Source organism: Actinokineospora sp. NPDC051303, assembly GCF_055586285.1.
The window spans coordinates 31,617-89,287 of the sequence record NZ_JBVJIN010000025.1 but is presented as its reverse complement, the minus strand read 5'-3'; the positions used below and the strand labels follow the sequence as shown (position 1 = coordinate 89,287).

The following is a 57,671-nucleotide window of genomic DNA, read 5'->3' as shown; positions in this document are numbered from 1 at the left end:
GGATGCGCCCGCCGCGCCCACGGACAGCTCCAGCATCTGCCACATGCGCCGCATCGGGCGGCCCACCAGGAAGAACACCAGCGTCACGATCGCCGCGAGCAGCATCTGGGTCAGCAGCGAGAGCCGCGCCTCCGGGGAGAAGATCAGCTCAAGGAACTTGAAGTGGATGCCCGCGAGCATCGCCAGGACCAGCACGTTGAGCACGACCGCGCCGACCGCGCGGCCCACCTTGCGCAGGATGTCGTGGTGGACCAGCGCGACCAGGCCGATCACCGGGGCGGTCAGCGCGAGGATGCGCAGCAGCAGCTGCGCCAGCAGCACGGCGAGCTTGGCGAACAGCTGGAACATCGAGTAGACGATCGACTGGAACAGCGCGAGGATGCCCGCCCCGGTCCGCGACCCGTCGGTGCCCTTGAAGTACCCCGTCGCCGGGCCGAGCTGGGTGGCGATGGTCTTGTACTCGTTCTTCTTCGCCTGCTCGGCCGCGTTGTCCGCGTCCCGGCCGGACTCCACGTCATCGATGGTCCACGCCTGCGCGTCGAGCAGCCTGCGGGCGAACTCCTTGGCCTGGGGGGTGTCCGGCGCGCCGAACTCGCCGCGCTGCCAGTTCTCGTAGACGATCTTCTGGTGCAGGCTCAGCGGCAGGATGTGCTGCGCGGCGACGTCGGCGTCCTCCGGGTCCACGAACCCGGCCTGGATGCCGGTGGTGACCCGCTCGATCGTGTCATCGATGCGGTCGTAGTTGCTGACCAGCACCGCCGATGAGGCCGCGAGCCACATGCCCGCGAGGGCGAACAGGGTGCGCTTGCTGACCGTGGCCAGGTCGCCCTGCCAGATTTGGCGGAACATCAGGATGGCGAGCACCAGCATCGCCAGGCTGAACAGCTGGGTGTAGATGTTGTCGAAGATCGCCTCAGCGGCCTTGCCGATCTGCGCGTTGAGCCCGCCGAGCACGCCGCCGTCGAACAGCGTGTAGTGCAGGGAGTTGGTGGCGCCGACGATGTTCTTGGCGACATTGAACAGCTCGTTGCCCGCCCAGTTGTCGATCGTGGCGCCCGGGTCGGTCACCCCGGAGGGGACCAGGCCGCCGCACGACTCGTCGTAGACGTGCCAGACCATGCCCGCGTAGCTGTAGACCTTGTACGGGCTGTCGGCCTCGCCGCCGCGACCCTGCGGCGGGTCGAGCGCGCCGACCATGCCCGAGCCGGGGCGCTCCGGGTTGGGGACGCAACTGTTGGCGTCCTGCGCCATCGCCGGGCTGCCCAGGACGCCCTGGAACGCCAGGATGCCGACCACGGCGAGCATCGCGTACCGCCTGCTCGGCGCGCCAGCGGGCACGCCGAGCCGCTTGCGCCGCCGGGCCCACATGAGCAGCGCGGCGAAGGCCACCACCAGGAACGTGATCATTTGACGTCCACCAACCTCGCCGCACTCGGGTCACCGGGCACTAGCTCGATCAACTTGGCCTTGATCATCGCGGCCTTCGGCAAGGTAGCCAAGAGGACGGATGTCACGACAGGGCTGACCGTGTCGTTCATGCCGCGTCCTCACGGCCGCGTTTCTTCTCCGGGTCCTGGCCGCCCTCCACCTGCGCGCGCTCGTCGCTTTGGAGGTCGTCACCGTGGGGGTCGTCGCCGGGGGCGTCGTCGCCGATGAAGTCGTCTTCGGTGAGGCCGAGCTCGAACTCGGCCGCGCGTTCAAACTCCTCGTCGCTGGGCATGGCGGAACCGCCAGCGGGCACGAAGTCGTGCTCGCTCTTGGGGGTCGGGGCAGGCGCGGCGGGCTCGGTGGAGTCGGGCAGCAGCCTGCGGGCGCCTTCGCGCTGGGCGTCCGGGGTGGTGTCCATGACCGCGCGCAGGTGGTCGAGGTGGGCGCCGGACAGGTCGATGCGGATGCGCTCGACGCCGCCCGCGCCGTCGCCGAAGATGAACTGGCGGGGGGCGGTGTCGCGTTCGACCAGGCCGCGCTGGACGCCGGGGCGGCGGCCGAGGCTGGCCACGACCTGCTCGTAGCCCGCGCCTACGGGGACCTTGAGCAGGCGCAGCGCGTCGGCCTGAGCCTGATCGTCGTCCAAGCGGCCGATGAAGACCGAGTCGAGCAGGGTGACGAAGCCCTGGATCTTGAGGAAGTCGGCCGGGATCTGCGAGGACAGCAGCACCCGGACGTTCCACTTGCGGGAGTCGCGGGCGAAGCGGTTCATCAGGACGCGGCCGGTCGGGACCTCGGAGAGGAAGAACGCCTCATCGATCCAGACGCCCTTGCGCATGTCCTTGGGCTTCTCGTAGATGGAGCGCTGGGTGAGCCAGGCGGCCAGGTTCAGCATCTCCACGCCGAGCGCCTCGGCGTCGGTCCAGTGCTCGCGGCCGACGCCGTCCTTGGGCAGGGTGAGGCCCGCCATGGTCAGCACGGTCATCCGGTCGTCGCGCTGCTCGTCGTAGGGGTCGGCGCCGCGCTCGGGGATGAGCAGCGACATCCGCTCCTTCATCTCGTCCAGGAAGTCGGCGACGACGACGGCGTGCTCGTGGTGCTCGCTGGCGTCGCGGCGCAGCGCGTCGAACACCAGGCTCGGGTCGGCGTCGGCGCGGCCGCCGACGGTGCGCACGGCGCGCAGCAGCACGATGCGGCTCTGCGGCAGCCGCGCGACCTCATACGGCAGCAGGCCGGAGAGCACGTCGAGCACGAGGCGGCGGCGGGTGGCCGCGGCCAGCGCCTTCTCCCGGCGCCAGGCGCGCTCGGGGTCGTCCTCGTCCAGGAAGTGGTCGATCTTGGGCTCGGCGACCACCCGGTACGGGTTGAGGATGCCCGCCTGCGCGTTGAGCAGGTTGATCGGCCGCGCGTAGGGGCGCAGCTCGGGCAGGTCGCACAGCCGGGCCAGCGGGCCGGACGGGTCGAGGATCGTCCAGTGCGCCCCGGCGCGCAGCGTCTTGTAGACGATGCCGCCGCCGAGGAAGGACTTGCCGCCACCGAGCCCGGCGACCATGGCGGTCAAACCGGACGCGTCGCGGATCTCCTGGGCCATCCACGGGTCCCAGGCGACCGGGCGCCGGGTCGCGGTCACGGTCTCGCCGAGCAGGATGCCGCGCCGGTCGCCGACCTCGGCGGTGGCCGTGGGGACCGCGGAGGCGGCCCACACGACCGAGCCGCGGCGCAGGTAGGCGGTGGAGGCCAGCGGCTCGCCGGGGATGAACTCCCGGGCCATGGCGTACTGCGCCTCGGGGTGCTCGATGGCGACCTTCGGCTTGTACAGGTCGAGCAGCTGCTGGGCCAGGCGCAGCGCGTCGCGGTCGGTGGGGCCGGACACCGCCAGCCGCCACCAGGAGCGGACCCGGGTGGCCAGGGCGGTGAAGCCCGAGGTCATCTCGTCATCGATTTCCAGCACCCGGCTCGCCTGCCGGGCCAGCGACTGCGGCGGCTCCAGCTCGTGCTCGTCGGTGTAGTGCTTGACCTGCGAGCGGACCTTGTTCATCTGCCGCGCCAGCTCGCCCTGGACCTCTTCCGGGCGGCGCACGTAGATGCGCGCGGACCACTCGACCGAGGCGGGCAGCCGGTCGGCGCGCTGCACCCACGGGTCATCGATCTCGGGGATCTGCAGGCCGTGCATCATGCCAACGGTCAGCACGCACACGTGCCGGGTGACCCCCGCGTTGGAGCCGGTGCGCCCGCGCACGGTGACCGTGGGGGCATACGGGTCCTGGTGGAAGTCGGCGGCGTCGGTGAAGCTGGCCAGGTCCTCGGGCTCCCAGGCCGCGCCGGGCACCGCGGGCAGGTTGCGCGGCGCGGGCAGGCCAAGCGAGCACGAGCGGTGCATCAGCCAGGACATCTCCTCGGCGGTGGCCGGGCGGCCCTCCAGCCCGGCGGAGCCGATGACCTGGTCGAGGTGCTCGACCTCGCTCTCCATGGCCAGCAGCTCGGCGTCGACCGCGTCCGGGAAGACCTTGCGCAGCAGCGGGGCGGCCCGCTCGACGGCGCGGTCCATCACGTTGCGGGTCTGCACCTGGACGCCGAGGTAGACCTCCTTCTCGGCCATGGAGCGGCCCAGAAGCTGCTGCTGCTCGCCGACGAGGTAATCGTCGAAGCTCAGCGCGCCGGGCACGTCGGGCAGCCGGTTGACGGCGTTGTGCACGTGCGCCTCGGCCCACATGCGGATCGGGTACGGCCGGGTGGTGACCCGCAGGTGCATCCAGCGCCCAGCGAGCTCGGCGTACTGGCCCGCGATGGCCGCGATCAGGTCCTGGCGCTGCGAGTCGGACCGGAACGACCAGCGCTGCGGCGCGAGCCGGTACCAGGCGTAGACGTCCGCGCCGGTGCGCAGCAGGTGCCCGTCGATGCTGCGGGCGGCGATCTCCGGGGTGTAGCTGGGGATGGCCTGCTCGCCAGGCAAGCGCTTGCCCCGTTTGCGCTGCGGCTGGCTGTAGCGGGCGCTGTGTCGCGCGTGCGCCTGGGCCTGCGGGTGTCCCGCCGGGTGCGGCGCGAGCCCTTCCGGCTCGCGCTTACGGCGTCCGAACACCGCTGACCTCCCTGTTTCCCACGTTCCTGTGTCCAGCCCCGTACCCACCGCTCGGCGCTCCGCCGCCCCGCTGCCGCGCGTTTCCGCCGGTTCTGGCCTCGGGCCGTCGGGCGGTGCCCGCCCGGCGCGCTCTGCTGGACGAGCGCGCCTTCTGCGCTCTGCGCTCGATCTTCTCCCGGCGGCGCTGTCCGCGCGGCTTCTTGCGGGGCAGTTCGGCTCGAACCCGCACGTGCGCAGCGCTGACCGCGCCGCCGTTGCCGGTGGACGCCTCACGGGGGGCGGTCAGCTCGCGGACCCACATCGTCAGCACCGCGCCCAGCGGGCGCTCGTGGCTGATCCGCGAGCAGATCAGCATGGTCAGCGCGATGGTGGCGACCATGCCCCAGGCGAACGACCAGAACAGGCCGATGCCCACGTTGCGGAGCACGGTGAGGGCGATCAGGAACACCACGGTGCCCACGCCCCAGGCCACGTACCTGGCCCGCCAGGGGAACGTGGCCTTGGGCGGGCCGAGCCACACGGCGTCGACCCGGTACACCTCGTCGTCGGTGCGTATTCGCACGTCAGTTCACCGGCCTTGTCAGCCGGTGAACAGGCCGGCCAGCCACCGGCCGATGCCCTCGCCTGCGTTGGTCACCGCGAGACCGATGATCCCCAGGGCCACGATCACGCCGCCGAGGCGCCGCATCACGCCCGCGTTGTCGCCCTTGCCGCCGCCGAGCCAGAGCAGCAGCAGCGCGACCACGAGGAGCAGAAGCGGGATGACGTTGTCGAGAATCCAGCCGCGCAGACCAGCGGTGTCCACGTTGGTCGCGGGAGGCTCTTGCTGTTGGGCGAGGTCGATGAGGGCGGCGAGGGTCGGGGTAGTCATGTCGATCTCCCAAGTGCGCGGAGCGGTCGGGGGCGTCGTCGTGCTCCTGCGCGGCAGGTTCGTGCTGTGCGCTGTCGAGTACAGCACGAAAGGCACATGATTGTCATTACGAAACGTAGTTACGACACTGCTGTCCGTACGTCCAACCGAGCCTCCTGCGCGCGTCCGGATGTCATCTGACCACATCCATCATCATCCCCGGGCGGGCGGCCATGCCCCGCGTCGACCAGATTTTCCTCGTCACAGCCATGTTTCACCCGCCCGCGAACCCGATCTTCACAGTCGGTGTGACAAGTCACAGTAAAGTTCCGGGCGCGTCCCGTGCGAAGTTACTCCGATCGGTGTACGGCCAGCCGGGGTCGCTCACAGGGGGCGGGCGAGCCGACCGTAAGCCGGATCCTGTGCCGGGACTCTCGCCCCGGCGGCGACCATCCATCTAGGCCTGCCGTCGCCGACAGGCTCGTGCGGCCTACCCGCAGACTCGGACGGGCAGCCCTCGAACGTCTGCGCAGGAGCCCAGAGGCTCCCTCTTGGCCTTGCTCCGGGTGGGGTTTACCGAGCCACCCCGGTCACCCGGGGTGCTGGTGGTCTCTTACACCACCGTTTCACCCTTACCTGGCTTACCGCCAGGCGGTCTGTTTTCTGTGGCACTGTCCCGCGGGTCGCCCCGGGTTGCCGTTAGCAACCACCCTGCCCTGTGGAGTCCGGACTTTCCTCGCCGGTGGGTCGCACCGGCGCGGCCGCCCTGCCGACTCGCCCGCAGGATCAAGGATACGGGGAGCCTGGTTCGGACCGGCACGTCCCATGGCTTGGACGGCGTTGAGCGGCTGGACCTGGGCTGATCTACTCGCCGGTAGGCGATGGGAGTGGACCGTGGGGATTCTGGTTGTTTCCGGTAGTCCGTCGGCCGAGGCTCGGGCCGGGGTGCTGGTCGAGCATGCCGCTGAGGTTCTGCGCGGGCTGGGGCATGAGGTGACGGTGCTGGCTGTGCGGGACCTGCCGACTGTGGCGCTGCTTGCCGAGGATCTGGGGGATCCGGCGATTCGGGCGGCGGTGGAGGCGGTGGCCGCGGCTGACGGGGTGGTGGTTGCCAGTCCGGTGTATCGGGCTGCCTACAGCGGGCTGGTGAAGTCGCTGCTGGATCTGCTGCCTGCTGGTTCTCTGGCTGGGAAGGCTGTGTTGCCGCTGGCCACTGGGGGGACGCAGGGGCATCTTGTGGCTATTGACTTTGTGTTGCGGCCGTTGTTGACGGCTATGGGGGCTACTCGGGTGTTGCCTGGGCATTTTCTGCTGGATCAGCAGATCGCGCCTCGGGAGGAGGGTGGGGTGGTTCGGCCGTTGGCGGCTGCTGCTCTGGCTGAGGTGTTGGGTGGGTTCTCTGTGGCTGTGCGGCGGGTTGCTGCTCGGCATGCTCGGTTGACTGGGTGATTCGTTGGGGGTCCCGGGCTTTCGTTGGGTTGCGGGGGTTGCTCGATGGGGTGGAGTGGTTTCTCTGGGGCCCCTACGAAGGAAGATCGCCGTGTGAAAGACGGGTGGGAAGCCTTCGGCCTCACACGCGCGCAGCCAGCTTAGCGATCTTCCTTCTCCCCCAGAGAAACCACTCCACCCCATCGAGCACCTGGCAGCGTTGGGTTCCTGTTGGTAGGTGCTGTGCTGTGCCCTGCTGGGTCAGGTCAGGTGGGAGATGTCGTTGACTAGGCGTACTGAGGCGTTGCCGTCTGGGTAGAACTCGACTATCGAGAGGGATGCCAGGTCTAGGTGTAGGCGGAACAAGAGTGAGGGGCCTACGTCCAAGCCCATTCTCAGTAGGGACTTGATGGGGGTTACGTGGCTGACTATGACCAGGGTGCGGTCCGCGTAGCGGAGTAGTAGGTCGTCTCGGGTTTTGCGGACTCTGTGGTGGACTGCGTCGAAGCTTTCGCCGTTGGGGGCGGGGATTGAGGTGTCGGAGAGCCAGCTTGAGTGGAGGGCTGGGTCTCGTTCCGCTGCCTCTGTGAAGGTTAGGCCTTCCCAGTCGCCGAAGTCTGTTTCTAGGAGGCCGGGGTGGGTTTCGATTTGGCCGCCGGTTTCCGCTGCTAGGGCCGCTGCGGTTTGCTTTGTGCGGGTTAGGGGGGAGGCGATGATGGGGGTGTCGGCGTCTATGCCGTCTAGTTTGGCGATTCTGCGGGCGGCGGCTTCCGCTTGGGTTTGGCCTAGGGCCGTGAGGGGGACGTCGCCTCGGCCGGAGTAGCGGCGGTCGACGGACATGGGGGTTTGGCCGTGGCGCAGGAGGAGGAGCTTGGTGGGGGAGCCCTGGGCGCCGGACCAGCGTGCCGGGGAGATGCGGTCTTGGGGCTCGGGCTTTTTCCGTGGGGGCTCGCCTGCCTGGGTGTCCATGGCCTCGTTGGCGAGGCGGTCCGCGTGTTTGTTTCGTTCGCGGGGGATCCAGGTGTAGGTGATCGAGGTGAAACGCTTGGCCAGGGCGCGTGCTTCCTGGGCCAGAGGTTGCATCGCGGGGTGTTTGACTTGCCAACGGCCGGACATCTGCTCCACGACGAGCTTGGAGTCCATGCGCACTTCCACTGTGTCCGCGCCCAGGTCCGCCGCCGCGCGCAGGCCCGCGATGAGGCCCCGATACTCCGCCACGTTGTTGGTGGCGACACCGATGCCTTCCGCGCGTTCGGCCAGCACCTCGCGGGTGGTGGGGTCGAGCACTACCGCGCCGTAACCGGCGGGGCCCGGGTTGCCCCGGGAACCGCCGTCGGCCTCGATCAGCACCCTCACAGGCCCGACTCCGGGGTGCGGACGAGGATCGCGCCGCACTCCTGGCATTCGACCACCTCGTCGGCGGGGGTTTCCCGGATTCGGGACATTTCGCGGGTGTCGATCTCGATGCGGCAGGCGCCGCAGCGGCGGGCGCGCAGGAGGGAGGCGCCGATGCCGCGCTGGGCCCGCCTGCGCTCGTAGTAGGCCAGCAGGTCTTCCGGGAGGGTGGGCAGGATCTTGGTTCGCTCAGCCTCGCGGCGGGCCTGGTTGGTGTCGAGGTCGGCCAGGTTCTCGTCGCGCCTGCTGGTGGCCTCCGCCAGGGTTTCCTGGGCCTTGGCCAGTTCGACACCGGCGTGCTTGCCGTCCATGTCGATCGCCTCGCGGCGCTCCATCAGCTCCAACAAGTCGTCCTCTAGGACCGACTGGCGGCGTTCGAGGGTGGCCAGCTCGTGCTCCATGTCGGTGAGCTGCTTGCTGTTGAGGGTGCCGCCCGCCAAGAGCTTGCGGTCGCGGTCCTCGCGGGCGCGGACCGCGTCGATCTCCTTCTCCTGCTTGGCGACCTCGCGGTCGAGGTCGTCCACCTGGATCTGAATGGCCACCAGGGCGTCGCTCTTGGCGCGGACCGTCTTCTCCGCCTCGGTGATCTCGGCCAGCTCCGGCATCGTGCGGCGCCGGTGCAGCACACGGGCCAGCTCGGCGTCGACCTCGGCGAGGTCGAGCAGTCGGCGTTGGGCGGCGGGATCGGCTTTCACCCGGTGAACCTCCCGGTTCGGGTTGGCGCCCCGGCGGACTGGGCGGTCCAGGGATCGGTGCGGCGAGTGGACACTTCGACGCTGACGGTACCGCCGAGCGCGGCGCGCAGGACCCCCGCCGCCTGCCCGCACCACGGCCACTCGCTCGCCCAGTGCGCCACGTCGACCAGCGCGGGCGCGGCCGCGGCCGCCAAGTGCTCGCTGGCGGGGTGGTGGCGCAGGTCGGCGGTGACGTAGGCGTCAACGCCCGCCCTGGCCGCGGTGGCGAGGTAGGAGTCACCGGCGCCGCCGGACACCGCGACCCGGCGGACGCGGCGGTTGGGGTCGCCCGCAGCGCGGACGCCGCCCTCGGTCGCGGGCAGGGCGCGGGCCACCCGCTCCACGAACGCCGCGAACGGCTCCGGCTCGGGCAGCTCGCCGATCCGGCCGATGCCGGTGCGGCCGTCCGGGTTGGGGTTCAGCGGCGCGGTGACGGTCAGGCCGATGGCCTCGGCCAGCGCGTCGGACACGCCGGGGTCGGCGGCGTCGGCGTTGGTGTGCGCGCAGAACAGGGCCACGCCCGCGCGGATCATGCGGTGCACCAGCGACCCCTTGACCGTGTCCGCCGGAACGCCGTGCACGCCCTTGAGCAGCAGCGGGTGGTGGGCGACGATGAGCCGCGCGCCCGTCTCGATCGCCTCGTCCACAGTGGACTCGACCGGGTCGACGCAGACGAGGATCTTGGTCACCTCGTCGGCCGGGTCGCCGCAGACCAAGCCGACCGCGTCCCAGCTTTCGGCGAGGGCGGGCGGGTAGGCGGCTTCCAGCGCCGCCACCGCGTCGGCGACTTTCGTTGTCACAGCGAGACCTCCACAGCAAGCTCCGCGCGGAGCGCGGCCAGCAGCGGCACGCACTCTCGCGGTGACCGGACAGCGACCCGCAGGTGGTTCTCCCCCAGGCCGGGGAAAGTGTCGCCCCGGCGGACGGCGATGCCGCGTCCGCGCAGGGCGTCGCGCAGGGCGCGGCCGTCCTCGACTTCCAGCAGCAGGAAGGGCGCGGTCGCGGGCCGGTTCACGGCGACCCCGAGCGCGGCGAGGGCGGCTTCGAGGGCTTCGCGGTGATCGCGGGCGTCGACCGCGGCTACCTCGGCCTCGGCCAGCGCGGGCGGCTCGCAGCAGGCGACGACGGCTTCCAGCACCAGCGCCCCGACCGGCCACTGTGGACGGTGGCGGGCGATGCTGGCGAGCAGATCCGGGTGGCCCAGGGCGTAACCGGCGCGCAGGCCGGGCAGCGCCCAGGTCTTGGTGAGGCTGCGGAAAACGAGCAGCCCGGGTGTCTCGCCGTCGCCAGCGAGGGTTTCCGGCTCGCCGGGGACGGCGTCCATGAACGCCTCGTCGACCAGCAGCGTCCGGCCGTCCCGGGCCAGCGCGCGGACGGTGTCGGCGGGGTGCAGGGTCGATGTGGGGTTCGTGGGGTTGCCCAGGACGACCAGGTCGGCGTCGTCTGGCACGCGTTCGGGGTGCAGGGCGTAGCCGTCGGCGGCATCGAGCAGGACCCGGTGGACCGGCACCCCAGCCGTGCGCAGCGCCACCTCCGGCTCGGTGAACGACGGGTGGACCAGCGCGGCTTTGGCCGGGGCCAGGGTGGGCAGCAGCGCGAACCCCTCGGCCGAGCCGTTGAGGATCAGCACCTCGTCGGGGTCGCGCCCGTGCCGCGCGGCCACGGCCGCCCGCGCGCGCCGGTCGTCGTCGGCGGAGGGGTAGGCGCCCAGCCGGTCGAGCGCGGTGGCGAGCCGGTCGCGCAGCCAGGCGGGCGGGCGGCCGCCGCGCACGTTGACGGCGAAGTCGAGCAGCCCCGGGCGCGCGTCGAGGTCGCCGTGGTGGCGCAGGAGCGCGTGATCGTCGGGTCCGGTGCTGGTCACCGCAGGATTCTATGGGGCCGGTGTCCGCCCCCGGTCAGGGCTCGCCATCGGCGAGGACGGCCAGGCCGTGGGCGCGCAGCCAGCGGTCGGCCCGGCGCCGGGCGAGCTCGTCCGGCGAGGTGCGCAGGACCGTGTGCTGCTCGACAGCGGTCGAGATCCGCCGCAACGCCACCTCCTGGTCGGCCGCGGGCAGCCGCCACACCGACTCCGCCGACCACCACGGCTCGTCTTCCACAGCACGCTCCTTACCCTGGTCCAGTGCACCTCTGCCACATCTGCTTCGTCTGTACCGGCAACATCTGCCGCTCCCCGATGGCCGCGCTGGTGTTCGGCGAGCACCTGCGCCGGGCGGGCCTGCTGGATCTGGTGCGGGTGAGCAGCGCGGGCACCGGCGACTGGCACGCGGGCGACCCAGCCGACCCGCGCACCGCGCGCGTCCTGGCCCGCGGCGGCTACCCGACCGGCCACGTCGCCAGCGGGCTGGAAACCCACCACCTCGACGCCGACCTGCTCGTCGCGATGGACGAAGGGCACGCTCGCGCATTGCGGGCCCGAGTGCCAGACCCCGAACGCGTGACGTTGCTGCGGTCTTTCGACCCGGCCGCCGGTCCCGATCTGGACATACCGGACCCGTACTACGGCGGCGCGGAAGGCTTCACGGCCGTCCTGGCCATGGTCGAGGCCGCCACGCCCGGTCTGCTGGCCTGGGTCAGCCAGCGTGTGACCGACCGCACCCCCGCCTAGCCCGGCCACTGGGCCGCCGCGCACTGGCCTACCGTTGGGGAGTGCGGTTGAAGTTGCTGCTACGCCCGGGATGGCTGCTGTCGGCGCTCGTCGTGGTGTGTTTCGCCATGGCGTGCTTCACGCTGCTCGCACCCTGGCAGTTCCAGCGGCACGCCGACCGCAAGGCCACCAACGCGGCCGTGGAAGCCTCCTTCACCGCCCCGCCCGCCCCCTACGGCACGGTGTCCGGCGAGTGGCGGCGGGTGACGCTGACCGGCGCCTACCTGCCGGAAGCCGAGGCCCTGGCCCGCCTGCGCACCGTCCAGGGCGTGGCGGCCTTCGAGGTCCTCACCCCGTTCCGGCTCACCGACGGCTCGGTCGTCCTGGTCGACCGCGGCTTCGTCCGCCCGGTGGAGGGTGTGCGCGTCCCCCCGTTCGCCGCCGCCCCCGCTGGCCAGGTCGAGCTCACCGCCCGGCTGCGCGCGGGCGAGACGCAGGCCAGTGACCGGTCGATCCTGCAAGACGACGGCCACCGGCAGGTCTACGCCATCGACCCCGCCGTCGTCGGCGCGGCGGCGAACCTCGACATCCGTCCCGGCTACCTGCAACTCGAAGAAGGCTCTCCCGGCGTCCTCGGCGCGCTCCCGCTGCCCCAGCTGGAAGCGGGCCCGTTCCTGTCCTACGCGCTGCAATGGATCGCCTTCGGCGTCATGACCCTCCTGGGCTTGCTCTACTTCACTTGGCGGGAGATCCAGCCCGGCGGCGTCCTCGACGCCCCGGACAAACCCCGCCGCCGCTCTGTCGCCGAGATCCTGGCCGAAGACGAGGCCCGCGAGCGCGCCGCCACGTGATCTTTCCGATCACCCGCGACCGCGACCGGCAAGGCGATAGGGTCGGCACCCACGCCAGATGCGCATACCAGGGGGACGCAGTCATGTCCGGCGACGATCACGCGAGTCTCCAGGCCCGCAACGCCGCGATGAAGGAACAAGTGCACAGCTTGTTGGACACCTTCCACCGGCAGACCGAGATGCTCCGCGACGCGCAGGCCGCTGCCGCCGCGGCGTCGGCGTCGCTGACCTCCAAAGACGGCCTGGTCCGCGTGTCCGTCGACGCCTCGGGCGTGCTGACCCACCTGGAGTTCGCGCCGTCCGCGTTCGAGCGGTCCACCCCCGAGGCGCTGGCCCGCGCCGCGCTGCGCCTGGCCCAGGAAGGCGCGGCGAAGGTCAAGCAGGAGGTGGCCGAGGCGATGTCGCCGCTCACCGACGGGCTGCCCGACCTGTCCGACCTGGTGGCGGGGGCGCCGTCGCTGTCGGGTCTGCTCCCCCGGTTCGACACTCCCGAGCCGCCGCCCGCCCCGGTCGAGGACGAGTCCTACGAAGACCAGAGCGCGGTCTACCGGCACGAAGAGAGCGCCCCGCCGCCGCGCCGCCCGCGCCGACCCGAGCCTGAGGACGCCGACGAACAGCCGGACAGCTGGCTCGACAGGGGCCGCTCGTGACCGCCGGCGGCTTCAGCATCGAGCCGGACGCCGCCGCCCGCGCCGCCACCAAACTCGGGTCGGCGGCGGACCAGCTGGCGACCGTGGGCAAGACGCTCGCCGACGCGCTCGCCGCCCAAGGCGCCTGCTGGGGGAACGACGAGTCCGGCCAGGAGTTCGCCAAGGACTACGTGCCCGGCTCCGACGACACCGTCAAGGCGTTCACCTCCCTGGTCGACGGACTGCGCGGGTTGCAGGGCGGCGTGACCGACGCGGTGGCCGCCTACGGCAACGCCGACGACGTCAACCGCCACGGTCTCGACGCCCAGGAGAGCTGACCCCGTGCCAACTGGTCGACCGCCCGTCCCCGCGCGGCTGGGGTAGCGCCGTGGGAATGGAGATGCCCGACGAGGTCAAGTGGCTGCTGCCCATCGTCGTCGGGGAAAGCTGGCCGGAGGGCGACGAGGACAAGCTCCGCGCGCTCCGCGACGCCTGGCACCAGGCCGCGCAGGCCATCCCGCAGGTCACCACCACCGCGGCGCAGGGCGCGTCGGACGTCATCGACGTGTGGACCGGCGAGAGCGCCGACGCCTTCGAGCAGATGTGGAAGAAGTTCGGCGAGGGCGACGAGGCGTACCTCAACGCCCTGGTCAAGGCCTGCCAAGCCCTCGGCGACGCCTGCGACGCCACCGCCCTGGACGTCGAGTACACGAAGTACATGATCATCGCCTCGCTGGTCATGCTGGCGATCTCCATCGCGGCCATGCTGGCCTCGGCGCCGTTCACCTTCGGCGGCTCGACGGCGGGCATCGTCCCCGCCCAGGTGGCCACCCGGATCACCGTGCAGATGATCTTCCGGCAGCTCCTGCAGAAGCTGATGCAGCAGGGGTTCAAGCAGGTCGCCAAGCAGGTCCTCAAACGGGTGCTGCGCGAAGTGGCGACCAACGTGGCCAGCGGGATCGCCCTCGACGCTGGCATCCAGGCCGTGCAGATGGCCTCCGGCGACCGCAAGTCCTGGGACTGGGAGAAGACCAAGGAAGCAGGCATCGGCGGCGCCGTGGAGGGCGTCGTCGGCGCGGCGTCCAACGCCGTCCCCAAGGGCGCGACCCGCGGCCTGTCCGACACCGCGGGCGGCCAGATAGTCGACGGCGCCGTCCGCGGCGCGACCCGAGGCGCGGTCGAAGGAGTGGCCACCACCGTCGGCGAAGCCGCCGTGACCGGCAAGCTGGACGAACTCTCGGCCGGGGACGTGCTCATGGGCGCCTCCGGCGGCGCCGTCGACCGAGGCGTGGGCGGCGCCAAGGACACCATGGACGGCTTCTCCGCCCCGGACCCGGCCGCCAACCCGACCCGCCCAGACGCGGGCGGCCCCCAGCCGGTCCTAGCGCCATCTGCCGAGCCGGGAAACTCGGCTATTCGGTCCACTTTGGACTCTGGTGGGGATGATTCCGGCGGCGCACCACCGTCTTCCGCGCCGAGTGGCGCACAGTCAGCGTCGGCGGGCTCCTCGCCGGGCACGGGCAGGGCGGACGCGCCGCAGGCGTCGGTGCTGTCGTCCGCGCCCACCGTGGACCGGGTGGACGGCGGCCAGCCGGTGGGCGGCCCCTCCACGCAGCCGAGCCCTGGCCCGAGCGGCCCCAGCGCCGACACCGGGTCGCCGGGCGGTTCGGCATCCGGATCAGCGGGCGGTCTCCCAGCAGGCGGCTCACCCGGAAACTCGGCGGGCGGGCCTGCTGTCGGATCAGCTAGCGGTCCCTCGGCAGGCGGCCCACCGGGCGGACCCTCAGGTGGCACACCTGGCGGCCCCTCCGGCGGTTCACCCGGCGGCACGCCCGGCAGCTCACCGGGCGGCACACCCGGAAACCCAGCGGGCGGGCCTGCTGTCGGATCAACCAACGGCCCCTCAGCCAGCGGCCCACCGGGCGGACCCGCAGGCAGCACACCCGGAAACCCGGCGAGCGGCTCAGCGGGCGGGCCTGCCCACGGATCAACCAGCGGCCCCTCAGCAGGCAGCCCACCGGGCGGCTCCCCCGCGGGCGGCCCATCCAACCTGACAAGCGCCGCCCCCGGCGGCGGCCCGCAGACGAGCGGTTCGGCCGGCTCGGCAGGTGGTTCCGCCACCGGCGCTCCACCGGCAAGCGGCAACCCCACCGGTCCAGGCAACCCCACCGGTGGCGCGGCAGGCGCCGGGTCCGCGAGCGGCACCCCATCGCCCAGTGGCGGCAATCCGCCGTCGTCGGGCGGGGCCACTTCGCCGTCGCCCACCGGCGGGTACGGGCAAGCCCCGCCTGCCCACGGCTCATCTGGCAACGGCGGCCCCACCGCGACGGGCGGATACGGCATGGCGCCGCCCCCCGCGGCGCACCCGGGCGGTTTCGGGCCGCAACCGGGACACCAGGCATTCGACGCGGGCAGACAGCCAGGACCGCGCGGCGACGCCGTCAACTCCGCCGGTTTCGCGGGCAACGGCCACTTCACCCCGCGCCCCGACATGCCGCAGAGGCCGGACGGGCCACCCCTGCCGCCCCAGCAGCAGGGGTTCCCGCCGATCGGCCCGCAGGGCGGCATGCCGGGCAGGCCCGGACCGGTTCCGACTGGACCGCTCCCGCCGCGCTCCGACCAGAGTCCGCACCGCGCGCCCGCACCGCGCCCCGACCAAAATCCGTACCCCGCGCCACGTTCCCCCCAAGGCCCATACCCAGCGCCACCACCGCATTCCAACCAAGGCCCGCACCCAGCACAACCACCGCGCTCCGACCAAGGCCCACGCTCCGCGCCACCACCGCGCTCCGACCAACGGCCCTACCCCGCGTCTCCGCAAGGACAGCACGGCGGGCCGCCCCGGGGTCCGCACGGCGGGCCGCCGCCGCGTCCCCAGGGCGGGCCACCGCACCCGGCGCGGCCGTCCGGCCCGCCGCCGCCCGGCTACCGCCCCAATCCCCCTGGACAGGGGACTCCGCCGCTTCCGCCGCCGGGCACTCACCGCGCGCCGCTTCCCCCGATGCCTCCGCCGCCGGGAAGCAGGCCGCCGATGGCGCCCCGCGGTCACGCGCCCGCCGGTCCCCCGCCGCGTGGCCCGGTCACCCCGCCGCCGCAGGGGTATCACCCGCAGCCGGGTCAGGGGCCGTCGAACGGCTCCCGTCCGCTGGGACCACCACCCCAGCGTCCGCAGGGACCACCACCGGCACACCGTCAGCCGCCCGCGCCCACACCAGCCGACACGTCCTCCCGCCCGCAGGGACCGACGCCGCCGGACACGAACCCCACGCGAACTCCGCCACCGTCCGAGCCACTGGTCTCCAACCGGGCACCCGTCGAACCGCGCCCCGACAACCTCGCACGGGTCCCCGCCCCTCGGCAGGACCCGCCCGCGCGACCACCGACATCAGCCGACCCTGTCAACCCCGAACCGCAGGAGCGGACACCCGACACCGCGGAACCAAGCCGCCCACCCGCCGATCAGCCACCGCCCGCCGCGGTGTCCGACCGAGCGCCCGTAGAACCGCGTCCCGACGACCTCACGCAGGCCACTGCCCCTCGGCAGGACTCACCCGCGCAGCCACCGACGTCGGCCGACCCGGTCAGTCCCGAAACGCGGGAGCAGGCGCCCAGCGCCGCTGAACCAAGCCGCCCACCCGTCGATGAGCCACTGCCCGCCGCGGCTTCCGACCGAGCGCCCGTCGAACCGCGCCCCGACGACCTCACGCAGGCCACTGCCCCTCGGCAGGACCCACCCGCGCAGCCACCGACATCGACCGACCCAGCCAGCCCCAAGCCGCAGGAGCAGACACCCAACACCGCGGAACCAAGCCGCCCACCCATCGATGAGCCACTGCCCGCGGCTGAGGCTCACGCCGACCAGCGGTCCCCGGAGCCGGACACCGAGGAACACGCCTCCGGCGCAGAACCCGCAGACCCGTCGGCCCAACAGGACGCTCTCAGCGAGGACTACCTCTTCGACCCCGACTATCGGGCCACTCCGGAGGACAACGCCGCACTCATAGGCGGTTTCAAGACGACAGACCGCCATAACGAGGTCCGGGCCGCCGCGCTCGCCAAGCGCGACGCCGCCGCGTCGATGGCGGGCCTGTCCGACCGCGGCGCCGTCGCGTTGTACGGCTACTCCGGGCACGACCTGTTCGACTCGGCCAACACCGCGCATCGGCTGGGGCCGGACGGGCGCCCCGACCTGTCCCCGAACGAGGCGCGCAAGCAGTTCGACAACTTCGTCCGAGCCCGGCTGCAGGTGCGGGCCATCGTCTCGGCGCTCAACGAGCTGCCGCCGGTGGAGGCGGAGATGCTGCGCGGCATCAACGTCGCTGGCGACCCCGTGCTGGCGAAGCTCATCGCCGACCAGTACGTGCCGGGCCGCACCACGGTCGAGCCGACGATCGTCAGCGCCTCGTTCAAGGAGTCGCCGGACTTCGTGTCCAAGTTCGGCGAGGACGTCGAGCTGCACATCCAGGCCAAGACCGTCCGCGACATCCATGAGCTGTCGCAGAACAGCGCCGAGAAGGAAGGGGTCGGCAAGCCGGGCACCCAGTGGTACACCCACGAGAAGGTGACCGTCGAGGTCGAACGCGGCGGGGTCGTCAAGCAGAAGACGATCATCAGGGTCGAAGAGGTCCTGCCGGGCGACCCCCGGTATCTGGACAAGGACGCGGCGGAGCGGGAGATCGCCGCTCGGCGAGCCGCCAACAACGCCAACAAGAAGATCTTCGATGAGCGCTTGAATCCGGTCCGGACGCGGCTCGACGGCGGCACGGAGCACACACCGCCGGTCGAGGCGCGCAAGCAGGAGGACATCGGCGACGCCCTCGGCACCGGCTCGGACCAGACAGCGCAGGCGCCGCACGATTCGAGCCACATCATCAACCGGCTCGACGGGCTCGATGGCGGATACGCGGGAACGGACCTCGCCGTCGAGGGGCTCGCGTTCGACGACGGCCAGGTCGGCGACCACGACTGGTCGCCGCTGTCGTATGCCACGAACCCGCCGAGCGAAGCCGCGATCCACGCCGACACCGCCAACGGCAACCAGGCCGCCAAGTACGTCGCGGAACGGCACCCGCACCTGGCCGGGGTCAACCCGCGCTTCCACGACGCCGACGCGTTCGAGCAGGGGTATCAGACCAACTGCACGCGTGGTGTGGTGGCGAGCGCGCTGCGGCAACTGGGCATCGACACCGAGGCCGGGCCGCTGCGGCCGCAGGAGATGATGTCGGCGGGCACCCTCGACCACGTCCGCGACCGGCTGGGCGGCGATTGGCAGGCCCACGCGGGCTACGACGAGGTCATCCGCGCGATGCGGGAGCAGCCTCTCGGCTCCCGCGCGGTGATCGCGGTGAAGTACCTCGGCCCGGACGGCGCCGAGTACGGGCACGTGGCGGAGGTCGTGCACACCCGGGAGGGCGTGGCGTTCATCGATCCGCAGAACAACTCTCTGATGCGCCTGCCGCACCCGCCCGCCAAACTGGACCTGCTCCCCTACGACCTCGCCACGGTCGCCGAACGCCACGCCGCGAGCACCCACACCGACACCGCCTCGACCCATTCCGACCAGGGCGGCTACGGCGCCGCCGACCCGCCCCCGCGCGAGCAGGACTCCGCGGCCGAGCGCCCACTCCCAACCCGCGCGGAGATCGACCGCTACCTCCAGCACCCGCGCCTGCAAGAGGCCATGCGCGTCGCCGACGCCATCAGCCACCGCGACCCCGACTCCCGCATCAAGGTCGACGGCGAGAAAATCCACATCGGCGAGGCCATCGCCGCGCTGCTGCCGCGCCACCCCACCCTGGCCCGAATGCTGCGCGACGTGCCGTACCTGGAGAACTCGCTGCTGGCCCGACCGCAGACCCTGGCCAACCTACTGACCCACCCCAAGGCGATCGACGTCCTCGAAGACTGCGTGCGCGAGGTCCGAGACCACCCGGCGGGCCCAGCGGACCTCGCGGAGGCCTACGAGGCCGACCCCAAGCCCGCACCCGCGGCACTGACCCCGGAGCAGGCGGAAATCTCTCGGCGAGCGGAGGCCGTGGCGAGCAGGGCGCCCACTGGGCACAATCTGCAACCTGACTTTGAGCACTCCCGGAAAAACGACCCAGATTATCGGAGCCAGTATCTGGATCATCTTTACAAGAACTGGCAGGGAAAACAGCGGCAGTTGCACGAATTGGCCGAGCGGGTCGCGGCGGCGACCAACGGCCATCCCGAGTCGCGCAAAACCGAGAAAAGCCGAGTCCGCGCGAACGACAAGGTGAGCAACTACGGGGGTGACGCCGACCTGCTGACAGACCTGGTCGGATCGAAGATCCAGTACGACTCGATCGAAGAAGTCTACCGAGGACTGGAAGCACTCGTCGCGGAAACCAGCAAACCTGGGGCGAGCATCAAAATCGTCGAGTTCAAGGACCGGTTCCTGAAACCGCAGTCAAGCGGCTACCGCGACCTTCAGATGAGCGTCCGCCTCAAAACCGAGGATGGCAGCTATCACGTCGCGGAACTACGCCTGCACCTCAAGCAGATCGATGATGTCGCCGATTACGAGCACGCCCTGTTCGAAGTGCGCAGAGATTTGCAGGCGGTGGCCAACGAAGACCTCGACAGGCCCATGAGCCCGGACGGAAAGAACCGGGTTTTGACAGCAGAAGAACGGGCATTGCTGGGAGCCATCCTCAACGAGGAAAAAATTCGATTCGGGGCAGCCTTCACCCTGGGCGGCGGCATCACTCGCGGCGATGAGCGATCGAACAACAGGAGCGAGCAATGACAGCGCCGACAGAGGAATATTTTGTATACTGGGGTCGGACTTTCAAGCTCGACACCACACGGAACGGCCAGCGGATCGGGTACCTACTCAATCCGGACACGGGCGAGTTCGAGATCGACAACAGCCCGATCACGGAGATCTTGGGCGCGTCATCGACCAGCGACATCGCTGAGATCGACGAGACGACGTTCATCCGTAAAACTGAGCAGATCCGCTCCTACCGGCTGCGAGGCGACGGCCCGATCTTCGCGCTCTACGACAAGATTGACGCGCTTTTCGCACAGGCAGAAGCCGAGAATCGTGGAGTGACCGACGAGGAGTTCGCACTGATTGAATCCATTCGCCGCCGAACCTTCGCCATGTGGGAAGCGGAAACCGCCCGCCGAGCCGCGGGCGAACCACCCACGTTCAGCATCACACGTAAGTGAACGCCGACCAATGAGAGGAGCGACTCGATGACAACACGGGCACCGGAATACTATGAGTACTATGGCCGCACCTTCAAGCTCGACACCACTCCCGACGGCCAGCGGGTCGGATACCTGCTCAACTGGAACACCGGCGAGTTCGAAATCGACAACAGCCCGATCGTGCCCATCTCCGGTGCCACCTCCACCAGCGACATCTCTCCCCTCGGGGCAGAAGAGTTCGTCTGCGAGACCGAAGAAATCCGCGCCTACCACCTTCGCGGTGACGGCCCTATCTTCGCCCTCTACGACACCATCGACGCGATGTTCGCCCAGCGGGAGAGCGAAGGGCGCAACTCTTTCACCCACGAGGAACGAGAACTGATCAAATCCATACGCCGCCGAACCTTCGCCATGTGGGAAGAGGAAGCCGCGCGGCGGGCCGCGGGGGAGCCGCCGTCGTTCAGGGTCACGCGCCGGTGAGTGAGTCAAGGGGAGAGGGCTGAGTCAGGTGGATGCCACGGCCGCGGTGGCCAAGGTCGAGGAGTGGCTGCGCGCCGTCCACGGGCCGGAGATGGCGGGGTTGCGGGTGGAGCACGACAAGGTGCGGCTCGTGCCCGAGGGGTGGTCGGTGCCCTACAACTCGGTGGCTTACCTCGATGGGGGAGACGCTGGGAAGGAAATTTTCCCGCCGCCTCGGCTTATCGTTCGGGAGCCGGATGGGGAGTTGCGGCAGCCGAGTCCGCAGCCCGGTGGGGTGAGTGTTCCGGCGCGGATGCCGGGGCAGGAGTACTGGGCCGAAATCGTGGACCCGGAGGTCGCGGCGTCCGGGCTGGGGTATCTCGGGGTGCCGACGATGGCGATCGGCGGCTGGCAGAAGGTGCTTCCCGATGGCACCCGAACCAATGTGGAGCGGGAGAACCCAGGGTATCGGGCCGGGCCCGCGCGCCTGGGGCTTGAGATGCCGGAGAACCAGGTCGAGTGGATGCTCGCGTTTCGCGACGTCCGCTGGTTCGATGACGAGAAGCTTCTCATCGCGCTCACGCAGGCGGTGGTCCTGTGTGCCCGCGGCGTCAGCACGGCGACGATGCGGCGGGTCTACGGTTCGACGCGGCTGATGCCCGCGGACACCACCGAGTGGCGGCGCGTTGACCTCGCGACGTTCGTCGGTGAGCTTTCCGCCGACACGGTGCTGTCCTTCCGCGGCGGCGACGGTTTTCGAGAGGTGCGCGCGGGCGATCTCGCCGCGGCGCTGGAGCGGTTTCCTCGGGTCCAGCCGCCCGTCGACGTGAACGAGACGCGGTTCGAGTTCAGTGCGGAAGTGGCGCGGCTGACCGAGGAGACCGCTGCCCGGTTGGGGCTGGCGGAGCCCGCGCGGTCACCCGAGCACGAGGCCCTGGCCGCGCGGTTGAACGAGTTCGAGCTGACCGATGACGAGATCCGCAAGACCGTCCTCGCCAAGTCGTGGCGCCAGTTGGTCTACGAGACGAAGGAGCCGAGGTGGCCGGACGACCTGGCCGCCAACGGTCTCACGTGGACCTACGACGAGCACGGCAAGCGCGTCCCCACGGAGGACACTTTCGGCAAGTACTGCTCGTGGGTGTCGAAAGGTTTCCGGTTCAGCTGGCGGCGGGTGTCCGGCGCGTTCGTCGGGTTCGCCCTGGGTGAGGCGCTGGGCGCGGCGGTGGACAAGCTCAGCCTGGACGAGATTTTCGCGCGGTACGGCCCGCAGGGCGTGCGGGGCCCGCTGCCCGCGTACGAGCGGCCGGGCCAGATCGGTCCGCTGACCCAGCGGCTGCTGTTCCTCACCGAGGGCGTCATCCGCAGCCAGCACCGCGACGTCGACGCCAGTGACCACCCGGTGTTCGCCGACGCCGCGGCCAACGGGCTGCTGCGCTGGCTGCACACCCAGGGCGACACGGTGCCGATCGAGCTCGACGGGTTCCTGGTGAAGGTCGCCGACCTCTACGCCGACCGGCTGCCCGACCCCGACGAGCTCGCCGCGATCCGCGCTCTGGCCGACGGGAACCGGGGAACCGGCTCCGGGTCGGGCGCGCTGCTGGCCGCCCTGCCCGCGGCGCTCACCGTGGGCGGCCCCGGCACCGGGCTCGACCAGGGCGTCCCGGTCGCGGCGCGGCTGCTCGCCGGGCTGACCCACACCGAGGGGATCGACTTCGCCGCGACCGAGTACCTGGCCAGGCTGTTCGACATGCTCCTGACCAAGGACACCGGCCGCATGCCGGTGTGGATCGCCGGGCGCGATGTGCAGGTGCCCGAGGTCACCCCCGTGGTCACCGCGGCGCTGCCGAACTTCAACAAGTTCGGCCTCGTGGACGTGCGCTTCCCCGAGCACTTGGGCGCGGGACGGGACTCGCTCACCGCGATCGGGCAGGCGTTCGCGGCGATCTCCGGGCACGAGAGCAGGCCCGAGCGGGCGCTGCTGCGCGCGGTCAACCACTCCGGCCGCAGCGCGCTGACCGGGGCGCTGGCGGGCGCGCTGCTCGGGGCGCGCACCGGCATCCCCGGCCTGCCCCGCGCCTGGGTGGACCAGTTGGACCTGCGCCACCTGGTGGAAACGGTCGCCACCGACGCCTTCCTGCGCTTCCACCGCGTCGCGCTGCCCGCCGAGACCGCCGCCCGATACCTGATACAGAGGTAGCAGTGACCAATCCCCACCTGACCGACCCCAACCTGACCGATCCCAACCTCACCGACGCCGATCTCGCCGTGCTCGCGCGGCTGCTGCGGCTGCAACGGGACGCCGACGCGCGGCCGGTTCCGCCGGGGCTGGCGGAGGTGCTGCGGGTCGAGGTGCACATCGGGGTGGACGCGGCGGGGCGGCGGTTCGTCACCCGTGCTCCCGTTCGGGTGGCGGACGTGGACGCGTTGCTGCCCGCGCGGCCGTTCGCCGCGGTGGCGTCGGCGGGGGTGGACCGGCGGCGGTGGCGGGGGTGTGTGCTGGCGGGGGCGGTGGCCGACGCGCTGGGGGCGCCGATCGAGGGGAAGCCGCTGGACCAGATCCGGGGTCTGGCCGGGCCCGCGGGCATCACCGGGCTGGTCCCGGCCTACAACGGCGTCGGCCGCATCACCGACGACACGCAGATGACGCTGTTCACCCTCGACGCGCTCATCCGCGCCAACGCCCAGCGGCGCCGGGAAGGCCGCGCGGACGTGGGGTACACGCTGCAGATGGCCTACCAGCGGTGGCTGCACACCCAGGGCGCCCCATGGGCGAAGGCCCGCGGCCCCCGCGACGCCTCCGAAGCCCCCGACGGCTGGCTGATCGGCATTCCCGGCCTGTTCAAGCGCCGCGCGCCGGGCGCGACGTGCTTCTTCACGCTCCAGGAGTACGGGGCGACCGGGCGGGCCGGGACGCTGGCCGCGCCGGTCAACGACTCCAAGGGCTGCGGCGGCGTGATGCGGGCCGCCCCCGCGGCGCTGTGGTCCGACGATCCGGCGGTGGTGTTCGAGGTCGCCGCGATGGCGGCGGCGGTCACGCACGGGCATCCGAGCGGGTACCTGTCGGCGGGGGTGCTCGCGGTGCTGGTCCACGGCCTGCTGCGCGGCGTGCCGCTGCGGCCCGCTCTGGACGCCGCCCGCACCCACCTCGTCCGCTGGGAGCGGCACGAGGAGACCTCCGCGGCCCTGGACGCGGCGCTCGCCCTGGCCGCCAGCGGCCCGCCCACCCCGGAACGGGTCGAAACCCTCGGCAGCGGAGCCGTGGGCGAGTCCGCGCTGGCGATCGCCGTCTACGCGGCCCTGGCCACGAACGATCTGAACGCGGCCCTACTGCTCTCGGTGAACCACAGCGGCGACAGCGATTCCACGGGCGCGGTCTGCGGCAACATCGTCGGCGCCCTCTACGGCGAAGACGCCATCGACCAGGGCTGGCTGTCCCAACTCGAACTCCGCGACGTCATCGAGCGCCTGGCCGAAGACGCCCTGGCCGAGTTCGGCCCCACTCCCCCGACCGACCCGGAATGGGTGTCGCGCTACCCGGCGTCGGTGGCGATGCGGTGAACCAGGTCGGCGCCCGCTGAGGGCGAGCCGCGACGAGCCTCAGCGCCTGCGGATCACCAGCGCGACGAAGGCCGCCAGCGCCGCCGTGAGGACGCCCACGACGCGGGACAGCTCCACCGCCCGGGTGACGTGCCCCGCGTCCGGCATCCGGCCGTCGCCCAGGACCGGGCGGTCCTCGACGCCGTACGGGTACACCGTCCGGCCGCCGAGGCGGACTTCCAGGGCCCCGGCGAACGCGGCCTCGACCCGGCCCGCGTTGGGGCTCGGGTGCGCCGACGCGTCGCGCTGCCACGCTATCCACGCGCCGCGCCGGTTGCCGCCGACGACGGGGGCTCCGACGACCGTCAGCGCCGCCGCGAGCCGGGCGGGGACGAGGTTGGCCAGGTCGTCCAGGCGGGCGGCGGCCCAGCCGAAGCGCTGGTAGCGGGGGGAGCGGTGGCCGACCATGGCGTCCATGGTGTTGACCGCCCGGTAGCCGAGCAGGCCGGGGACGCCCGCGACGGCGCCCCAGACCAGGGGGGCGACGACGGCGTCGGAGGTGTTCTCGGCGACCGATTCGACGGTGGCGCGGGCCATGGCCTTGGCGTCAAGCGCTTGCGGGTCGCGGCCGCACAGGTTCGGCAGGCGGTCGCGGGCGGCTTCGACCTCGCCGGAGTCCAGGTGGCGGCCGATCATGGTGCCCTCCGCGGCCAGGGACCGGCCGCCGAGGACGACCCAGGTGGCCAGGGCGGTTCCGGCGGCGCGGAGCAGCGGGTTGCGGGCGCGTTCGACCACGAGGCCGAGACTTACCGCGCCGCCGGTAAGCAGAGCCGTATACAGCACACCGGGTGCGTGGTGGTCTCTATAGAGGGCCTTTTCGACCCTCTTAGCCAACTGGCCGAACCCGGCGACGGGGTGCCAGCGGCGCGGGTCGCCCAGCGCGCCGTCTGCGGCGACCCCCAGCAACAGCCCGATAGCACGTGCCGCGGACACAGGCGCTCTCCTTCCCCAGTGCGGGTGAACGGTATCGCGCGGCGCGGGCGGTGTGCGCGGGTGTCGGCGCGGCGGGCTATCGTGGCCCGCCGTGGAGGACGAGCAGGGCAGCAGCGCCGACGCCCAGCGCAGGCTCCAGCTGTACGCCTACCTGCAACCCCGGGAGCACCACCGCACGTACCTGGCGATCATGCGGTTGTTCACCTCGACGCTGCTGGCCGATCTGTCCGCCGGTGAGGTGTCCTCGGCGCTGGCCGCCGCCGAGCGGGACGGCCGGATCGACATCGGCGAGTCGCACATCGACGTGGTGATTCCCCGGCTGCGGCAGCTTGTGGAGTGGGGCAACCTGGTGCACGGGCGCCGGGAGACGATCGCGGCGAGCATCGCGGAGTTCCAGCAGGGCTCTATGCGCTACCAGGTCAGCAAGCTCGCCGTGCGCGTGCAGCGGGACGTGGACGCGCTGCTGCGGGTGCCCGAGGGCGCCCGCGAGGTGTCCCGGGAGCTGCTGCCCGCCATCGAGCGCGGCCTGTCCGAGCTGGGCGAGACGCTGGCGACGGCATCGGCGCGCACCCAGCAGGACGCCGCGTCGCTGCCCGCGCGCCGGGCTCGCGAGCAGTTGGCCGAGCGGGTGACGACGCTGTTCCTACAGCACGCGGAGCTGGCCGCCACGGTCCGCGACTTCTACGCCTACCTCGGCCAGGTCCTCACCCGCCACCACCTGGCACCGGAGGAGATCTCCGGGTTCCGCAACCTGCTGGTCGAGTACATCCAGCTCGTGGTCGAAGACGTGCTGCGGCACACCCCGACGATCGCGGCGACGCTGGCGAACCTGCGGGGCGCCCGGGGCGAGCTGGTGCGGCTGCTGCGGCCCGCCGAGCAGTTGGGCGCGGCGGTGGAGCGCACCCGGGGCCGCAGCGAGGCCGACTGGCAGGAGCTGACCGACTGGTTCGCCGACCGGCCGGGCAACCCCAGCCAGGTCACCGCCCTGCGCGACGCCACGACCCGGGCCATCGGCGCGCTGCTGGCCACGGTGCGCCGGGCGACCACCGGCGGCGGGCTGCTGCCGAGCAGGCGCGCGGAGCTGGTGAAGCTGGCGGGCTGGTTCGACCAGGCCACCGCGGACGAGGCGCACGCGATCTACGCCGCCGCGTTCGGGCTGTACTCGGCGCGCAACCTGGTGCCCGCGCCGGAGCACGACGGCGACGACGAGCACACGCCCTGGCAGGACGGGCCCGCGCTGGACGTGTCGGTCAGCGTGCGCGGCCGGGGCGACCGGGGCGCGCGCGGCCGGACGTCGCGGATCATGGACGACCCGATCACCGAGCAGGGGCTGCTCGCCCAGGCCCGGGAGGCCGACGAGCGGCGGGAGGCGGCCTCGGCCGAGCTTGCCGCGGCTTCGGCCAACCTGGCGGAGGTCACGCTGTCCGGGGAGGCGTTGGGCGCGCTGTGCGAGCTGTTGACGCTGGCCATGGCGCAGCGCGAGGGCGCGGCCGACCCGGGAACGGCGACCGACCAGGTGCGCGGCCTCTCCCTCACCCTGACCCCGGAACCCGGCCGGACGACCCGCATCCGCAGCTCGTCGGGCACGCTGACCCTGCGCGACACCGCGCTGGGCATCAGCCGCGTCGAGACGGGAAGGAAGGTGCGCGATGGCCGTTAAGTCCCGGGCCGATGTGCTCGCCGACCTGTCCGACATCGACGCCGCCAACGTCGCCCGCTGCGCGAAGGTGCTGCTGCGGCACCCGCTCTTGCGGACCGGCGGGCCGGACGGCGACCTCTTGCCGCTGGTCTACCGCTACCGGGTGGCGTTGCAGGAGATGTTCGCGACCCTGCTCGGCTACCGCCTTGTCGTAGAGCGGCGATTCGCGCGCCTCTACAAAGCCGGGCCGGGCCGCGACGCCACCCGGGGCGAGGCGGCGCTGTCGCCGCGCGCGTACGCGTATGTCTGTCTGACGATGGCGGCGCTGACCGGCGTCGGCAAGCAGGTGCTGCTGTCGCGCCTGGTCGCGGACGTGCGGGCGACCGCGGCGGAGGCGGGCGTGGCGGTGGCCGACGACATCGGCGACCGGCGCGCGCTGACCGCGGCCCTGCGCCACCTGATCGGGCTGGGTGTGATCACCGAGACCGACGGCAGCGTCGCCGGGCTGATCGGCGAGGCGACCGCGGAGGCGCTGATCACCATCCACACCGACCTGCTCGGCCAGTTGCTCGCCGGTCCGCTGGCCGAGGCCGAGTCCGCCGACGAGCTGATCGAGCTGGCGGCCTCGCCGGGCCAACTGGGGACCGAACACGCGGTGCGGAGGCGGCTGGTGGAGAATCCCGTGACGCTGCACGCCGACCTGCCGCCGGACGAGGCGGACTGGCTGCTGCGCGGGCAGCGCCGCGAGTCGGTGGTGCTGGAGCGGTGCTTCGGCCTGATCACCGAGACCCGCGCCGAGGGCGTCGCGGTCACCGACCCAGAGGAATACCTGACCGACGTCCTGTTCCCGTCCACCGGCACGGTGGCGCGGATCGCCCTGCTGGCCCTGCCCGATCTTTTGTCCGAACAGGACGATGAGCCGCGCCGGGACGGGCGGGTCCCGGTGACCAGGGCCGCGGTGCGCGAGGTGTGCGAGCGGCTGGTGGCCGAATACCCGGCGGCGTGGTCGCGGCAAGCGACCGAGGACGTTGACGCGCTGGTGGACTCGGTGACGGACCTGTTGTCCCGGTTGAGTTTGGCGCTGCCCGACGGCGACGGCTGGCTGATCAGCCCGGCCGCGCACCGCTGGCTGCCGCAGCCGGACGACACCCCGACCCGGCCGACCGCGCCGGAAGCGCCGCCGGAGCCGGGCTGGTCCCTGTTCGACGAGGAAGGTGACGTGTGAGCGAACAGGAGCACGAGGTGTTCGGCCGCTGGCGGCTGCACCGGGGCGGAATCGTCAACATCTGGCAGTACCGCGAGCAGACGTTCGACTTCTCCGGCGGGCGCGCGATTTTCCAGGGCACCAACGGGTCCGGCAAGTCGCGCACGCTGGAACTGCTGCTGCCCCTGTGTTTGGACGGCGATCTGCGCTACCTGGGCTCCAAGGGCGCGGGCACGGTGTCGATCCGGCGGCTCATGCTGGACGACTATGACGGCGGCCCGAACCGCATCGGCTACGCGTGGATCGAGTTGCACCGCACCACCCCGCGCGGCGGCGACGAGTACCTGACCTGCGGCATCGGGGTGAAGGCTTCGGCGACCTCGCAGCAGATCAGCGACTCGTGGCGGTTCGTCACGCCGTCGCGGGTGGGCACGCACTTCCAGCTCGCCTCGCCGGACCGGGTGCCGCTCGGCCCGGCCGCGCTGCGCGAAGTCCTTGGCGCGGACCGGATCTACGACGAGACCGCGTTCCGCGCGAAGGTCGCCGAGACCGTCTACGGCGTGCCCGGCGGGCGCTACGGCGACCTGCTGCACCTCCAGCGCACGCTGCGCAACCCGGACATCGGGTTGAAGGTGCAGGACGGGCAGTTGGAGCAGATCCTGTCCGACGCGCTGCCGCCGCTGGACGCGGGCGTCGTGGAGCAGTTGGCCACCTCGTTCGAGGACTTGGAGTCCATCCGGGAGAACATCGGCAGGCTCGGCGCGGCCGACGCGGCGATGAGCGCGTTCCTGTCCGGCTACTCCGGTTACGCTCTCGGCGCGCTGCACGCCGCCGGTGGGCGGGCGCAGGCGGCGAACCGGGCACTGGACAGCGCGCACGCCGAAATCCGGAAACTGCAAGGCAAACTGACCGCGGACGAGGCCCGGCACGCCGAGGCCGAGGAACGCGTGCGGGCGCTGGAGGACCGCGACGTCGAGCTGGAGAACAGCATCGACTCGCTCAAGTCGCTGCCCGCCTACCAGGGCCTGCGCGACCTCCAGGACCGGGAGAAGCTGGTCGAGCGCACCCGGGAGGCCGCGACCGCCGCGCTCGACAACGCCGGTGTGCGGCGCAACCACGCCGACCGCGCGGTCGAGACGGTGCTGACCGTGCTGCGCAGGCTCGGCGGGGACGTCGAGGACGCCGCGGAACTCGCCCAGTCCACAAGGGACGGTCTGGCCGCCGCGGGACTCGACCCAGGGTTGTGCCCGAAGGCGCCCGCCGCGCCGAAACCGTTGCCGCGGACCGAGTCCGACCAGGTGCGCGCGAAGCCCGACCCGGAGGCCGAGCCGCTGGAGATCCAGCGCCGCGTTCCGCCCGAGGTCGCCCCGGACGAGCTCCACGCCGGTTTCGCCGCGGCGGGCGAGCGGGCCGCCGAGGTCGCGGCGGTGCTCAGCAGGCGCGGCGCGCTGGCGATGTCGCTGCACGAGCGGTCGCAGAGCCTCGACGCGGACCGGCAGGAGCTGGACAAGCTGCGCGCCAAGGCCCGCGACGCGCAGATCGAGGCCACCGAGTCCGCCGGGCGGCGCAATGAGGCGTGGCAGCGCTTCATGGTCGCGGCCGAAGTGTGGTGCGAGAAGGCGGTCGCGTGGACGGGGGCCGGGCCGTTCGCCGACGACCACGCGCCCCGCCCGCCGCAGCCGCCGACCTCCGCTCAGGTGCAGGCGGGCCCGGAGCAGACCCGGGAGGCGCGCGACGCGGCGCGGCGGTGGGCGGCGCCGCACATTTCCGGGCTGCGGCAGCGGGTCGTGGCCGCGCGGCAGTCCGCGGACGGACTGGTCGGGCAGATCAAGGACACCGAGCGGCGGCTGATCGAGCTGCGCAAGGGCGTCGACGCCACTCCCCCGCCGCCGCACTACGCGGGCGCGGAGCGCGATCCCGCCGCGGGCGCGCCGTTCTACCGGCTGGTCGACTTCGCCGACGGCCTCGACGCCGCGGCGCGGGCCGGGCTCGAAGCGGCGTTGCAGGCCAGCGGGCTGCTGACGGCGTGGGTGAGCGCGGACGGCGTGGTGGCCGACCCCGACCTCGCGGACGTCGTGGCCACTGTGGACGGTCCGGTCGCGGCGAAGTCGTTGGCCGCGGCGCTCGTCCCGGCCATTGAGCCAGACAGCCCGGTGTCGGTGGAAGCGGTGTCGGGACTGTTGGCGGCGGTTTCCTACGACGCCGACCATGCCGGACTGGCCGTGTGGCCCTCCGGCCGGTGGCGCGCGGGCGTGCTGCGCGGCGCGCTGTCCAAACAGGACGCCGAGTTCGTCGGGGCGGGCGCGCGGGAAGCGGCGCGGAAACGGGCGATCGCGGAGCTGGCCGCCACGCTGGAACGGCTGCACGAGGAGCTTTCCGCCGCGGAAGCGGAGCTGCGGGAGCGCACCGCGACCGTGGAGGTGTGGGACCGGCACCTCGACGCGTTCCCCGACGACCGGGAGCTGATCGCCGCGCGGGTGACCGTCGAGCAGGCCGCCCGGCAGGCCGAGGACGCCGCGGCGAAGGCCGAGCGACTGCGGACCGAGCACGTTGCCGCGGACGGCCGCGTGCAGGCGATGGCGACCGAGCTCGCCCAGGACGCGGGCGCGGCGGGGATCGCGCCGGACTCGGAGGCGTTGCGGCAGGCGCACCGCGCGGCGACCCAGGCGCGCGACGCGGCGCTGAGCCTGCGCGACGCGCTCGCCAAGCGGTGCGTGGGCACGGTCCGCGACTTGGTCGAGGCGCTGCACGACCACAACGCCGCCGCGGACGACCGGGCGGCGGCCGAGCGGGTCGCGGACGAGAAATGCCTTGCCTTCCACCGGGAAGCCGCCGCCCTGGCGGAGTTGACGGCCGCGGTCGGCGGTGAGGCCGAGGAAGTCTCGCGCCAGCTTGGGGAACTGGAGCGGCAGCGGCGGGCCACCCGCCAAGAGCTGCCGGAGACGCGCAGGGCCGCGACCGAGCTGTCCAACCAGGTCGTGAAGACCCAGACCCTGCTGGACACCCGCATGGCCGAGATCGACGGCAGGCGCGCGGCCGCCGACGCCGCCGCGCGGGCGTTCGCCGAGGCCCTGGGCGCGCCCGGCGTGTGGGAAGCCGCGGTGGAGGCCGAGCGGCCTGAGGACGACGAAGAGGCGTACGCGCTGCTGGAAAACGCAGTGGCGCAGGCGAAGCGGCTGCCCTCGGAAGAGAACGTGCTGACCAAGCTGCAAGCGTTGCAGGCTTCCCTGGCGGGCACGCACAACGTGCTTCCGGAGCGGCACGCGGGAATCCTGACCGTCGTGGTGTCCGCCGAGGACGGTCCGGCCCCGGTCGCGGTGGCGGCCCGGCAGGTGGCCGAGCGGCTGGCCGAGCGGCGCGGGTTCCTGACCGAGCAGTACCAGGGGATCTTCGCGCTGCACTTGGTGCGGGAGCTGGCCGAGCGGCTCTCGACGCAAGTGTCGGTCGCCGAGGACCTGACCCGCAGGATGAACGACGTGCTCGACTCGGCGCGCTCCAGCCAGGGCGTGCACGTGCAGCTCGAATGGCAGTCAGCCGCCTGGCTGGACGAGTCCACTGTGGAGGCTCTGCGGCTGCTGCGGCTGCCGTTCGCGCAGCGCACCGAGGAGCAGGACACCCGGTTGCAGCAGGTGTTCACCGAGCGGATCGAGGCCGAGCGGGACACCGCGTCCGGCGGGTACACCGAGATCCTGGCGCGGGCGCTGGACTACCGGTCGTGGTTCTCCTTCACCGTGCGGGTCCGCGACACCGGCCCGGACGGCAAGCCGCGCTCGCGGCGGCTGCGGCAGCTTTCCTCCGGCGAGACGCGGCTGATCTCGTACGTGACCCTGTTCGCCGCCGCCGCCGCGTTCTACGGCGCGATCACCGCAGGCGTGTCGGCGACCTCGCGGATGGCGCCGCTGCGGCTGGTGCTGCTGGACGAGGCGTTCGAGCGGCTGGACGACCCGACGATCGCGCGGATGCTGGGCCTGCTGGTGGATCTGGACATGGACTGGATCATCACCTGGCCCAGCGGCTGGGGCGTGTCCGACCGGATTCCCCGGATGCACATCTACGACGTGCTGCGCCCCAAGTCCGGCCACGGCGTCGCCTGCACCCACACCACCTGGGACGGCGCGGGCCTCGACCGGGACGACCCGTGACCGACGACCTGGTCCGCGAATACGGCCGCCCCGAGTACGAGGTGCTGTGGCGGCAGGCGCGCAAAGCGGTGGCACGCGGGCAAGTCAAGCTCGGCTACAAGCCGCCCGACCAGCCCGCGGCGGACGCGGTGTCGGCGCTGCTCGGCGCGTTCGACGAGCCGCCCGCGCGGGCCCGGCTCACCGCCGGGATCGGGACGACGATCGCGATCGCCGATCTGGACGCGCGGCTGCGGGCCGGGAAGTTCCACTGTGGACTGACCGACGCGCTGGCCGCCGTGCACGGCGAGCCAGCGGAGTTCAGCCCGGCGCAGGCGTCGGTGGACGCGTCGCGGCGGGAGTGGGTCAACGAGATCCTGGCCGGCGCGCTGGCCTCGGCGGGGCTGGAGTCGCGGGCGTGGGCGCCGTACTGGGTCGACCACGTGCGCCGCTACGCCAAGATCCCCCCGGAACGCCTGGCGGAACCGGCTTCCCGCGCCGCGGCGATCCTGGCCGGGCTGAATCTGGACCCGAACGCCATTCCCCGGACGTGGCGGGCGCGGGCCGATCTCGCCGCCCGCCACGGCGGCGCGCATTCCCTTGACCGGGGCCAGAAGCTGGCCGGGCTGGTGCTGCGCGCGGCGGCGCTGGCGCACGGGGTGGAGTTCCCGCGGTCCGCGCGGGACGAACGCACCCTGTGGGAGCGCTGCGGTGTCGCGCTCGACAGCGTGTCCACGACCGTGCTGTGCTGGGCGCTGCCGACCCCCGGCCTGGCCGACCGCACGGCGGCGGGTCTGCCGACGCACCTGACGCTGCGCGACCTGCGGGCGGCGGATCTGGTGGTGCCCAAGGGAACCGTGGTCGCGGTGTGCGAGAGCCCGCGCCTGGTCGAGGCGGCGGTGGCCGCGGGCGTCACCCATCCCCTGGTGTGCGTGTCGGGGCACCTGAACACCGTCGCGCGGCAACTGCTGGCCCACCTCGCCGACGCGGGCGCGGTCATCGCGCACCACGGCGACTTCGACCGCGACGGCCTCCTGATCGCCCGCCAGGTCCTCGACCTGACCGGCGGCGCTCCCTGGCGCCTTGGGGCGGACGACTACCGCGAAGCCCTCGACCTGGCCCGCGCCGATGAGGTGGACCTGCCGCCGCTGGGCGCGGAACCCGGCCCGACCCCGTGGGACCCGGCTCTGCCGGAGGCCATGCGCGCGGGCTGGGCGGTCGAGGAAGAAGTCGTCCTCGACCTGTTGCTCGCCGATCTCAAGGCGGGTCTGACGGCGGTCTGAGCGCCGTCCCCTGACGATTCAGCCGTGACTGTAGTACAGCCAGCGCTGTACTGTTGCGGCTATGTTGAAGTGTGAGACCCGGGAGGACGCGCTGGCCCGGCTGGGCAAGGCGCTGGCCGACCCGACCCGCTGCCGCATCCTCGTGGCCCTGCTGGACGGCGTCAGCTATCCCGCCCAGCTCGCCGACCGCCTTGGCCTGACCCGGTCCAACGTGTCCAACCACCTGTCCTGCCTGCGCGGCTGCGGCCTGGTCGTGGCCACCTACGAGGGCCGCCAGGTCCACTACACCCTGGCCGACGCCCATCTGGCGCGGGCACTGCGCGAACTGGTCAAGGTCGTGCTCGCCGTGGACACCGCCGAACCCTGCGTCGACGACCACGAGCGATCCGTGACCGGGGCGAGCGGATGAGCACCGACCCGTCACCCGCCGCCGCACCAGCCGGGGACGGGTGCGCGAACGGGTGCTGCGCGCCCGAGACCGTCGAGAACTCCGCACCGGCCCCGGCCCGGCGGGCGGCGCTCACCCGCCGGGTGCGGCTGCTGGTGGCCGCGACCATCACCTACAACGTCATCGAAGCGATCGTGGCCATCACCGCAGGCGCGGCCGCCTCGTCCACCGCCCTGATCGGCTTCGGCCTGGACTCGGTCATCGAGGTCGCCTCCGCCACGGCGGTGGCCTGGCAGTTCTCCGGCTCCGACCCCGAAGCCCGCGAGCGCGCGGCGCTCAAGGCCATCGCCGTGTCGTTCTTCACGCTCGCCGCCTACGTCACCGTCGAGTCGGCGCGCTCTCTGCTGGGCGCGGAAGCCGCGGCCCACTCCACCGTCGGCATCACACTGGCGGCCGTGTCCCTGCTGGTCATGCCGATCCTCTCGGCAGCGCAGCGCCGAGCCGGCCGCGAACTGGGCTCGGCCAGCGCCGTGGCGGATTCCAAGCAGACCATACTGTGCACGTACCTGTCCGGAGCGCTGCTGGTCGGCCTGCTGCTCAACTCCCTGTTCGGCTGGTCCTGGGCGGACCCGGTCGTCGCCTTGGCCATCGCCGCCGTCGCGGTCCGGGAAGGCCGCGAAGCCTGGCGCGGCGAGCACTGCTGCTGACCTCCCTCACGGCAGGTCGAGCGCCATCTCTTCCATCGCCTGCGTGACGATCGCCCGCATGGCGGCCTCGGCGCGGTCCGGGGCGCCCGCCGCGATGGCCTCGGCGACCTCGATGTGCAGGCGGACGGCCACGGGCTGGGGTTCCTCCGGCATCAGGTGGTGGTGGGTGCGGCCGGTCAGCACCTCCCCGACGACATCGCCTAACTGGGTGAACATCTCGTTGCCGGACGCCGCGAGGACGAGCCGGTGGAAAGCGATGTCGTGGACCAGGAAGGCGTGGAGGTCGCGGGCCTTCGCGGTGGCGCGCAGGTTGACCGCGAGGACGGTCAGCTCGCCCGCCTGCTCCGGGGTGGCCCGACGCGCGGCCAGGGCGGCGGCGACCGGCTCGGTGGCCGAGCGCAGCTCACTGAGGGAGCGCAGCTGGTCGGCGCGGGCGTCGCAGGCGAGCCGCCAGCGGATGACCAGCGGGTCGTAGAGGTTCCAGGCGGCCAGCGGCTGCACGGTGATGCCGACCCGGCGCCTGCTGGTGACCAGCCGCATCGCCTCCAGCACCCGCAGCGCCTCGCGCACGACGGTGCGGGACACGGCGAAGGCGTGCTCCAGCTCCTCGGTGCGTAGAACCGCGCCGGGCGGGTATTCGCCGTTGACGATGGCCGCGCCGAGCTGGTCGAGCACCCGGCCGGGAAGTCCTGAGGTCACGGGGGTCACTATCCCACTCGTATGACCAATCTGTAGCTAACTCTTGAATAAGTAGTACTTTTGGGTTTCACTGACCAGCGTGACTGAGCACAGCGTTGTGGTCGTGATGGGGGTCTCGGGGTCCGGCAAGACCACCGTGGCCGCCCTGCTCGCCGCCCGCCTTGGCGTCCCCCTGGCCGAGGCGGACGAGTTCCACCCGCCCGCCAACATCGCGAAGATGACCGCGGGCGTCCCGCTGACCGACGCGGACCGCTGGCCCTGGCTGGCGGCCATCGCCGACTGGATCGCCGAGCGCGCGCGAACCGGCGGCGGGGTGGTGACCTGCTCCGCACTCAAACGCCCCTACCGCGACCTGCTCCGCCGCGCCGCCCCCGACGACGTCTGGTTCGTCCACCTGCACGGGGACAAGGCGGTCCTCGCGGACCGGATCACCCGCCGCTCCGGCCACTTCATGCCCGCCAGCCTGCTCGACTCGCAACTGGCCGACCTGGAGCCACTGGGCCCCGACGAGCCCGGCGTCCGCCTCGACATCACCCACACCCCAGAGGAACTGGCCGACGCCGCCCTCGCCGCCCGCTGAGCCACTCGGCGCACCACGAACGGAGAACCCCCGTGACCACGCTCGCCGCGGGCTGGACTGGCCACGACACCAGACTCATCGGCGCGGCCCTGGCGGGCATCGCGCTGATCGTCGTGCTGATCACCAAGGCCAAACTGCACCCGTTCCTGGCCCTGATCCTGGGGTCGGGGCTGCTGGGGCTGGTGGCCGGGATGCCGGTCGGCAAGCTGATCGAGAGCTTCACCCTGGGCGTCGGGTCCACTGTGGCCGGTGTGGGCGTGCTGATCGCGCTGGGCGCGATGCTGGGCAAGCTGCTCGCCGACTCCGGGGGCGCCGACCAGATCGTGGACACGATCCTGGGCAAGGCGTCGGGGGCGCGGCTGCCGTGGGCGATGGCGCTGGTGGCGGCGCTGATCGGGCTGCCGATGTTCTTCGAGATCGGGCTGGTCATGCTGATCCCGGTGGTGCTGCTCACCGCGCGGCGCAGCGGGCAGCCGCTGATGCTGCTGGGGATTCCGGCGCTGGCGGGACTGTCCGTGCTGCACGGGCTGGTGCCGCCGCACCCGGGGCCGCTGGCCGCGGTGGACGCGCTCAAAGCCGATCTCGGGTTGACGCTGGGGCTGGGGGTGCTGGTGGCGATCCCGACGGTGGTCATCGCGGGGCCGCTGTTCGCGAAACTGGCCGCCCGGTGGGTGACCGCGACCGCGCCTGCGCACCTGGTGCCGGAGTCGACCTCGGCGCGCGAGCGCAAGCCGAGTTTCGCGGCGACCCTGGCGACGGTGCTGCTCCCGGTCGTGCTGATGATGGGCAAAGCCCTCGCGGACATCCTGCTGGACAAGGAAAACCTCGCGCGGCGGGCGTTGGACTTCCTGGGCAGCCCGCTGGTGGCGCTGCTGGCTGCGGTGCTCGTCGGCATGGTCACCCTCGGCGCGGCGGCGGGCTTCAGCCGGGACCGGCTGTCGACGTCGATCGGGGCGGCCCTGCCCCCGATCGCGGGCATTCTGCTCATCGTCGGCGCGGGCGGCGGCTTCAAGCAGACCCTGATCGACGCTGGCGTCGGCGAGGTGATCACCACCCTGGCCAAGGACGCGGACTTCTCCCCGCTGCTGCTGGGCTGGCTCATCGCGGTCGCCATCCGGCTGGCCACCGGCTCGGCCACCGTCGCCACCATCTCGGCGGCGGGCATCGTCACCCCGCTGGCCGCGGACCTGGAACCAGCTCAGGCGGCCCTGCTGGCCCTGGCCATCGGCGCGGGCTCCCTGTTCTTCTCACACGTCAACGACGCGGGGTTCTGGCTGGTCAAGGAGTACTTCGGCCTGACGGTGGGGCAGACGATCAAGACCTGGTCGATCATGGAGACAGTCATCTCGGTCACCGCGATCGCCCTGATCATGCCGCTGAGCCTGCTGCTCTAGCCCGCCGCCGCCCAGCCTTGCAACATCTGGGAGGCGATCGAGGTGGCGCCGGGGAGGATCAGGTCGCCGGTCTCGCCGTCGCGGGCCAGGGCTTCGCGGACCTCGTCGCGGGAAACCCAGCGGGCGCGCTCGATTTCGCCTTCGGCGAGCACCAAGGGGGCGGCGCGGTCGGCGACGGCGGCGAAGCCGATCATGACCGAGCGGGGGAACGGCCAGGGTTGGCTGCCCAGGTAGCGGATGCCGGTGACCTCGACGCCGACTTCTTCTGCCATCTCACGTTCGACGCACGCCTCCAAGGACTCCCCGGCCTCCACGAATCCCGCGAGGACCGAGTAGCGGCCCGGGGGCCAGATCGGCTGGCGGGCGAGGAGGACGTGCGCGCCGTTGACGCCGACGCCGTCGTGGATGAGGCAGATGACGGCGGGGTCGGTGCGCGGGTATTCCTCCCGGTGGCAGCCGGTGCAGGTCGTCGCCCACCCGGCGGCGGTGACCTCGACCGGGGAACCGCAGGCGGCGCAGTGCCTGGCGCGGGCGTGCCAGTTGGCGAGGGCGACCGCGGTGGTGAACAGGCCCGCGTCGGTGTCGTCCAGCAGCGCGCCGACGCCGCGCAGGTCGTGCCACTGCTCGCCGGTCGCGGAGACCGCGCCGGGCCACAGTCCCCAGCCGTTCGGCGGCGGCACGGCGCCGTCGCGGAACGCCTCTTGGGCGGGCATCGTCCAGTAGGCGACCTCGCCCCGTTCGCCGAGCAGGCTCGCCTGGGCGGGCCGCTCGTCGCCGACCGCGGCCGACGGGCGCAGCGCCAGCGCGGTGGCGTCGTCCCGGACCGGGGTGCGGCCGTGCCGGTCGACCAGCAGGACCTGGCCCGCCTTCCAGAGCCGGTCGAGCCGGGCGTCGTCCTTGCGGGCGGTCTCGTCCCGTTCGATGGTGGAGCGGGAAAGCGCGGGCAGCGCGGCGAGTCCGAATGGCTCTGCGGTCATGGGCGCACCCCCTGGCGCGGACGCATGGCCTCAGCCGCTCGTGGTCATGGGAATCGGACACCTCCGAGCAGCCGCAGGCTGTCGAGCTCACGCGCGTCGCCGACGATGACGCCGGTGAACCTGGTCGGCGCGAAGAACTCGGCCGCCGCGGCGGCGACGTCGTCCACGGTGACGGCTTTGAGCCGCTCGGGGTGCTGGACCAGCCAGTCGACGCCGTGCCCGAGGACGGCGAGCGCGGCCAACTGGGAGGCGAGGCCGCCCTGGGAGGACGTGCTGGTGACCAGCGAGCCGACCGCGTACTGGCGAACGGTGTCCACTTCGGACTCGGTGGGCGGGGACAGGGCGAGCCTGCCCAGCTCGTAGCGGATCTCCAGGAGGGCGGCGGCGGTGACCTTGCTGGCGGTGTCGGTGTCGATCAGCAGGGTCGCGCCGTGCGGGGTGAACTCCGGGTAGGAGCGGGCGTGGTAGGTGAAGCCCTTGTCCTCGCGGATGTTCTCGACCAGGCGGGAGGAGAAGAAGCCGCCGAAGGCGAGGTTGGCCAGTTGCAGGGCCGGGTAGCGCGGGTCGGTGCGGGTGATCGACTGCGCGGAGAGGCGGAACTGCGACTGCACGGCGCCGGGCCGGTCGACCAGCAGCAGGTCGCCCGGGGTCAGCTCGGGCAGCGGCGGCAGGACCGCGGCGGCCCGGTCCGACTTCCACCCGGCCAACGCGGCGTCGATCCCGGCGATGGCCCGCGCGGGCTCGATGTCGCCGACCACGACGAGGACCGAGTTGCGCGGAAGCACCGCCGCGGCGTGCAGCGCGCGCACGTCGGCTGGCTCGACGGTGGCGACGTCGGCCGCTTCGGGCATCTCGCGGGTGATGGGGTGGTCGCCGTAGCGGTGCTTCTGCAACGCCTGCCGCGCGATCACATTGGGCTGCGACCGGGCGACGGTGATCCGCTCGACCAGCCGGTCCCGCTCCCCCGCGACCTCGTCGTCGCGGTAGACCGCCCCGGTGAGGGCGTCGGCCAGGACGTCGAGCAGGGTCTCGAACCCACTGGCGAGCGCGTTGCCGCCGATCGCGAGCAACTCCGGGTCGACCATGGCGGACAGCTCGCCCCCGGCGAGGGCCAGTTCGGTGTCGACGCCCACCCGGTCCCGCTTCTCGGTGCCGGTGAGGATCGCCGCGGCCAGCACCTCGGCCCGCGCCGCGTGCATCGGGTCCTCACCCGCGAACGGGATGCGCAGCCGCACCTCGACCATCGGCACCGTCGGCAGGTGCACGGCGATGACCCGGAGGCCGTTGTCCAGCACGGTGTCCTTTGAGGACAGGTTGGCGGCCGCCCGCTGCTCGCCAAGCGGCGGGAGGGGGCGCGGCCCCAGGGCGGTGCGCCCGATCTCCTCTGCGGTGCGACTCACTGGCTTCCTCCTGCGAACGAGACAAGGCGAACGGGATGCGAAAGAGGAGCGCGGAAACCACCGCGCCCCAAACGCGCTTCTGACGCCACTCCACCCAACGGAGTACGCACAGAGACGCGGACTGGCAACGCGACCAGCCCCGGCACGAGCCGCACGGAGGCCGATGAGTCCGGCCACGACCTGGGCGTCGCCCCAGAGAACGCTGCCCAGGAGAACATGGCCCTAGAGAACAAGGGCAGCACGGCCTCGGTCAGGTGGGCCGGTGGAATAGGACTGGGCGCGGAGACCTCGTCACCGCGCGACAGCGCGGAGAACTCGCCACCGCGAGCCAGCACGGCCGGCCGGGCAGCGCACGACAGCACAGCACGCACGCCCACACGAGGCAACGCAGCACGGACGGCAGCGCGAACCAGCACGGCACGCTCGGCAACACCAGGCACCGCAGCACGCACAGCCGCACCAGGCACCACGGCACGCTGGACAGCGCACGACAGCGCAGCACGTGCGGCGACACGCGACAGCACAGCACGCTCGGCAGCGCGAACCAGCACGGCACGCTCAGCGACCCCAGGCACCGCAGTGCGCACGGCCGCACGAGGAAGCACGGCGGCGCGCTGGGCAGCACGCGATAGCGCAGCACGCAGGTCAGCGTGAGGCACCGCAGCACGCACGCCCACACGACGCCGCGCACCACGCACGGCGACACACGACAGCGCGGCGCGCCCGGCAGCGTGAGGCGCGGCTCGCTGGGCGACACGCGACGGCGCGGCGCGCCCGGCGACACGCGACAATTCGGCGGCGTGAGGCGGCGCTGTGGGCTGGGCAGCGTGCGGTGGGACCGCAAGACTGCTGGCGCGCGGCCCGACAGCGGACCGGGTAGCGCCAGGCAACCCAGCAGCACTAGCCAACGCAACTAAACCGAGCCCACGCGGCGACGCGGTCACCCCGGCAACAGCACATGCCAAACCCGACAGTCCCCCAACGCGCGAACCAACACCGAACCGAGCCGCACCAGGCAACCCGGCAGCACTAGCCAACGCGACTAAACCGAGCCCACGCGGCGACGCGGTCACCTCGGCGACAGCACACGCCGAAACCGGCAGTTTCCCGACGCGCGAACCGACAGCGAACCGAATCGCGCCAGGCGACCCGGCAACGCTGGCCGTCGCAGCCAACCCGGCCCAGCACAGCGGCGGAGTGACCCTGGCAGCACGCAGCACAACCGCAAACTCCCTGACGCGCGCCCCCACCGCGGACCGAGTCGCGCCGGGCGACCCGGCGGCCCTCGCAGGCCCAGCGGCTCTCGCAAGCCCAGCCGCGCTGGCAAGCCCACCCACGCTCGCAGGCCCACCCGCGCTGGCAAGCCCAGCCGCGCTGGCAGGGCTGGCGGCGGGAGGCGGGACCGCGGGCTGGGCGGTGGTCGTCTGGGCGGTGGACCGTGCACCGTGGGGCGGTGTGGGGGGCTTGCCGGGGTGGGGCTTGGGGGTGGTGGGGCGGGAGTGCGTGGGGCGGTGGAGGGTCGGGGGTGCGGGTGGCGTCATTCGGTGTCTCCGGCGGGGGAGACTGTGAGGACGGCGCGGGAGTCGGGGCGGAGGGCCTTGGCCGCGGCGGCGACGGCGTCGGGGGTCACGGCGCTGATGCGGTCAGGGAGTTCGTAGACCAGGGACGGGTTGCCGTAGAGGAGTTCGAACGCGCCCAAGGCCAGGGTGCGGCTGACGATGCGGTCGTGTTCCTTGTGGAGGCTGGCGGCCCAGCGGGCGGTGACCTTGGCCAGTTCCTCCGGGGCGGGCGGGGTGCTGGCGAGCGTGTCCAGCTCCTCGTCGATGGCGGCGAGGACGGTGTCGACGTCGACGTCGGGGGTGTGCATCGCGGTGATGGTGAAGGTGTCCGGGTCGCGGGCCTCGAAGGGGCCGAACATGCCGCAGCCCGCGTTGACCTCGGTGACCAACTGGTCGCCGTACACCAGGCGCTGCTGGAGGCGGGAGCCGTCGCCGTCGGTGAGGACGCCTGCCAGGACCAGGTAGGCGATGTAGGAGTCGATCTCATCGATCGGGTCGGGGATGCGGTAGCCGATGGCGACCGCGGGCAGCGGGGCCAGCGGGTCGGGGTGGTCGGCGCGGATCTCGGCGGCCGGTGGCGGCTCGGCGAACGACGGGCGTTCGGGGCGCGGGCGGGCGGGGACGTCGCCGAAGTGCTTCTCGATCAGCGCCAGGGCAGTCTCGACGGTGAAGTCCCCCGCGACGGTGAGGACAGCGTTCGCCGGGGCGTAGTAGGTGTCGAAGAACGCGGCGCAGTCGGCGACCGTGGCCTGTTCGAGGTCTTCAAAGCCGCCGTAGCCGTTGTGCGCGTTGGGGAAGGTGTCAAACAGCACCGGGGGCAGCAGAATCCACGGGAAGCCGCCGTAGGGGCGGTTCAGCACGTTGAGCCGGATCTCCTCCTTCACCACGTCGATCTGGTTGCGGAGGTTCTCCTCGGTGAGCTTCGGCGCGCGCATCCGGTCCGCTTCGAGGAACAGGGCGCGCTCCAGCGCCGCCGAGGGCAGGACCTCGAAGTAGTCGGTGTAGTCGGGGTGGGTGGAGCCGTTGAACGTGCCCCCCGAGGACTGCACGTGCCGGAAGTGGGCCAGTTTCTCCAGGCTCTCGCTGCCCTGGAACATCAGGTGCTCGAACAGGTGCGCGAAGCCGGTCCGGCCCTCGGGCTCGGACCGGAAACCCACGTCGTAGTGCACGCTGACGCCGACGACCGGTGAGGTCGAGTCGGGGGCGAGAACGACGCGGAGGCCGTTGGGCAGGGTGTGCCTGTGCAGCTGGGAAACGGTCACAGGGCGAGCCTACGGGAGGTCGGCCACAGGCGGACAGCGCACGGTGTTCGCCTGTGGATAACTTCGGATCATGGCTGGTCAGCGGGGTTTCAGCGGGCGCAGACCTCGTCAAGCGCGGCCAGGAACGCCTGGAACTGGGCGGTGAAGCGCCGGTGGTCGCGGGCGGCGGCCTCGTCCTGGGTGGCGTACCAGTACATGCCGGGTGTGCCGTCGGCCGAGGAGTCCAGGTCCGCGAAGCGGGTCAACCACTGCTCGGTCTCCCCCAACGCGACCGCGTAAGGCAGCGACCGGGAGAAGACCATCTCGCGGTCGGCGACGGGCGCCGCGTCCGGGCGGGCCTCACGCAGGTAGCCCAAGACACCGCGGACCTGTTGCACGAGGACGCTGCCGCGTTGGGTCCGCACCGGCATAAGACGCGCGCCGAGCATCAGCGCGACGCCGCCGATGACCAGGGCGACGCCGAGCAGCGCGGGCCCGCCGGTGAGCGCGAGCAGCACCGTGGCCGCCGCGCCGAGGACGACGACGGCCGCGCCCGCGACGCCCCACCGGCCGAAGCTGTCCGGATGCCTGCCCAGCCACCCTCGGCCGATCGCGTCGGCGTAGAGCGCGGAACGCACGGGCGCGAGATCCGGCGGGGTGGTGCGCAAGGCGGACAGGGTGACCGACTCGACGCCGTTGGGCAAGAGCGCGTCGTAGAGCGCGCGCTCGTAAGAGGTAAGAGAGTCGTCGGCGGGGTTGCGGCGCACGATCTGCCAGTCGCCGCCGGACTCGGTGATCCACAGGTAGTTGCGCACCGCGAGGTCGACCACGGTCGCGCTGAGGTCCCGCGCGTCCACCTTTTCGTCGACAACCGTGCCCGCCTGACCGGGCAGCACACCGTCCGGAGAGGCGAAGGTGACCCGGTCGCCGTCTCTGGCCAGCAGGTCGACCGGCGCGACCTCGGTGACCAGCGCCTTGGCGTCGCGCCCCCGGGCCAGCCAGAGCGCGGCGAAGCCGCCGAGCAGCAGCAGCGTCAGCAGGCCAAGACCGGCGCCGCTGAGCGGGGTGAGCGCGAACGGGCCAGCCGCGCCCTCGGCCCGCTCGAACCGCGCGTTGGCCGGGACGAGGCCCGCGGGCAGGTCGGCGGCGAGGTCGACGCGGGCGGCGGTGTCCAGATCGGACTGGACGACGCGCAGGATGCCGCCCTCGTCGGTGACCGCGGAGTCGCAGCGGTCCTCGGTGCCGGAAGGACCGGCGAGGCAGACGAAGTTGGACCCGCGCTTGGGGGTCAGCAGGGAAGCGCGCAGGAACACCAGCTTGGTGTCCCAGCCGCCCGCGACCTGCCAGCGGAACTGGAGGCGGTCGCCGAGGTCGGCGATGGCGCCGTCCACGGTGTACTTGACCGTGGACGCGCCCTCGCCCAACGACATGACGAACGTCTCACCGTTGACCGCGGCGGTGCCGTTCCCGTCGACGGAGGCGTTCCGTACGGCGAAAACGCGGTCGCCGATGCGCAGCGGCGCGGTGCGGGTCATCGTCTGCTTGGCCTGCACGACAACCTGTTCCAGCACGGTCAGGCTGCCGTCGCGCTCCACTTTGAGCTGCACGTTCACGCTGCGCGGCAGCACCGGCTGCCCCACGCCCGGCGGACGCGCGGGCCTGCCCGGGCGTCCACTTGGCGGGATCGGATCGATGGTCGGCGGCGTTGCCGAGCCGGTAGGACCGGGCTTGGGCACCGGAAACTCGATGCTCGGCGCGCTCGGCGGCGGCGACGGAAACGACGGCTGACCTGCCGCGAGAGCCATGCCCGCCGCCGCTGTCGCCGCAGCGACCCCCCAATTCGTGAACACGGCAGCGAACGATAGCCGAGCGCCCATATGCTCACCCGCGGTCTGGGCAAACTGCCCGATCGGGATCTTGACACGGGGGAACGATGACAGCGGGGGAACGATGAACCAGCCGCCGATGGGGCCCTGGCGTCCACACGGGCCGTATCCGCCGCCGATGCCGGTGGCCCCGCCGCCGATGGCGCGCCCGATGCCGCCCGCCCCCGGCTACCACCCGCCACAGGGGACCGCGCCGTTCCCCGGCCCGTACGGCCCGCCGCCCCCGCCCGGCTACGGTCCGCCACCCGGTTATGGCGGTCCGCCGCCGGGGTGGGGTCCGCCGATGCGGCCCAAGTCGAACACCGGCCTGATCGTGTCGCTCTCGCTGGTGGTGCTGCTGATCGCGGGTGTCGCCGTGACCGGGGTGCTCCGGTCGGCGGCTAAGAGCCGCTCGTCTAGCGACACCGGTTACGACTATCCGAGCAGCACTTACGCGCCGATCTCGACCACGACGACCACCACTACGCGGACCACGACCACCACGACGACGTCGGCGACCACCACGACGACGACGGACCGGACGACCACGACCACCAGCGCCACCCCGACCGGCCCGCAGCCGGTCTACACGCTGGCCGACAACCCGCTGTTCAGCGCCAGCAACGGGGTCAACGCCGTCACCTGCAACCTGCCCGCGTGGCGCAGTGACCCGCAGTCCGCGCAGGCGTTCTTCACCGCGGCGCTGCCGTGCTTCGAGCAGGGCTGGGCGCCCGCGATGCAGCGGGCGGGCCTGCCGTACTTCACCCCCGGTCTGGAGTTCCCCGGCGGGACGACCTGGGAGAGCCCGTGCGGCTCGGCGAGCCAGGCGACCTGGGCGGCGTTCTACTGCCCGAGCAACAACACGATCTACATGCCGTTCGAGGGGTTGCAGACCGAGACCAACGGCACCGCGACCGGCAACTATCTGGCGCTGTTCGCGCACGAGTTCGGCCACCACATCCAGGAGCTGTCCGGGGTGAACTCGGCCTACTGGGACGCCCGGTACGAGGCGGGCGACCAGACCGCGCTCGGGTTGGAGCTGTCCCGGCGCTCGGAGTTGCAGGCGCAGTGCTTCGGCGGCATGTGGTTCGCGGGCGGGCAGCATGGCGGGGCGTCGATCAACGACAAGGTGATCCGCGAGATGCTCGCCGACGGCTACACCCGAGGCGACTGGAAGCAGGGCGCGCCGCCCGACCACGGTTCTCCGCAGCACTACGGCGCGTGGCAGGAACACGGGTTTACCAACAATCGGACAGCGCCGTGCAACACCTGGGCGGCCAACTCCGCCGACGTCTCTTAACGGCTCTTAGGCGGGCGTACGGCGTCGGTATAGCTCGGCGAAACCGGCGCCCGCCATGCCCGCGAAGACCATCAGGACCACCCCGACCGGCCGGGCGTCGAGCGTGGCGCCCGAGGTCGCCTGGGCCAAGTGGACGGTCTCCCCGGCGCCGAGGGTGATCTCGATCGTCTCGCCCTGCTCGTGGCCGCAGGCGTCCAGCGGGGCGTGGTGCTCGACGCCGTCGAGGGTGTAGGCGACCTGCTCGACGCCCGCGCGGGCGCACGGCACCCCGATGAGGACGGTCGCCGACACCGTCACCGGCTGCTCGGGCGCGGCCGACCAGTCGCGGAAAGCGCCCGCGAACGCGAACACCAGCGCGACCAGGACGCTGAACACCGCGACGCCCGCCAGCTTGAGGGCAGACGCTTGGACGGCGAACGGGACGCGCACCTCCGGATGGTCGCAGACAGAGGCGAATACCAGCCACCCTGCGGCCTACCGGGTGAATCAGTCGGACGCCGGGGTGACTTTCCTGATGTAGAGCAGGCGGTCGCCGGACTCGATGGCGTCGGCCTCCGAGGAGTCGACGCGGTGCAGGGTCCCGGCGCGGACGATGCCCAGCACGATGTCGGGCAGGTGCCGGGGCGAGCCGCCGACCTCGCTCGGCTCGACCTCGCGCTCGGCGATCGCCAGGCCCGCGTCCGGGGTGATCAGGTCCTCGACCATGTCGACCACGGTCGGGGTGTGCGTTGCCATGCCGAGCAGGCGGCCAGCGGTCTCGCTGGAGACCACGACCTGGTTGGCGCCGGACTGGCGCAGCAGGTGCACGTTCTCGGTTTCGCGGACCGCGGCGACGATCTGCGCGTTCGGCGCCATCTCGCGGGCGGTGAGCGTGATCAGCACCGCCGAGTCGTCGCGGTTGGCCGCGACCACGACCGACTTCGCGCGCGGCACCCCGGCGACGCGCAGCACGTCGGAGCGGGTGCCGGAGCCGTGCACCGTCACCAGGCCGAGCAGCGACGCCGCGTCGAGCATGGCCTGGTCGGTGTCGACCACGACGATCCGGCTGGGCTCGACCCCGTCGGAGAGCACGGCGCTGACCGCCGAGCGGCCCTTGGTGCCGTAGCCGACGACCACCACGTGGTCCCGCACCTTCGACCTCCAGCGTTGGATCTTGAAAGCCTGACGTGAGCGCTCGGTCAGCACCGCGAGGGTGGTGCCGACCAGCACGATGAGGAACAGAATGCGCAGCGGGGTGATCACCAAGATGTTGATCAGCCGCGCGGAATCGCTTGCCGGGGTGATGTCACCGTAGCCGGTCGTCGACAGCGAGACCGTGGCGTAGTAGACCGCGTCGAGGAACGAGATCCCGTCGTCGTTGACGTCCCGGTAGCCGTCCCGGTCCAGGTAGACGATCAGGACGGCGGCGAACAGCGCCAGCATCGCCCAGATGACCCGGCGGACGATCGAGGTGACCGGGCTGACGCTGCTCTCGGGCATCCGGATGACGCCCACCAGGTCGTGCTCGGCCCGCTCGGTGAGGCTGTCGGTCTTGCGCTTGGGCCGGATCACCGGGAGCGTCCCAACATCATTCGGCTCACGCGCGTGAGGTTAGCCGCACCCGCCGCGGCGGGTGTGGTGAGGCTCATCGCCGCGCCGGTCCCGGCGTGACATTGTGGCGGCATGGCCATGACCGAATCCCCGACCGATTCGCCAACCGATTCGCGCAGCGCCGTCGCGCTCGCCGTCCTGCTCGGCGCGGCGGGCGCGCTGCACTTCGCCGTCCCCAAGCCGTTTGACACGCTGGTCCCGAAGTGGCTGCCCGGCGGGCGGCGGCGGTGGACGCACCTGTCGGGCGTCGCGGAGGCGGCCTGCGGGCTGGCGGTGGCGGTGCCGAGGACGCGGCGGCTCGGCGCGCTGGCGGCCGCGCTGCTGTTCATCGGGGTGTTTCCGGGGAACGTGAAGATGGCGCTGGACTACCAGCGCGCGGGAAAGCCCGCCGTGGCGCGGGCGGTCGCGTGGGGCCGGTTGCCGTTGCAGTGGCCATTGGTCGCGTGGGCGCTGCGGGTGCGCGACTCGGCCTGACCCGCGCTCACACCAGTTCGGCGCGGCTGCCGGTGCCGAGGACCTTCTCCAGCAGGTCCTCCGCGGCTTCCCGGGTGAGACCGGTGCCCGCGAGGATGGGCGTGCCCGCCTCGACGATGTCCTTGGCCTCCTTGAGGCTGATGTTGTTGTGCTCGCGCACGACCTTGACCAGGTTGATCTTGAACTCGCCGACCTGGGTGACCCGCACGTCGAACTCCGTCGGCCGCACGCCAGCGACCTGCGACAGGTAGATGTAGGCGTCCAGGCCACCGGGGTCGGCCTTGACCACCTCGCTGAGCCGGTGCACGGCCGGGTCGGCGAACAGGTGCGCGTTGGTGTCGGTCGGCGCGAGCAGGACGTCGCGGCCGTCCACGATCTCCTTGTAGAACGCGGGCCGCTGGTACTGCACGACCAGCAGCGCGACCAGGATCTTGGCGTCGTAGTGGGTCGCGGCGAAGGTCTGCTTGGCGAGTTCGTCGTTGAGGATGAACGAGTTGACGAACCGCTTGATCCGGCGCGGGTTGGTGCCCAGCCCGGCCACGATGTCCTCGGCGATGTCGTGCAGCTCACGCGTCAGCAGGGACCGGACGAAACCGGTGGTCGAGCCCGCGGTCACCGGCGGGATGGTGAACGGGACCTGGACGATCTTGTCGAGGTACTGGGCCTCGCTCACGTCCTCGTCGCCGTAGCGGTGGCGGATGCTGCGCTCCAGCGCCTCGCGGTCGACGCCGAGGACGTAGACGCAGCCCTTCATGTTGAGGAACAGCTTGAGCGCCTCCAGGGTCTTGAGGATGTGCTCGGAGACGCAGCGGTCGAGGTCGTCGATGAAGAACACCAGCCGGATCTCGCCGTTGTTGGTGACCTTGCCCAGCAGTTCCTCGAAGTGCTGCCGCAGCCGCACCTGCTTCTCGCGGACCAGGAAGCGCTCCTGCTCGTACTTCTCCTCGAACTTGCGGAAGTCGGTGGCCGCCGACATGAGGGTCATCGCCTTGAGCGCCGCGTTGCTCAGCGCGCCCGCGATCGCGTAGAGCAGTTTGCGGCCCTCTTCGCCGAGCCCAACTTCTTCGACCATGGTGTGCAGGAGGGCGACGGCGGGGTTCTCGTCAAACTGGTGCTGCCAGGCGTCGAACCAGACGGTGACGCAGTTGTCAGTCCTGTCGAGATGCCGTTGGACCAGCTTCATCAGCGAGGTCTTACCGCTGCCCCACGAGCCATAGAGGCCGACGACAAGCGGGGTGTCGCAGATCTGGACCGCGTTGGCGAGCGCCAGGGCGATCTTGTCGCGGTCCAGCGCGTCCTCGATCGCCGGTTCGTCATTGCGGATGCCAAACGACACACGACCTCCCCCAGTCCGGATACCTCATCGTAGATCGCGTCGAGATAGGGGCTGTTACGTGACAGCGTTGGGTTCGGACCGGTTGGGTTCGGACCGGTTGGGCACGGACCGCAACAGGGCGCGTAGGCCGTCCGCGTCCAAGAGGTCGGCGGGACGCAGAGTGGTGTCGTGGCGCACGTAGTGGAAAGCGGCGCGAACCTTGTCTAACGGGACGCCGGAAAGTCCCGCCCACGCGAGACGGTAAGCGGCCAACTGCACGGTCAGGGCGGGCAGACGGTCGTCTTCTGGGACACGGCCGGTTTTCCAGTCCACGACAGTCCAGCCGCCGTCCGGGTCGAGGAAAACCGCGTCCATGCGGCCCCGGACCGCGACGCCGTCGATCTCGGTGGAGAACGGGACCTCGACGTCGTGCGGGGTGCGGCCGGCCCAGTCGCTGCGCAGGAAAGCCTCGCGCAGCGTGTCGAGTTCGGTGTCCGGGGCGGCGTCGTCGTCCGCGGCGCCGGGAAGCTCGTCCAGGTCGAGCAGGGCGCGGGAGCCGAACCGCTTCTCCAGCCAGGCATGGAACGCGGTGCCGCGCCGGGCGACCGGGTTCGGCGGAAACGGCAGCGGCCTGCGCAGTCGGCGCGCCAGGGCCTCCGGGTCGGCAGCGAGTTCGACAAGCTGGCTGACCGAAAGCTGGTCGGGCAGGGTCACCTGCTCGCGGCGGGCGGACGCGGCGGCGCGTTCGGCCAGGAGGACGTCGGTGTCGCGGACCCAGCCGTCCGGGTCGTCCGGGGGGTCGGCGGCCTCTTCGCCCTCGCGCAGGGCGGCCAGTTCGGCGCGGACCAGCGCGGCACCGGTGGCCACGTCCGAGCGGCGGTCGCGCAGCGGATCAGCGGGCCACCGCGCGGACTTCACGGCCGTGGCCAGCGGGTTCTCCGCGCCTTCCTCGGGTTCGGGCGCCCAGACGTCGAGGACGTCCGAGGGCCACTTCCGGGCGGTCACGTAGTCGGCGAGCTCGGTCAGGAACTCCGAGGGACCCGCTGGAGTCGAGCTTGTCCGGCCCCACCAGTGCCCGGACACCAGCAGGGTCCGCTCGGCGCGGGTGAGCGCGACGTAGAACAGGCGGCGTTCCTCGATCAGGCCGCGCTCGGCGAACTCTTCGGTGTGCAGGGTGAGGGCGACCTCGACTTCCTTGCGGTTGGCCGCGCCGGACAGGTTCAGCTTCGGCAGGTCGACGGCGTCGCCGCGCAGGTCGGCGGGCAGCTCGGTGACCGTGCGCAGCCAACTGCCGCCGCGTCGCGCGCTGGGGAAGACCTTGCCGACCATGTTCGGCACGGCCACGATCTCCCATTCCAAGCCCTTCGCCGAGTGCACGGTGAGGATCTGCACGCGGTCCTCGGCGACCTCGACCTCGCCCGGTTCGAGGCCGTCTTCTGCGCTTTCGGCGGTGGCGAGGTAGTCGAGCAGCGCCGACAGGCTGGCCGAGGGGCTGGCCTGGGCGTAGTCGGCCACGACGTCGGCGAACTTGTCGAGGTGGGCGCGGCCAGCGCCGCCGCGCCGGGCGGTGGCCTCGATGTCGAGCAGCATGGTGCGCTCGACGTCGGCGACGAGTTCGGGCAGCGGCTGGTCGAGCCTGCGGCGCAGCATGGTCAGCTCGTGGCCGAGGGCGCGGATGCGCTGGTAGCCCAGTTCGGAGTAGGGCTCCGGGGGGCCGGGGTCATCGATCGCGTCGACCAGGCCCGCCTGTTCCGCCCCTTCTCCGGGCAGCGCGTCCAGGGCGCTGGGGTCGGCGGGCTGGTCGGAATACGCGCCAGCCAGGCTGCCGGCGCGCCGCCACAGGGCGGCGAGATCGGCGGCGCCGATGCGCCAGCGGGAACCGGTGAGCAGGCGGGCGGCGGCGGTGCCCGCGAGCGGGTCGATGAGCACGCGCAGCGCGCTGACCAGGTCGCGGACCTCGGGTTCGTCCAGCAGCCCGCCGAGCCCGACGACCTCGACGGGCAGGCCCCGCTCGCGCAGGGCGGTGGCCAGCTCGGCCATGTCGGCCCGCCGCCGGACCAGGACGGCCGCGGTGGGCGGCTTGTCCCGTTCCTCGACGGCGGCGTGCCACCGGTCGGCGATCTGGTTGGCCACCCATTGGGCTTCGGTGTCCACATCGGACAGCAGGGCGAGCCGGATGTCGCCGGGCGGCGCGCCGTCGCGGGCGCGCAGCTCGTCCACCTCCAGCCCGAAGGCGCGCAGCGGGGTGGAGACGGCGTTGGCGAGGTCGAGCACCTCGGGCGGGTTGCGGAAGCTGGTGAGCAGGCCGTAGCGGGTGGCGGGCTGGCGTCTGCCGCCGTGTTTCTGCGGGAAGTCGGTGGTGAACCGGGGCAGGTTGGCCGCGCTGGCGCCGCGCCAGCCGTAGATCGCCTGGGCCGGGTCGCCCACAGCGGTGACCGGCATCGGCTCGGCGTCGGGGTATTCCAGCGAGCTGCCGAACAGCGACCGCAGCAGCACCCGCTGGGAGTGACCGGTGTCCTGGTACTCGTCCAGCAGGACCGCCCCGAACCGGGCCCGCTCCCCCGCGACCACCTCCGCGTGCCCGGCGGCCAGCCGCGCGGCGAGCGACATCTGGTCGCCGAAGTCGATGGCCCCTTCCCGGCGCTTGCGGTCGGCGTACGCGGCGACCAGCGGGAGCAGGGCCACCCGGTACCGCTGGGCGACCATCACCTTCTGCAAGTCCTGCGACGGCTCGGCGCGCTGCCCCTTGGCCCTGGGCGCGTTCTCGATGGCCGCGCAGATCCCCTCGGCGTGCCGCCGCAGCGATTCCTCGTCAACGAGGTGTTCGGCCAGCTCGCCAGCGAGGGCGAGGACGTGCTGGGTGACGGTGGCGGGCACGTAGTCGGTGTCGAGGTCGTGCCCCCAACTGGACACCACCCGGTGCGCGACCTGCCAGGACGCGGTCTCGGTGAGCAGCCGGGCCCCCGGCTCGACCGGCAGCCGAAGCCCGTGCTCGGCGACCAACCGCCCCGCGTAGGCGTGGTAGGTCAGAATCGTCGGCTCCCCGGTGAACACCGCGGCCCGCCGCTCCCCGCTCGGATCAAGCCGGTCCAGCAACCGCGCCCCGGCCAGTCTGCGCAACCGCGACCGAACCCGGTCGGCGAGTTGCCGCGCGGCTTTCCGGGTGAAGGTCAGCCCCAGCACCCGTTCCGGCGTGACCAGCCCGTTGGCCACCAGCCAGACGACCCGCCCAGCCATGGTCTCGGTCTTCCCCGCCCCCGCCCCGGCGACAACCAGAGCCGGATCAGGCGGCGCGGCGATCACCTCAGCCTGCTCCCGCGTGGGCGGCGGCAGACCGAGTTCCTGGGCAAGCTCGCGCGGACTGACCAGCGCCAGCCCCGGCAGGGGAAGACTCACGCCCCCACCACCGACCAGGAGTCTCCCCACAGCCCATGTCGGTCACTCAGGCCGCCCGCGCCCCTGCCAAGAACCCAAGCGTGACCAGCAGAAACCCGACCAGCAGAACCCCGACCAGCGGAAGCCAGCCCGCAGCGAGCCACGCCACGCACCCGGCCAGCGGAACCGCACGCCGCACCCGCAGGATCGAAGCCCGCAGGCGACGCCCGGAACTCTTCCCGGGTGGGCCGAGACCGGGGGTCGGGGTGCGAGCACACAGCGGTCAATCTACCTCCCTGAAAATGATCATCTGACGATCGTGGACTCAGGCGCCGAGAGAGTCCAGGTCGATCGTCATCGGACACGGGTCGGCGACGGTCAACTTGTGTTCGGCGCGCTGAGATTCCTCGTAGTGGCCATCGATGAGCGTGTAAACGGTCATAGTGACTGGCAACTCGGGATCGACAAGCCAGTACTGCGGGATTCCCGCTTCCGCGTAGTCCAACGGCTTTAAGAGGCTGTCTATTGCCCGAGAACCTGGAGACAGGATCTCGACCGCGACGAACAACGCGCCCGCTTTCACCATCCCCTTTCCTGTCCAGGCGTCGGCCGAGGTGACACACAGGTCGGGGACGCGCACCACCGGCGGCGTCAACTCCAGGTCCACGTCGATCTCGCCGTATACGCGGAGGTCGGACCGCAGTTGTGGGCGGATCTGCGAGTACAGGTCATGCAGCACTGAGGAGTGCGGGGGTATCGGACGGGGGCTCACGGTGACTACGCCTCTGCTGAGTTCGTATCGGTGCGAGCGATCCGTGGGCAGCGATGCGAACTGTTGCACCGTGTAGAGGCGCCGTTCGTCGTGGGCGGGATTCTTGCTCATGGGGCCAATCTACTCCCGAAAAGGCGTGAATTGGGGCGCGCGCCAGTCGATCACACGTTCGAGTGGTTATTCGGTGACTTGACGGCCGCTGGGATGAAGTGGGCATGCTGTGCGCACTGGACAGCGGGGGCAATCCGGATTCTCGAAAGCGGAATACTCCGGCCCCACGGTCGACGCGGCGGCGTCTCGGACGATCTTGAGCCAGCGGTCGACCGCCTCGCCGCGGACGGGGGGTTGGGCGCGTTCGGTCGCGCCGGTTTTCCGGTTCGCCTTGGCGACGTACAGCAGGCGGGCGCCGCCGGGGTCGCGGCTGAGGTCCGCGAAGGCGCCGTAGGCGACGGCAAGTTGGTAGACCGCCAGCTGGGGGTGCTCTTGGGCGTCGTTGGCGCTGATGGGGGCCTTGCCGGTCTTGATGTCGATGATCACCGGGCGGCCCTCGGCGTCGACCTCAAGGCGGTCCACGCGACCGCGGACGGTGATGCCGTCCGGCAGGTCCACCGTCATGTCCTGCTCGACGGCGACCTGGGTGAGTTCGGCGCGGGTGGCGCTCATCCAGGTCAGGAAGGTGTCGACCATGGCGCGGACGCGCTGGCGCTCGCGGCGGGAGAACCAGGGGGCGCCCGCGTCAACCGCCGCCCACGCGACGTCCAGTTCCCGCATCAGCTCCTCGCGGCTCGCCCCCGCGGCGGCGGCTTGCGCCAGGGCGTGGACGAGAGTTCCGGTGATCGCGGCGAGTTCGGCCGGGTCTTGGCCGCCGTGGCGTTCGACCACCCAGCGCAGCGGGCATTTGGCCAGGATTTCCACAGTGGACGGTGACACCCGGACCGGGTCGTCCTTGCCGCGCAAGGGTTCCAGGCTCGACAGCTCGGGCAGGCCGTACCAGCCGTCCGGGTGGGCGCCGGGGACGCCCGCTGCGGCGAGTCGGGCGAGTTGGCGTGCGGCAAGACTTCTGCGGGCCGGGTCGGCGGCGCCGTCGCACACGACCTGACGCAGCTCGCCCACCAGGTCGGCGAGGACGAGGGCGCGCTCGGGCTCGGCCATCGGAACGGGAGTGTCGGGCTCGCCGTCGACGGTTTCGGCTCCGGCGAGTTCGGCCAGAAACCGCGACGGCTGCTCCTCTTCGCCGCGCACGGCGCTCACCAGGAGCTTCCCGCGCGCGCGGGACGCGGCGACGAGCAGCAGCCTGCGTTCCTCGGCCAGCAGCGGCGCGGTGGCCGAGAGCTGGTCGGTGCTGTCCACACCGGACAGAACGTCGACCAGCCGTTCGACGCCGAGAAGCGACCCGCGCAGCCGCAAGTCCGGCCACGCGCCCTCCTGCACGCCCGGCACCGCGACCACTGTCCACTCGCGACCGACGGCGGCGTGCGCGGTGAGGACCGCGACCGCGTCGCCCTGGGGGGCGGTGGGCGCGAGGGTGTCGCCCGCGATGCGGTGGCTGATCAGGTGATCGGCGAAGCCCGCCACCCCGGAGCCGGGCAGCCGCTCTGCGTAGCGCTGCGCGGCGTGGAACAGCGCGACGATGGCGTCGAGGTCGCGGTCGGCCTGCGCGCCGACCGGGCCGCCGCGCGCCGCGACGCCGACCCAGCGCGCCTCCAGCCCGCTGGCCTGCCAGAGGTCCCAGAGGATCTGCTCGATGCCCGCGTCCTCGGCGATTCCCTTGCGCGCCAACGCGAGCAGCGCCGACACGCGCCGCACCGGGCCCGCCTCAGCGTCGGCGAGCGCGCTGAGCCGGTCTTCGTCCTCGATCACCTCGACCAGCAGGTCGTCGCTGGACTTGTCGCCGCCGGAGGTCAGCTCCAGCCGCCGCAGCCCGCGCCGCAATCGCCGCAGCGCCAACGGGTCCGCGCCGCCGAGCTGCGAGGACAGCAGCGTCGCGGCCATCGTCGGGTCGAGCAGCGACGGCACGGCCGCGCAGCGCAGCAGCGCCAGGAACGGCCGCACCGCGGGCTGTTGGGCCAGCGGCAGCTCGTCGCCGGGCGCGGCCACCGGCACCCCCGCAGCGGCCAAAGCGCGGTGCAGCACGGGAACCGAGCGGGTGGCCGAGCGCACCAGCACGGCCATGTCCGCCCACGGGACACCGTCGATCAGGTGCGCGCGCCGTAGCTGGTTGGCCACCCAGCTCGCCTCGGCCGCCGCGGACGGGTGCAGCCGCACGGTGACCGTGCCGCCCTGGTCGCGGCCCTTGTCGACGCGCCGGGGCCCGCCGCCGGGCAGCCGCGCGGCCAGGTGCGACACGGCTTTGCGCACGGCGGGGGCCATCCGGTGCCCGGTGCGCAGCACGACTGTGCCCGCCGCCGGGTCGGCGTCGCGCAGCAGCCGGGGGTCGGCGCCGCGGAAAGTGAACACGGCCTGGTCGGGGTCGCCCGCGAGCACGAACTCCTTGGCGGCGCGGCCGAGTGCGCTCAGCAGCCGGTATTGCAGCGGGTCGAGGTGCTGGGCGTCGTCGACGAGCAGGTAGCGGACGCGGGCGCGCTCGGCGGCGAGCAGTTCGTCGTCGGTCTGGAACGCCAGCAGGGCGCTCGCCACCAGTTCGGCCGCGTCGAGGGCGGGGGCGCTGGTGTGCGCGACGGCGCTGTCCGACCCGCCGAGCAGCAGCGTGACCTGTTCGTACTGGCGGCCGAACCGGCCTGCGGCGACCCACTCGTCGCGGCCCCGCGCTTCGCCGAGTTCGATGAGTTCTTCCGGCCCGAGGCCGCGTTCGGCGGCGCGCAGGATCAGGTCGCGCAGTTCCTCGGCGAACCCGGGCACGCCCAGCGCGGGCCGCAGCCGTTCTGGCCAGTGCTTCGCGCCGAACTCGATGTCGCCTTCGAGGAGTTCGCGGATGACCGCGTCCTGGTCGGGGCCGGACAGCAGCCGGGGGCCGGGGCCGTCGTGCAGCATCGCCTGGATGCGCAGGACCGCGAAGGCGTAAGAGTGCACCGTGCGCACAAGAGGCTCACGGACAGTGCGAAGAGGGCCGTCGTTGGTGTGGTCGGTGAGCAGCGCGGTAATGCGTCCCCGTAGGTCGGTAGCGGCGCGACGGTTAGCGGTAAGAACCAGCAACTGCTCCGGTTCCACCCCGCCGCGCAGAATGCGGTCTGCCGCGACCTCGGCCAGCAGCGTCGTCTTACCGGTGCCGGGGCCGCCCAAGACCCGGACGAACCCGTCGGCCCCGGCGAGGACCCGCCGCGCGTCCTCGTCCCACTGGGTGGTGCGGCGCGGCGCCGCAGGTCGGCGGACGAGCTGCGGCGCGAGCGGGGACTTCCCGGCGGCCATCCCGGGATTGGACCATGCGGGCCGCCGTGCGCCGGACGCGGCACGCCCAAGCGCCGGGGATGGAATGATCCGGCCTATGGCCGACCCACTCCACGTGCGCGTCTTCGGACCCGACGACGCGCCGCCCCTGCTCGCACTGCACGGCGTGACCGGTCACGGCGCGCGCTTCCGGCGGCTCGCCGAGGGCGGGCTGTCGAGCTTCCGGGTGATCGCCCCGGACCTGCGCGGCTGCGGCGAGTCGCCGCGGCTGCCGCCCTGGACGCTGGAGCAGCACGCGGCCGACCTGCTGGCCGTGCTGGACGCGCATCGGCTCGACTCCGTGCCGGTGGTCGGGCACTCCTACGGCGGCCTGATCGCCCTGCACCTGGCCCGGCTGGCGCCGCAGCGGGTGCGGCGGCTGGTGCTGCTCGACCCGGCGGTGAGCGTGCGGCCCAAGGACGCGCTGGCCTGGGCCGAGGCACCCGGGAAGGCGTGCGCGACCCGCGCGGAAGCGATCGAGGCGCAGCGCGCGGATTGGCCGGAGGTGGTGGCCGACGAGGTCATCGCCGAGGAGGTCGACGCGGCCTGGGCCGAGTCCGACGGGCAGTGGCGGCCCAAGTTCAGCCCCGCCGCCAACGCCACGGCGTGGAGCGAGATGTGCCGGGCCACGCCGCTGCCCCCGCCGGGCACGCCGACGCTGGTCGTGCGGGCGCTGCGGGAGGAGTTCGTCGGCCCGGAGTTCCTGCGGGCGTGCGAGTCGACGCTGCCCGACGAGTTCTCCCTGGTCGACCTGGACTGCGGGCACATGGTGTACCTGGAGGACCCGGACCGGATCGGCGCGCTGGTGACCGAGTTCGCGGGGGCGTAGCCGGTGGACGAGGAGCTGCACGAGCGGGTGCGGGCGGCGATCAGGTCGATCCCGCACGGCCGGGTCGCGACCTACGGGGACATCGCCGATCTCACCCGGGCGCCGTCGCCTCGGCTGGTCGGGCGCATCCTGTCCGAGGACGGGCACGACCTGCCCTGGCACCGAGTCCTGCGGGCGAACGGCACGCCCGCGCCGCATCTGGCGCGGGAGCAACTGGAGCGGCTGCGCGCCGAGGGCGTGCTTGCGGACGGCGAGAAGGTCGATCTACGGGCTTACCGGTGGGCCGATGCCGTGCGGGCGAGGGAGCCGGGCCTGTTCGAGAGCTGAGCCGGAGGTGGGGGGGGGGGGGGGGGGGGGGGGGGGGGGGGGGGGGGGGGGGGGGGGGGGGGGGGGGGGGGGGGGGGGGGGGGGGGGGGGGGGGGGGGGGGGGGT

45 protein-coding genes, 1 other RNA gene and 1 pseudogene (1 of these 47 only partly in view) are annotated in these 57,671 nt (G+C 72.1%); 22 read left to right on the top strand and 25 right to left on the bottom strand.

Annotated features, from left to right (window positions below):
* From ACZ6SD_RS20195 to rnpB, 6 genes and pseudogenes are all read right to left on the bottom strand, one after another.
* On the bottom strand, positions 1–1,407 hold the 5' portion of the coding sequence (locus tag ACZ6SD_RS20195) for a magnesium transporter (protein ID WP_465318484.1). The gene continues 636 nt to the left of window position 1, outside the view; only the first 1,407 of its 2,043 coding nucleotides appear in the window; the start codon lies at positions 1,405–1,407; its stop codon lies beyond the left edge, outside the window.
* Positions 1,404–1,538 carry a hypothetical protein gene (locus ACZ6SD_RS20190; RefSeq protein ID WP_465318483.1) on the bottom strand — a complete coding sequence of 45 codons (135 nt, stop codon included), beginning with the start codon at positions 1,536–1,538 and terminating at the stop codon, positions 1,404–1,406. The genes ACZ6SD_RS20195 and ACZ6SD_RS20190 overlap by 4 nt, the downstream gene beginning before the upstream one ends.
* Positions 1,535–4,507, bottom strand: a complete 2,973-nt coding sequence (locus ACZ6SD_RS20185) for an ATP-binding protein (RefSeq protein ID WP_465318482.1) — start codon at positions 4,505–4,507, stop codon at positions 1,535–1,537. The genes ACZ6SD_RS20190 and ACZ6SD_RS20185 overlap by 4 nt, the downstream gene beginning before the upstream one ends.
* Before the next feature lie 85 nt (positions 4,508–4,592).
* Positions 4,593–5,069: pseudogene (locus ACZ6SD_RS20180) on the bottom strand (hypothetical protein); the annotation flags it as partial.
* Positions 5,070–5,087: 18 nt separating this feature from the next.
* A complete protein-coding gene (locus tag ACZ6SD_RS20175) occupies positions 5,088–5,378 on the bottom strand; it encodes a hypothetical protein (RefSeq protein WP_465318481.1) in 291 nt (96 codons plus the stop codon).
* Between the two features lie 373 nt (positions 5,379–5,751).
* Positions 5,752–6,134: RNase P RNA component class A (gene rnpB, locus ACZ6SD_RS20170), an RNA gene on the bottom strand.
* A gap of 117 nt (positions 6,135–6,251) precedes the next feature.
* Here rnpB and ssuE point away from each other — a divergent pair.
* Positions 6,252–6,806 carry an NADPH-dependent FMN reductase gene (gene ssuE, locus ACZ6SD_RS20165; protein ID WP_465318480.1) on the top strand — a complete coding sequence of 185 codons (555 nt, stop codon included), beginning with the start codon at positions 6,252–6,254 and terminating at the stop codon, positions 6,804–6,806.
* A 240-nt stretch (positions 6,807–7,046) separates the two neighbouring features.
* Here the strand turns inward: ssuE and ACZ6SD_RS20160 are convergent, their stop codons facing one another.
* The 5 genes from ACZ6SD_RS20160 to ACZ6SD_RS20140 are packed head-to-tail and all read right to left on the bottom strand — an operon-like array spanning position 7,047 to position 11,010.
* The gene (locus ACZ6SD_RS20160; protein WP_465318501.1) at positions 7,047–8,135 is read right to left on the bottom strand and encodes a bifunctional RNase H/acid phosphatase; all 1,089 of its coding nucleotides are present in this window, start codon (positions 8,133–8,135) and stop codon (positions 7,047–7,049) included.
* A gap of 2 nt (positions 8,136–8,137) precedes the next feature.
* Positions 8,138–8,875: a zinc ribbon domain-containing protein gene (locus tag ACZ6SD_RS20155; RefSeq protein WP_465318479.1), complete on the bottom strand. Its 738-nt coding sequence runs from the start codon at positions 8,873–8,875 to the stop codon at positions 8,138–8,140.
* Complete coding sequence (locus tag ACZ6SD_RS20150) at positions 8,872–9,714, bottom strand: Nif3-like dinuclear metal center hexameric protein (protein WP_465318478.1); 843 nt, start codon at positions 9,712–9,714, stop codon at positions 8,872–8,874. Before ACZ6SD_RS20150 ends, ACZ6SD_RS20155 begins: the two co-directional genes overlap by 4 nt.
* Positions 9,711–10,775 carry an Rv2231c family pyridoxal phosphate-dependent protein CobC gene (cobC, locus tag ACZ6SD_RS20145; protein ID WP_465318477.1) on the bottom strand — a complete coding sequence of 355 codons (1,065 nt, stop codon included), beginning with the start codon at positions 10,773–10,775 and terminating at the stop codon, positions 9,711–9,713. The genes ACZ6SD_RS20150 and cobC overlap by 4 nt, the downstream gene beginning before the upstream one ends.
* A 34-nt stretch (positions 10,776–10,809) precedes the next feature.
* Positions 10,810–11,010 carry a hypothetical protein gene (locus ACZ6SD_RS20140; protein WP_465318476.1) on the bottom strand — a complete coding sequence of 67 codons (201 nt, stop codon included), beginning with the start codon at positions 11,008–11,010 and terminating at the stop codon, positions 10,810–10,812.
* 23 nt (positions 11,011–11,033) lie between these two features.
* Between ACZ6SD_RS20140 and ACZ6SD_RS20135 the strand changes: the two genes are divergently transcribed.
* The 9 genes from ACZ6SD_RS20135 to ACZ6SD_RS20095 all read left to right on the top strand — a co-directional run bounded on the left by ACZ6SD_RS20135 (position 11,034) and on the right by ACZ6SD_RS20095 (position 24,174).
* Positions 11,034–11,519 (top strand): low molecular weight protein-tyrosine-phosphatase, encoded by a 486-nt coding sequence (locus ACZ6SD_RS20135; protein WP_465318475.1) that lies wholly within the window; start codon positions 11,034–11,036, stop codon positions 11,517–11,519.
* A 41-nt stretch (positions 11,520–11,560) separates the two neighbouring features.
* Positions 11,561–12,349 (top strand): SURF1 family cytochrome oxidase biogenesis protein, encoded by a 789-nt coding sequence (locus ACZ6SD_RS20130; RefSeq protein ID WP_465318474.1) that lies wholly within the window; start codon positions 11,561–11,563, stop codon positions 12,347–12,349.
* 83 nt (positions 12,350–12,432) lie between these two features.
* Positions 12,433–12,999 carry a YbaB/EbfC family nucleoid-associated protein gene (locus ACZ6SD_RS20125; RefSeq protein ID WP_465318473.1) on the top strand — a complete coding sequence of 189 codons (567 nt, stop codon included), beginning with the start codon at positions 12,433–12,435 and terminating at the stop codon, positions 12,997–12,999.
* On the top strand, positions 12,996–13,316 hold the full coding sequence (locus ACZ6SD_RS20120) for a WXG100 family type VII secretion target (RefSeq protein ID WP_465318472.1): 321 nt from the start codon (positions 12,996–12,998) through the stop codon (positions 13,314–13,316). The genes ACZ6SD_RS20125 and ACZ6SD_RS20120 overlap by 4 nt, the downstream gene beginning before the upstream one ends.
* A gap of 56 nt (positions 13,317–13,372) precedes the next feature.
* Positions 13,373–19,747, top strand: coding sequence for a WXG100-like domain-containing protein (locus tag ACZ6SD_RS20115; RefSeq protein WP_465318500.1), 6,375 nt, complete (start codon positions 13,373–13,375; stop codon positions 19,745–19,747).
* A complete protein-coding gene (locus tag ACZ6SD_RS20110; RefSeq protein ID WP_465318471.1) occupies positions 19,744–20,175 on the top strand; it encodes a hypothetical protein in 432 nt (143 codons plus the stop codon). The genes ACZ6SD_RS20115 and ACZ6SD_RS20110 overlap by 4 nt, the downstream gene beginning before the upstream one ends.
* Before the next feature lie 27 nt (positions 20,176–20,202).
* Positions 20,203–20,637, top strand: a complete 435-nt coding sequence (locus ACZ6SD_RS20105; protein WP_465318470.1) for a hypothetical protein — start codon at positions 20,203–20,205, stop codon at positions 20,635–20,637.
* Between the two features lie 28 nt (positions 20,638–20,665).
* A complete protein-coding gene (locus ACZ6SD_RS20100; protein WP_465318469.1) occupies positions 20,666–22,813 on the top strand; it encodes an ADP-ribosylglycohydrolase family protein in 2,148 nt (715 codons plus the stop codon).
* A gap of 2 nt (positions 22,814–22,815) precedes the next feature.
* The gene (locus ACZ6SD_RS20095) at positions 22,816–24,174 is read left to right on the top strand and encodes an ADP-ribosylglycohydrolase family protein (protein WP_465318468.1); all 1,359 of its coding nucleotides are present in this window, start codon (positions 22,816–22,818) and stop codon (positions 24,172–24,174) included.
* Positions 24,175–24,213: 39 nt separating this feature from the next.
* Here the strand turns inward: ACZ6SD_RS20095 and ACZ6SD_RS20090 are convergent, their stop codons facing one another.
* Positions 24,214–25,146, bottom strand: a complete 933-nt coding sequence (locus ACZ6SD_RS20090; RefSeq protein WP_465318467.1) for a cobalamin biosynthesis protein — start codon at positions 25,144–25,146, stop codon at positions 24,214–24,216.
* A gap of 91 nt (positions 25,147–25,237) precedes the next feature.
* Between ACZ6SD_RS20090 and ACZ6SD_RS20085 the strand changes: the two genes are divergently transcribed.
* From ACZ6SD_RS20085 to ACZ6SD_RS20060, 6 genes are all read left to right on the top strand, one after another.
* Entirely contained in the window at positions 25,238–26,806 is a 1,569-nt protein-coding gene (locus ACZ6SD_RS20085) for a DUF2397 domain-containing protein (RefSeq protein WP_465318466.1), read from the top strand.
* Positions 26,796–28,010 (top strand): TIGR02678 family protein, encoded by a 1,215-nt coding sequence (locus tag ACZ6SD_RS20080; protein WP_465318465.1) that lies wholly within the window; start codon positions 26,796–26,798, stop codon positions 28,008–28,010. Before ACZ6SD_RS20085 ends, ACZ6SD_RS20080 begins: the two co-directional genes overlap by 11 nt.
* Entirely contained in the window at positions 28,007–32,131 is a 4,125-nt protein-coding gene (locus tag ACZ6SD_RS20075) for a TIGR02680 family protein (RefSeq protein WP_465318464.1), read from the top strand. Before ACZ6SD_RS20080 ends, ACZ6SD_RS20075 begins: the two co-directional genes overlap by 4 nt.
* Entirely contained in the window at positions 32,128–33,390 is a 1,263-nt protein-coding gene (locus ACZ6SD_RS20070) for a DUF2399 domain-containing protein (protein WP_465318463.1), read from the top strand. The genes ACZ6SD_RS20075 and ACZ6SD_RS20070 overlap by 4 nt, the downstream gene beginning before the upstream one ends.
* A gap of 61 nt (positions 33,391–33,451) precedes the next feature.
* Positions 33,452–33,799, top strand: coding sequence for a Cd(II)/Pb(II)-sensing metalloregulatory transcriptional regulator CmtR (gene cmtR, locus ACZ6SD_RS20065; protein WP_465318462.1), 348 nt, complete (start codon positions 33,452–33,454; stop codon positions 33,797–33,799).
* On the top strand, positions 33,796–34,485 hold the full coding sequence (locus ACZ6SD_RS20060) for a cation efflux transmembrane domain-containing protein (protein ID WP_465318461.1): 690 nt from the start codon (positions 33,796–33,798) through the stop codon (positions 34,483–34,485). The genes cmtR and ACZ6SD_RS20060 overlap by 4 nt, the downstream gene beginning before the upstream one ends.
* Before the next feature lie 6 nt (positions 34,486–34,491).
* On the opposite strand, the gene ACZ6SD_RS20055 is transcribed toward ACZ6SD_RS20060, so the two are convergent.
* Positions 34,492–35,184 (bottom strand): FadR/GntR family transcriptional regulator, encoded by a 693-nt coding sequence (locus tag ACZ6SD_RS20055; RefSeq protein WP_465318460.1) that lies wholly within the window; start codon positions 35,182–35,184, stop codon positions 34,492–34,494.
* 106 nt (positions 35,185–35,290) lie between these two features.
* On the opposite strand from ACZ6SD_RS20055, the gene ACZ6SD_RS20050 reads away from it, so the two are divergent.
* Positions 35,291–35,764 carry a gluconokinase gene (locus ACZ6SD_RS20050; RefSeq protein WP_465318499.1) on the top strand — a complete coding sequence of 158 codons (474 nt, stop codon included), beginning with the start codon at positions 35,291–35,293 and terminating at the stop codon, positions 35,762–35,764.
* A gap of 32 nt (positions 35,765–35,796) precedes the next feature.
* Positions 35,797–37,158, top strand: coding sequence for a GntT/GntP/DsdX family permease (locus ACZ6SD_RS20045; protein ID WP_465318458.1), 1,362 nt, complete (start codon positions 35,797–35,799; stop codon positions 37,156–37,158).
* Here ACZ6SD_RS20045 and nudC read toward each other — a convergent pair.
* The 5 genes from nudC to ACZ6SD_RS20020 all read right to left on the bottom strand — a co-directional run bounded on the left by nudC (position 37,155) and on the right by ACZ6SD_RS20020 (position 44,185).
* Positions 37,155–38,135 (bottom strand): NAD(+) diphosphatase, encoded by a 981-nt coding sequence (gene nudC, locus ACZ6SD_RS20040; RefSeq protein ID WP_465318457.1) that lies wholly within the window; start codon positions 38,133–38,135, stop codon positions 37,155–37,157. The genes ACZ6SD_RS20045 and nudC overlap by 4 nt on opposite strands.
* 44 nt (positions 38,136–38,179) lie before the next feature.
* Positions 38,180–39,535 carry a M16 family metallopeptidase gene (locus ACZ6SD_RS20035; RefSeq protein ID WP_465318456.1) on the bottom strand — a complete coding sequence of 452 codons (1,356 nt, stop codon included), beginning with the start codon at positions 39,533–39,535 and terminating at the stop codon, positions 38,180–38,182.
* Between the two features lie 250 nt (positions 39,536–39,785).
* Positions 39,786–40,319 (bottom strand): hypothetical protein, encoded by a 534-nt coding sequence (locus tag ACZ6SD_RS20030; RefSeq protein ID WP_465318455.1) that lies wholly within the window; start codon positions 40,317–40,319, stop codon positions 39,786–39,788.
* Between the two features lie 753 nt (positions 40,320–41,072).
* On the bottom strand, positions 41,073–42,356 hold the full coding sequence (locus tag ACZ6SD_RS20025) for a M16 family metallopeptidase (RefSeq protein ID WP_465318454.1): 1,284 nt from the start codon (positions 42,354–42,356) through the stop codon (positions 41,073–41,075).
* An 89-nt stretch (positions 42,357–42,445) separates the two neighbouring features.
* On the bottom strand, positions 42,446–44,185 hold the full coding sequence (locus ACZ6SD_RS20020) for a DUF2207 family protein (RefSeq protein WP_465318453.1): 1,740 nt from the start codon (positions 44,183–44,185) through the stop codon (positions 42,446–42,448).
* 154 nt (positions 44,186–44,339) lie between these two features.
* Here ACZ6SD_RS20020 and ACZ6SD_RS20015 point away from each other — a divergent pair, with 154 nt between their 5' ends.
* A complete protein-coding gene (locus ACZ6SD_RS20015) occupies positions 44,340–45,500 on the top strand; it encodes a neutral zinc metallopeptidase (protein WP_465318452.1) in 1,161 nt (386 codons plus the stop codon).
* A 6-nt stretch (positions 45,501–45,506) separates the two neighbouring features.
* Here ACZ6SD_RS20015 and ACZ6SD_RS20010 read toward each other — a convergent pair whose 3' ends face one another.
* Complete coding sequence (locus ACZ6SD_RS20010; protein WP_465318451.1) at positions 45,507–45,929, bottom strand: hypothetical protein; 423 nt, start codon at positions 45,927–45,929, stop codon at positions 45,507–45,509.
* Positions 45,930–45,986: 57 nt separating this feature from the next.
* The gene (locus ACZ6SD_RS20005; RefSeq protein WP_465318450.1) at positions 45,987–47,051 is read right to left on the bottom strand and encodes a potassium channel family protein; all 1,065 of its coding nucleotides are present in this window, start codon (positions 47,049–47,051) and stop codon (positions 45,987–45,989) included.
* Positions 47,052–47,168: 117 nt separating this feature from the next.
* Here ACZ6SD_RS20005 and ACZ6SD_RS20000 point away from each other — a divergent pair, with 117 nt between their 5' ends.
* Positions 47,169–47,564, top strand: a complete 396-nt coding sequence (locus tag ACZ6SD_RS20000) for a DoxX family protein (protein WP_465318498.1) — start codon at positions 47,169–47,171, stop codon at positions 47,562–47,564.
* Between the two features lie 7 nt (positions 47,565–47,571).
* Here ACZ6SD_RS20000 and ACZ6SD_RS19995 read toward each other — a convergent pair whose 3' ends face one another.
* From ACZ6SD_RS19995 to ACZ6SD_RS19975, 5 genes are all read right to left on the bottom strand, one after another.
* Positions 47,572–48,900, bottom strand: coding sequence for a ribosomal protein L7/L12 (locus ACZ6SD_RS19995; protein ID WP_465318449.1), 1,329 nt, complete (start codon positions 48,898–48,900; stop codon positions 47,572–47,574).
* Between the two features lie 54 nt (positions 48,901–48,954).
* On the bottom strand, positions 48,955–52,275 hold the full coding sequence (locus ACZ6SD_RS19990; protein WP_465318448.1) for an ATP-dependent helicase: 3,321 nt from the start codon (positions 52,273–52,275) through the stop codon (positions 48,955–48,957).
* 46 nt (positions 52,276–52,321) lie between these two features.
* The gene (locus ACZ6SD_RS19985) at positions 52,322–52,453 is read right to left on the bottom strand and encodes a hypothetical protein (RefSeq protein WP_465318447.1); all 132 of its coding nucleotides are present in this window, start codon (positions 52,451–52,453) and stop codon (positions 52,322–52,324) included.
* A gap of 126 nt (positions 52,454–52,579) precedes the next feature.
* Positions 52,580–53,137, bottom strand: coding sequence for a Uma2 family endonuclease (locus ACZ6SD_RS19980; RefSeq protein WP_465318446.1), 558 nt, complete (start codon positions 53,135–53,137; stop codon positions 52,580–52,582).
* 66 nt (positions 53,138–53,203) lie between these two features.
* Positions 53,204–56,392 carry an ATP-dependent helicase gene (locus ACZ6SD_RS19975; RefSeq protein WP_465318445.1) on the bottom strand — a complete coding sequence of 1,063 codons (3,189 nt, stop codon included), beginning with the start codon at positions 56,390–56,392 and terminating at the stop codon, positions 53,204–53,206.
* Positions 56,393–56,468: 76 nt separating this feature from the next.
* Here ACZ6SD_RS19975 and ACZ6SD_RS19970 point away from each other — a divergent pair, with 76 nt between their 5' ends.
* Both ACZ6SD_RS19970 and ACZ6SD_RS19965 read left to right on the top strand, forming a co-directional pair.
* Complete coding sequence (locus ACZ6SD_RS19970) at positions 56,469–57,239, top strand: alpha/beta fold hydrolase (protein ID WP_465318444.1); 771 nt, start codon at positions 56,469–56,471, stop codon at positions 57,237–57,239.
* 3 nt (positions 57,240–57,242) lie between these two features.
* Complete coding sequence (locus ACZ6SD_RS19965) at positions 57,243–57,566, top strand: MGMT family protein (protein ID WP_465318443.1); 324 nt, start codon at positions 57,243–57,245, stop codon at positions 57,564–57,566.
* Positions 57,567–57,671 lie beyond the last annotated feature (105 nt).

Coding starts and splice junctions, on each gene's coding strand:
- ACZ6SD_RS20190 (WP_465318483.1), bottom strand. CDS start 1,538: ATGAACGACACGGTCAGCCCTGTCGTGACATCCGTCCTCTTGGCTACC.
- ACZ6SD_RS20175 (WP_465318481.1), bottom strand. CDS start 5,378: ATGACTACCCCGACCCTCGCCGCCCTCATCGACCTCGCCCAACAGCAA.
- ACZ6SD_RS20125 (WP_465318473.1), top strand. CDS start 12,433: ATGTCCGGCGACGATCACGCGAGTCTCCAGGCCCGCAACGCCGCGATG.
- ACZ6SD_RS20115 (WP_465318500.1), top strand. CDS start 13,373: ATGGAGATGCCCGACGAGGTCAAGTGGCTGCTGCCCATCGTCGTCGGG.
- ACZ6SD_RS20110 (WP_465318471.1), top strand. CDS start 19,744: ATGACAGCGCCGACAGAGGAATATTTTGTATACTGGGGTCGGACTTTC.
- ACZ6SD_RS20105 (WP_465318470.1), top strand. CDS start 20,203: ATGACAACACGGGCACCGGAATACTATGAGTACTATGGCCGCACCTTC.
- ACZ6SD_RS20080 (WP_465318465.1), top strand. CDS start 26,796: ATGGCCGTTAAGTCCCGGGCCGATGTGCTCGCCGACCTGTCCGACATC.
- cmtR (WP_465318462.1), top strand. CDS start 33,452: ATGTTGAAGTGTGAGACCCGGGAGGACGCGCTGGCCCGGCTGGGCAAG.
- ACZ6SD_RS20060 (WP_465318461.1), top strand. CDS start 33,796: ATGAGCACCGACCCGTCACCCGCCGCCGCACCAGCCGGGGACGGGTGC.
- ACZ6SD_RS20050 (WP_465318499.1), top strand. CDS start 35,291: ATGGGGGTCTCGGGGTCCGGCAAGACCACCGTGGCCGCCCTGCTCGCC.
- nudC (WP_465318457.1), bottom strand. CDS start 38,135: ATGACCGCAGAGCCATTCGGACTCGCCGCGCTGCCCGCGCTTTCCCGC.
- ACZ6SD_RS20015 (WP_465318452.1), top strand. CDS start 44,340: ATGCCGGTGGCCCCGCCGCCGATGGCGCGCCCGATGCCGCCCGCCCCC.
- ACZ6SD_RS20000 (WP_465318498.1), top strand. CDS start 47,169: ATGACCGAATCCCCGACCGATTCGCCAACCGATTCGCGCAGCGCCGTC.
- ACZ6SD_RS19980 (WP_465318446.1), bottom strand. CDS start 53,137: ATGAGCAAGAATCCCGCCCACGACGAACGGCGCCTCTACACGGTGCAA.
- ACZ6SD_RS19975 (WP_465318445.1), bottom strand. CDS start 56,392: ATGGCCGCCGGGAAGTCCCCGCTCGCGCCGCAGCTCGTCCGCCGACCT.
- ACZ6SD_RS19970 (WP_465318444.1), top strand. CDS start 56,469: ATGGCCGACCCACTCCACGTGCGCGTCTTCGGACCCGACGACGCGCCG.